Genomic DNA, 57,671 nt, shown 5'->3' on the forward strand with positions numbered 1-57,671 from the left:
CTTGACGACTGCAGCCGTAGCTGGTGCCGTTGTCGCTGGTACAACTAAAGTGGCAACCGCTTCAGAAACTGTTGAAATTTCGAAAGAAGACGTGAAGAAGACTGGGTATCGTGAAACGCAACATATTCGCGATTACTACGACACACTTTAGGAGATAACGGATGAAACTTGTCAAACGCTCCGATAGTGTGAGCAAAGAAACTAATCAGTTAGGCGTGTCTCGACGTGCCTTCATGAAAAACACTTCATTAGCCGCTGGTGGCGCGGTAGTAGGCGCAAGTCTATTCGCTCCAGGCATGATGAAAAAGGCGCAAGCTAAATCAGTCGATCCAGAAGCGAAAACAGAAGTGAAACGTACTATCTGTTCTCACTGTTCTGTGGGTTGTGGTATCTACGCTGAAGTTCAAAACGGTGTTTGGACAGGTCAAGAACCTGCATTCGACCACCCATTTAACGCTGGTGGACACTGTGCGAAAGGTGCAGCACTTCGTGAGCACGGCCACGGTGAACGTCGTCTTAAGTACCCAATGAAATTGGAAGGCGGTAAGTGGAAGAAGCTTTCTTGGGAACAAGCGATTGAAGAGATCGGTAACAAAGCGCTAGAACTTCGTAAAGAGTCTGGCCCTGATTCGGTTTACTTCCTAGGTAGTGCGAAACACAGCAACGAGCAAGCTTACGCATTCCGTAAGATGGCGTCGCTTTGGGGCACCAACAATGTTGACCACCAAGCGCGTATTTGTCACTCAACCACAGTAGCCGGTGTTGCAAACACTTGGGGTTACGGTGCAATGACAAACTCGTTCAATGACATGCACAACTGTAAGTCGATGCTGTTCATTGGTTCAAACCCTGCAGAAGCTCACCCAGTAGCGATGCAACACATCTTGATCGCGAAAGAGAAGAACAACTGTAAGATCGTTGTTGCGGATCCTCGTCGTACACGTACTGCTGCGAAATCTGATCACTATGTATCACTTCGCCCAGGCTCTGACGTTGCGTTTATCTGGGGTGTGCTATGGCATGTCTTTGCTAACAAATGGGAAGATCAAGAATTCATACGCCAACGTGTATTCGGCATGGACGAGATCCGTGAAGAAGTCGCGAAGTGGAGCCCAGCTGAAGTTGAGCGTGTAACAGGCGTAAGCGAAGAAGACGTTTACCACACAGCGAAACTACTTTCTGAAAACCGTCCGGGTTGTATCGTTTGGTGTATGGGTGGTACTCAGCACACGACAGGTAACAACAACACACGTGCTTACTGTGTACTTGAGCTTGCGCTGGGTAACATCGGTAAATCAGGCGGCGGTGCAAACATCTTCCGTGGTCACGATAACGTACAAGGCGCAACTGACCTTGGCGTACTGTCTGACACACTTCCAGGCTACTACGGCTTATCTGAAGGTTCTTGGCGCCACTGGTCGAAAGTTTGGGACGTAGACTTTGATTGGATCAAAGAACGTTTCGACGACAACGCTTACGGCGGTCAAAAACCAATGAACAGTGCAGGTATTCCTGTATCTCGTTGGGTTGATGGTGTACTTGAAGACAAAGACAAGATTCGTCAACGCGAAAACATCCGTGCGATGTTCTACTGGGGTCACGCAGTGAACTCTCAGACTCGTGGTCCAGAGATGAAGAAGGCGATGCAGAAGCTGGATATGATGGTTATTGTTGACCCATACCCAACGGTTGCAGCGGTAATGAACGATCGTACCGACGGCGTTTACCTGCTACCAGCAACGACTCAATTTGAAACCTACGGCAGTGTAACGGCGTCAAACCGTTCTCTACAGTGGCGTGACAAAGTCGTTGAGCCTCTGTTCGAATCTAAACCTGACCACGAAATCATGTACCTGCTTTCTAAGAAGCTTGGTTTCTCTGATCAGCTGTTCAAAAACATTCGAGTTGAGAACAACCAACCTCTGATTGAAGACATTACACGTGAATTCAACAAAGGTATGTGGACGATTGGTTACACAGGCCAAAGCCCTGAGCGCTTGAAAGAGCACCAACAGAACTGGCATACGTTCCACAAAACTACGCTTGCTGCAGAAGGCGGCCCAGCGAATGGCGAGACTTACGGTCTTCCTTGGCCATGTTGGGGCAACCCTGAGATGAAACACCCAGGTACACATATCCTTTACGATACGTCTAAGCCTGTTGCAGAGGGTGGCGGTAACTTCCGTACTCGTTTCGGTGTGGAATTTGAAGGTCAAAGTCTACTGGCTGAAGACAGCTACTCGAAAGGCAGCGAAATCAAAGACGGTTACCCAGAGTTCAGCGACAAGTTGATCAAACAACTTGGTTGGTGGGACGACCTAACAGCAGAAGAGAAAGCGTCTGCTGAAGGTAAAAACTGGAAAACTGACCTTTCTGGCGGTATTCAACGTGTGGCTATCAAGCACGGTTGTATCCCGTTTGGTAATGCAAAAGCGCGTGCGATTGTTTGGACATTCCCAGACCGCGTACCACTGCACCGTGAGCCGCTTTACACACCACGTCGCGACCTAGTTGCTGACTACCCAACGTGGGATGACAAAGAAGCGATCTTCCGTGTGCCTACGCTTTATAAGTCGATTCAAGAGCAAGACAAGTCTGGTGAATACCCGATTATCCTGACTTCTGGTCGTCTGGTTGAGTACGAAGGTGGTGGTGAAGAAACACGTTCAAACCCATGGCTAGCTGAACTTCAACAAGAGATGTTCGTTGAAGTGAACCCGAAAGACGCAAACGACATCGGCTTTAAAGACGGTGATGATGTTTGGGTTGAAGGTGCAGAGAAGGGCCGTATTAAGGTGAAAGCGATGGTAACACGTCGTGTGAAACCGGGTCTGGCATTCATTCCATTCCACTTCGGTGGTAAGTTCCAAGGCGAAGATTTGCGTTCTAAATACCCAGAAGGCACTGATCCTTACGTTATTGGTGAAGCTGCTAACACAGCAACCACATACGGTTACGACCCTGTCACGTTGATGCAGGAAACGAAAGTAACCCTTTGTAATATTCGTAAAGCGTAAGGAGTCTTAAAATGGCTAGAATGAAATTTCTTTGTGACACCAAGCGTTGTATCGAATGTAACGGTTGTGTCACTGCATGTAAGAATGAAAATGATGATGCTCTGGAATGGGGTATTCAACGTCGTCGCGTTGTCACACTGAACGATGGCGAACCGGGTGAAAACTCAATCTCAGTCGCATGTATGCACTGTACTGATGCCCCTTGTATGGCAGTTTGCCCAGCAGACTGTTTTGAACATACAGAAGACGGCATCGTACTTCACAATAAAGATCTATGTATCGGTTGTGGTTACTGCTTGTTTGCTTGTCCGTTTGGCGCACCGCAATTCCCTAAACAGGAAGCCTTTGGTGAGCGCGGTAAGATGGACAAATGTACCTTCTGTGCTGGCGGCCCTGAAACAGAACCAGGTTCTGTGGAAGAGCGTCAGAAGTACGGTGCGAACCGTATTGCTGAAGGCAAGCTACCAATGTGTGCTTCGCTTTGTTCAACAAAAGCGCTGCTTGCAGGTGATGCTGAACAAGTCTCTGACATCTTCCGCCAGCGTGTTGTAGAACGCGGAGCGAAAGGTGCTGGTTGGACAGACGGCAACGACCTTTCTTACGATGCGATGAAGAGCTAGTTAGGAGAGACATATGCTTATAATGTTTAAGCGTCTCTTCCTTGTTGTGCTGCCGATGTTGGCAGCACTAACAATGCTTTCTCCTATGAGTCATGCATCTGAGACGAACTCATCACAAACTCAATCGAGCTCTGCTCAACGAGAAATCACACAACTTGCTGGTGCCGATTTTTGGCGACAAGTAAGAAATGGTGAGGAAGGTTACACCACATCTCAATCGGCTGAGCACGGTGTGTTAATCAGTACTCCAGGTCAAACTTGGTACATATTGAAAGAGAAGTGGATGTCACCAGCCGGTGCTGTCGCTATCTTTGGCAGTATTGCTTTTGTGACTTTAATGTACGTTGTGATTGGCCCACTAATGCTAAGTGCACCAAGAACAGGCCGTAAGATCAAACGTTGGTCTCGACTTGATCGTGCATTGCATTGGAGCATGGCGTTTACCTTCTTAACACTGGCGTTCAGTGGTTTGATGTTGGTTTACGGTAAACACTTCTTGAAACCTTATATCCCAACGGATCTATGGGGCTTCATCGTTCTACTGGCTAAACAATACCATAACTACATCGGCCCGATTTTCTACGTGCTGTTGATGGCTGTTCTTATCAAGTGGTGGCGCAAGTCTATCTTCAAGATGGTCGATATCCAGTGGTTCATGAAGCTGGGTGGTATGGTCGGGAAACATAAAGGTTCTCATCCATCTGCAGAGTTTTCGAACGCGGGTGAAAAAGCGCTGTTCTGGCTATTGATTGTTATGGGTAGTGTGGCTGCGATCAGTGGCTTGGTTTTAGACTTCCCAATCTTCGGTCAAACGCGCCGAGATATGGAGCTTTCGAACTTAGTTCACATGCTTGCTGCTCTGATCCTTATCTGTGGTTTTGTGTTCCACATCTATATTGGCTTGTTCGGTATGGAAGGCGCACTAGAAGGTATGGTAACAGGCGAAGTCGATGAAACTTGGGCTAAAGAACACCATGACCTTTGGTACAAAGAAGTGATGGAACAAGAGAAAAACGGCGTTGAACAAAGCGCTAACGTAGCAACAGAGAAAACGGAAGGGGTGAATAAGAATGAACAAACCTCATAAGGGTATTTGGGTTGCTTACATCCTAAGCTGCTTTACACCATTTACTTGTCTTCTCTCTGGTGTGATTGCCATTATCTACGCGGGCTATCGTTTAGATAAAGGCGAAGACGGCGAAGTAGTGGATACCCATTACTACGGCTTGATTCGCTCGTTCTTCTTGAACCTGACGTTCTTTGTGGTGCTTATCGTCACGGTAGCGACCTCTAACGGCGTGTTAATCGGTGTGAACGATTACTGGTATCAAAACCATATTATCGATGACATCGCTTACTACATTCCATATATAGGCATGTTATTTGGTGGTGTGGCGATTGTGGTTTGGTTTATTCGTATGTATCAAGGCATGCAGCGTTTAAGTCAAAACCTACCGCAAAACCCGACAACAGGTCCAAACTTGTAGTCGAATATAGACTCACTAGATAGCGAATTATCTAGCACAATAGTCCTTTTGAAAGCCCAATGATTTCGGTCATTGGGCTTTTTGTTTCTAATCAATAACGAAATTGAATGAAGCATGGTATTGACCGCTTCAATATGGTGCAACTCCCTTAATTGGTGCAATTGTCGGTGTCAATTTTTCGATTTTCAAGATCCATAAAAGTGCGCGTAAATATTTAGGTTCTATTAATCAATAAGTTAAAATCAAAAACTGTTGCACGAAAATCACCCGTCACACTTGGAACGCATCTTGCGTTCACTGTTGAGTCTTTAATTAATTACAACATTGAATCGCACGATATCAGTGCAAATCAGATAAAGCGAAGGAGAATGCTTTAATGAGTGAAACGGTGACTCAAGTTCATAGTGCAGTACAAACCCTTACCCAAAGTTCAGATACTTTATTCCTATTACTCGGTGCCATCATGGTTTTCTTGATGCACGCTGGCTTTGCATTTCTAGAAGTCGGTACCGTTCGAAAGAAGAACCAAGTTAACGCGCTGGTTAAGATCCTGTCGGATTTTGGTGTCTCCGCCATTGCTTACTTCTTTATCGGTTACTGGGTTGCTTACGGTGCACACTTTTTTGCAGACGCAGAAACACTATCACAAGGCAATGGATATGAGCTGGTTAAGTTCTTCTTCCTAATGACATTCGCTGCGGCAATCCCAGCGATCGTTTCAGGCGGTATCGCAGAGCGTGCTCGTTTCTACCCAATTTTGATTGCGACACTGTTTACGGTTGGTTTCATCTACCCATTTTTCGAAGGCATCATTTGGAATGGTAATTTTGGCTTCCAAGATTGGTTAGAAGGCCAATTTGGCTATGGATTCCATGACTTCGCAGGCTCTGTTGTCGTTCACGGTGTTGGCGGTTGGATTGCATTGGTTGCGGTTTACTTCCTTGGTATGCGTAAAGGTCGCATCCGTGCGGGTAAACACACCAACTTCGCACCATCGAATATCCCATTCTTAGCTCTAGGTTCTTGGATCTTATGTGTGGGTTGGTTTGGCTTTAACGTGATGTCAGCTCAAGCGATCAATGGCATCAGCGGCCTAGTGGCGATGAACTCATTAATGGCAATGGTCGGCGGTATTCTAGCGGCACTTGTGGCAGGTAAAAATGACCCGGGCTTCATCCACAATGGTCCTTTGGCTGGTCTCGTCGCTATTTGTGCAGGTTCAGATTTAATGCACCCATTAGGCGCTTTGGTGACTGGCGGCGTGGCAGGCGCTTTGTTCGTTTACCTATTTACCTACATGCAAAACAAAACACAGATCGATGATGTACTCGGTGTTTGGCCTCTACACGGCGTGTGTGGTGCTTGGGGTGGCATTGCTGCAGGTATCTTCGGTTCGCAAACATTCTGGGGGCTAGGGGGCGTAAGCTTTGCTTCTCAAGTTGTCGGCACACTAGCGGGCATTGCTGTGGCATTAATTGGCGCAATGATTGTTTATGGTGTCTTGAGCAAACTAACAGGCCTACGTTTAAGTGAAGAAGAAGAATTCAACGGTGCGGATCTTTCAATCCATAAGATCTCGTCTATCAACGAAGACTAACGTCGTTCACTTTGATGGGTTTAAGCTCATCAAGTAGGCATCAGTAAAACAGAACTAAGCGGCTTCGGTCGCTTTTTTGTTTCTGTCAAAAGCAAAACAGAGAGTTTGAGTAACAACGGCAGCACCCATCAAGCGAGTTATGTCACAAATAGCCAATGAATTAAGTTGCCTAAGACTATAGTCTAATCCCTAAAACTATTGTTGGAATTTGAACAGTGCTAAGCTGTTAAAAAGTGACATATCTAAAAGGACGTTGTATGCATTTCCCATATCGAAATATCGTAATTCTTACTGGCGCTGGCATCTCTGCGGAGTCGGGGATTCAAACATTCCGAGCACAAGACGGATTATGGGAAAACCATAAAATCGAAGATGTCGCGACCCCAGAAGGGTTTGCTAAAGATCCCGACTTGGTTCAAGCATTCTATAACAAGCGTCGCCATGGCTTACAAGGTGAGAGCATTCAACCCAATTCGGCCCATACGGCGCTAGGCGAGCTTGAAGACAAACTTGATGGCAAAGTAACAATCATCACACAGAACATCGACAATCTGCACGAGAGAGGCGGTAGCAACAACATTATTCACATGCACGGTGAACTTTTGAAAGCACGTTGCAGTGAGTCGAATCAGGTTATCGACCATAAAGACAACATCGAGACAGGCGAGCTTTGTCACTGCTGTCAGATTCCCGCGCAAATGCGTCCACACATTGTTTGGTTTGGCGAAATGCCACTGAGAATGGGCGACATCTATTCAGCACTAGAAGAAGCCGATCTTTTTATCTCAATTGGTACATCAGGCGTGGTATATCCAGCTGCCGGGTTTGTACATGATGCAAAAATGCATGGTGCGCACACAATAGAGATCAATCTAGAACCAAGCGCGGTTGAAAGTGAGTTTGAAGAGAAACGTTACGGTAAGGCGAGTATCGAGGTACCTAAACTAGTCGGGGAATTGTTATGTTCAGAGAAAGGTTCTTTAACGGCCTAAGCCTTGTCTTTGATAAAGCACATCAGTTTCTGAATCTGAAAAAATAAAGCGGCTTACGCCGCTTTATTTACTTAACTGATTAACTAACAATAACTTAGTTGTTCACTTTAAGTTTTTGGAAGTACTCGTCATAAATAACGCTCGCTTCACCAACTTCGTCTTGCCAAACACCGTTATCCATCACTGATTGTGGTGGGAAAACGTTCTTGTCTTCAGCAAATTCTTTAGGAAGAAGAGGATAAGCGGTCTTCACTGGAGTCGGGTAACCGATCTCTAGAGCAATTTTCGCAGCGTTCTCTGGGCGAAGAAGGAAGTCGATCATCTTATGAGCCGCTTCAGTGTTCTTAGCACCTGCTGGAATTGCTAGGCTGTCCATCCAGAAGATAGCACCTTTTTCTGGCCAGATAATGTCAATCGTTGCGCCTTCTTGGCGTGCCATGTAAGCAGAGCCATTCCAAAGCATACCAAGAGACACTTCACCTGCTAGGTAAGGGTTCGCTGGGAAATCAGAGTTAAATACCAATACGTTTGGCATTAGCTTACGAAGTTCTTCGTAGGCTTCTTTGATTTCTTCAGGGTTAGTCGTGTTTGGAGAGTAGCCCAGTTTAGATAGAGCGATATGGAAAACCTCACGAGAGTCATCCATCATCATCAATTGACCTTCCCACTGCGTATCCCACAGATCGCCCCAGTTTTTAACTGAAGACTTGTCTAGCATATCTGAGTTGATACCAATACCCGTTGCGCCCCAGATGTATGGGATCGAGTAGTTGTTGTTTGGGTCAAATGGCTTATCTAAGTAATTTGGATCCAAATCAGCAAAGTGGCTTAGCTTAGTTTTATCAAGCTCTTGAAGCATGCCTTCTTTACGCATCTTAGAAACGAAGTAAGTAGAAGGAACCACTAAGTCGTAACCCGTACCTTGAGTTTTTAACTTAGCGTACATGCTTTCGTTAGACTCATAAGTTGAGTAATAGACTTTGATGCCAGTCTCTTCTGTGAAGTCTTCTAGTACTTCATTTGGAATATATTCAGACCAGTTGTAAAAATACAGTTCTTGGTCAGCTGCGAAAGAGGGTGTAGAAAGTAAAGTAGCAGCACACAATGCGCCGGTATACAGTGTTTTTTTCATTACTGTTCCGTTCATTTGTTTGATTTGGAGCTGGGTAGTGAACCCAAAGTAAAAGGATTTCTAAAAATCGCGCTATATTATAGCAGTGATAAAATAAAATAGGCAGCCTAAGCTGCCTATTCATTGATATTCTTATTTTTAACCTATTGATTCTCTACGTCGACTTGTTAAGTAAACCTGTTACTTAGTCAGCATTAGATAATAAGCTAAATTACTGACCTGCTTTAAGTTTCATGAAGTAATCTTCGTACTTCACTGTCTTATCGCCAACCGCAGCTTGCCACTCAACACGATCAAGGTCTTCTTGAGATGGGAATAGCGCAGGGCTGTCTTTGAACTTCTCGTTAGACGCTTTAACGGCTGTTAGGTAGCCTGTGTCGCGAGAGATTTGCTCTGCGATTTCTGGGCGAAGTAAGAAGTCGATCATCTTATGAGCCGCTTCTACGTTTACTGCGCCAGAACTGATGGCAAAGTTATCAACCCAACCGATGCCGCCTTCTTTAGGGAAAACCAATTTAATTGGTAGACCTTCGTTTTGCGCAGCAGCAGCAGAACCGTTCCACAACATACCAAGACCCACTTCACCAGACATGTAAGGCGAGCCTGGGTTGTCTGAGTTAAATACTAGAACGTTTGGCATTAGCTTTTGTAGCTCAGCGTAAGCTTCGTCGATCTCTTTCTCGTTTGTCGTGTTACCAGAGTAACCTAACTTACGTAGCGCGATGTGGAACACTTCACGAGTGTCGTCCATCATCATCAGTTGACCTTCAAGCTCTGGCTTCCATAAATCAGCCCAGCTTTGGAAATCTTCTGGATCGTACATGTCTGTGTTAACAGCAAGACCCGTGATCGCTACTACGTGTGGGATAGAGTAGTCGTTGCTTGGGTCGTACGGCTTATCTAAGTAGTTAGTATCTAGGTTCTTGAAATTGTTTAGCTTGGTTTTATCGATCTTTTGAAGCATGCCTTCGTCGCGCATTTTAGACACGAAGTAGGTCGAAGGAACCACAAGGTCGTAACCTTTATTGTGCGTTTTCAATTTTGCGTACAAAGTTTCGTTCGACTCGTAAGTCGAGTAAATAACCTTGATACCAGTTTCATCAGTGAACTGTTCTAGAATCTCACTGTTGATGTAAGGTCCCCAATTCATGAATACCAATTCTTTGTTATCTTTTGCAAATGATGGTGTAGATAACATTGAAAGCGCACATGCACTACCAGCTAATAGAGTAGCCCATTTTTTCATTGACGTTAGCTCCAAACTAAACGTTGCCCGAAGGCAGTAGATAGAAAAACAGAATGGCAATTTACCATTCTGTTTATGATTAACACTTTTTGAACTTGAAATATCTTAACTTCTTACCAAGCCTGTCTCTTTATAGAATAGGAGACTTACTTGATTTTTTCTCTCGCTAATAACTGAGAAATGATCACCAGTATTAACGACACCACTAACATCACTGTTGCTAGGGCGTTGACCTCAGGAGAGATACCCACTTTAACCATTGAGTAAATCTTCAGTGGTAAGATTTCATACGTTGGGCCGGTTACGAAAGAGCTGATGATCACATCATCCAAAGACAGAGTGAAGCTCAATAACCAACCCGCAGCAACCGCTGGCTTGGCAAGAGGTAGAATGATCTGCTTTAGAATCGTCCATTCACTTGCACCTAAGTCTTTTGCTGCTTCCAGCATCTTCACATCAAAGCCATTCAAGCGACTGTAAACCGTTACTACAACGAACGGTAGACAGAAGGTAATGTGAGCAGCAAGTAGGGTAAAGAACCCAAGTTGAACACCCATTACCAAGAATAGCGCAAGAAGCGAAATCGCCATTACGATATCTGGTGACATCATTACGATGAACAGCATGCCATTTACAATGCCTTTACCTTTAAATTGGTAACGGAATAGGGCCACTGCTGTAAGGCTGCCGACAATCGTTGCGGCTGTTGCTGAGAACACCGCTACGTTGATCGAGTGCCACGCAGCCTGCATTAGGCTGTCGTTGTTAATAAGCGCGTCATACCATTTAGTCGTGAAACCACCCCATTTCATACCAAACTTATTGGCATTAAATGAGTTCGCAATCAATACGATAATAGGTAGGTATAGAAAGGCGTATACCAGCGCCATAAAGCTGAACTTAACTGTGCGACCCATTAGTCTAGCTCCACTTTCTTGTTCAATAGCTTACCTGCTCGGTAGTAGGCATACAGCATCACAGCCATTGCCATGGTCAGTGCGATACTCGTCGCTGCGCCAAACGGCCAGTCTCGAGCGTTGAGCACCTGGCTCTTAATCACGTTACCAATCAATAGGTTTTTAGCTCCGCCTAATAGGTCAGAGATGTAGAACATACCTAACGCTGGCAGTAGTACCAACAGACAGCCGCCGATAATACCCGGCATTGTTAGTGGCAGTACGACTTTCAATAGCGTTTGCAGTTTGTTCGCACCTAAATCTTTAGCTGCTTCTAAGTACGTATCGTCCAGTTTTTCAATCGCTGAATACAGTGGCAGAATCATAAACGGAAGTAGGATGTACACTAAACCGATCATTACTGCGGTTTCTGAGTACATGATACGTAGCGGTTTATCAATGATATCTAGCGCTAACAAGCTTTTGTTTAAGACACCTTGAGTACCCAGTACAATTTTCAATCCGTATGTACGAATCAAAGAGTTAGTCCAAAATGGGACAATCACTAAGAACAACATGATTGGACGCCACTTCGCAGGCATTTTTGCCACAATGTAAGCGAACGGGTAACCAATAATTAAACAAAGTAGGGTTGCTACAATTGCCATATAGAAAGAGTGCATCAACACTTTAAAATACAGCGGGTCAGCCAAACGCACATAGTTATCGAGAGTGAAGGTCATCTCAATCAAGTTCGCTTCATCACGAGTTAAGAAGCTAGTACCTATGATCATGATGTTTGGAATCATCACGAACAGCACTAACCAACCTGTGATTAAAGCAACAATTGCGTTTTGTAAATTAAACTTCTTGCTCATCTTCTAATACCACTTCCCAGCTCTCAACCCAAGTTACTGCAACTTTTTGGCCCAGTGAGTGATCAACATCAGGGTCATCTTCGTTGAAGAATTCGCTAACCATGACACGCATACCAGATTCAAGTTCTACGACTGAATCTAACGTCATGCCTTTATAGGTTCGCTCGACAATGTGGCCAACAATACCGCGTTGCTCAGACTCTTTAATTTCTTCGATACGAAGATCTTCAGGGCGAAGCAATACTTGCAGTTTTTGACCCGGTGTTACGTCTTTATCGTGATAGATAATGGACCCTTCACCTTCGATTGTCGCAACAATGCGTTTTTCATCTTGACGAGATTTCGCTGTCGCTTCGAATACGTTAATTTCACCAATGAAGCGCGCCACAAATAAGTTCTTAGGCTCTTCGTAGATCTCTCTTGGTGTTCCATCTTGTTCAACCACGCCATCACGCATAACAATAATACGGTCAGACATAGACAGCGCTTCTTCTTGGTCATGCGTTACAAAAATGAACGTGATACCAAGTTGGCGTTGTAATTGTTTCAGCTCGATTTGCATCTGTTTACGTAGTTTGTAATCCAGCGCAGATAGAGATTCATCCAACAAAAGAACTTTAGGCTTATTAACGACAGCACGAGCGATTGCGATACGTTGCTGTTGGCCACCAGATAGCTGATGTGGCTTTCGTTGTGCCATTTGTTCTAGGCGCACCATTTTCAAAGCATCCATTACACGAGGTTCAATTTCGCTGCTTGGTACTTTCTGCATGCGTAAGCCAAATGCCACATTGTCGAAAACGGTCATATGCGGGAATAGGGCATAGCTTTGGAATACAGTGTTTACATGCCTTTGTTCAGCAGGAACTTGGGTTACGTTTTGTTCAGCCAATAGTATTTGACCACTATCTGCTGTTTCAAAACCCGCAATCATTCTTAGCACGGTTGTTTTACCACAACCTGATGGGCCTAAAATCGTGAGAAACTCACCATGATTTACGTTTAAATCCAGATTGCCGATGACTTCCTTACCATCGAAACTTTTACTGATGCCAGTTAGCTGTACTACTGGCTTTCCTACTGATTTTTTAGCGTTCAACGTCTGTTTTTCTCCACCTTGGTTCTATTTGAGACCTGTTGCTATACACCTTTAAGGCGCGCATCATAATCACCAAAAACGTGAATTCAAAGCATTTTTTACCTTTCGAAGATAAAAAATTTCGCAGGTAAAAGTAAACATCCTTTACCATACTGTTATTTACTGGGTTTACACCCTAACAAGTGTCTAATTATTAACCATTAAGACGCAAAAGCAAGCCTTGTTACAGATTCATATTTTAGTTTGTATCCGACATATGAGTATAATGAAGGTAATTTTTTATCAATAAGTTAGGTGGCTTCGCTTAATCGGCACACCTAGGTATCAATATGAACAACGACATCGAAAAAGATTTTAATTTGGGCGGTAGTATCAACCGTGCACTTTCTGGCGATTATGAGCTCAAAGCAACGGCTGTATTCCAAGAAGCTTGGAAACATACGATAAGTCACTTTCTTTCGTTTTCCCCTGCGATTATTGCTCTGATGTTCGTGCAACTGGCTATCTTTTATATCGCACTTAAACTACAGCTTGGTGATCCCGCAGTTATCTTAGATGCGGTTATCGACCCAGAGTCGTTTACACCACAAATCGTTGAATCCATTTTTATTGCGAACTTTAGTTATGAAGTGATCAGTGCGCCTATCTATGCCGGTATCTGTTTAATGGCAATGAGCCACGCCGCTGGCCTACAAACCAAAGTACGCCACATCGGTAAAGGTTTGCAGTTTACGGTTCCCGTTATTCTAGTGACTTTGTTCAGCCTAATGCTTCAAGGCATCGCAGGTATGATTCTGCCATTCTTGTCTATCTACTTCTCACTTGCGTTTAGCCATTCGATTCTGCTGATTTGTGACAAGAAAGTACCGCCAATGCAATCGCTGCTGCTTTCATTAAGAGCGGTAAACAAGAAGATCTTCGTAGTCGCGTCTATCTACCTAATGGTTATGTTGATGTTCATCGTGGCTGCGATGATGTACGGCATTGGCTTAATCTTCGTTCTTCCGTTCTTCTTCCATGTGAAAGGTATCCTTTACCGTGAAATGTTTGGCATTAAGTTGAAACTGATTGCCTCAGATCGTCCAATGAACGATGACGATAACAACGACAGTAATAACGACGACAATAACAAAAACCCACAGGTGTTCGATGCATAAAGACACACAAGCAAGCGCAAGCAAATCACTTGCGCTTAAAGTGACGGCGCTGGCTATTGTTGGCTCTATTTCACTGATTGGTCCTTATATCTACCAAGAAGAAGAGCGTCGACGTACAACGGAGCAGAGCTCCAATTCAGTTGATCAGTTTGGTAACTTGACGGTCTCTTCGAGCACACCGAACTTTGCGGCTATTGAAGGTGTGAACGAAAAAAAGGACACATTCTTTTCGTTCTTACGCCCAAGCATCAATATTGAAAACAAACGTATCAGCAAAGAACGCGTATTTTTAACTAAGCTCTCTGAGTCTAATTTAAGCAATATTGATTCTGAAGACGTGTCTTATGCGAAAAGGTTAGGTAAGTTGTACACCCTACCTGTTCCTAGTGAAGGTTTGAATCAAGCATGGCTGACAGAGATGCTTAACCGCGTCAATGTACTGCCAGAGGCGCTTGTACTGACACAGGCAGCAAATGAGTCGGCTTGGGGGACATCGCGCTTCGCCACTAAAGCGAATAACTATTTTGGACACTGGTGTTACACCAGGGGCTGTGGCCTTGTTCCGCTACAACGTAACGAAGGTAGCTCGCATGAAGTCGCCACATTCTCTTCAAGCCAAGAATCCGTACACCGTTACTTCATGAACCTTAATCGCAACCGTGCTTACGCCGATCTAAGAGCGATTCGTGCAAAACTTGCTGTACAAGGTGATGATATTTTAACAACCGAAACAGCGACAGAGCTCACCAATGGCTTGTTAAAATATTCTGAGCGAGGTTCAGACTATGTGACTGATTTACAAGCTATGATCCGTCATAACGCGGTATACTGGAAAAAGTAACTCGATTTGATATCAGTTGGTTGCCTTTCATAGTAGGTTATGACCAATCGGCATCACATAAAGAGCAGCTCATGGCTGCTCTTTCTATTTATAAACGCTCAACTTCAACAAGATTATAATAATGAAAAAGACAGCACTCGCTTTATTAGCCTCATTAAGCCTTGGGGTCTCTTTACCCGCTGCAGCGCAAGAGTACATGTTCACGTATTCTAAGCTCTACACACAACTTAAGAACAATACCAAAGAAGGGCACGATGACGTCAAAGTTGCGGTCTTCTTTGTTGATCAACAAGCTCAAACAATCTGCCACATCAGCAAAGCGTGGATGGAAAAAGAAGAGCACTACGAAGAGCTAAAAGTGTCTCCAACACATGAACTACTTTTACCTGTAGATCAAAACCTTCGTTCAGCAAACCCGCTTATCTTTGTTCAAACTCAAGAGCAAGAGTGTGCGTATTCTTTGGTTGTAATGACTCAAAAACCTTTGGCTGGAACAGTTGAGGTAGCACTACTGGAAAGCCTGTTACCACAGATGCAAGCGATGTTAGAAGACGTCAGCGGCATGTTCTCTAGTTGGTTCACGCCAGATGTTGAAGGGTTAACCTTGGAATTTGATAACAAGCTTGAAGGCAACATCGCGCTGTCTAACGGTAAGCAAATCCCAATCACACAAGGGCGTGCAAAATTCACGTTAGAAGAGTTGAACGGTAGTGACAGCATCACGTTGCCAGAGCCAACAGTTCGCGTATTGCCGTACATTCCCGCGCAATAATTTTAAACGGAATCTTTGTTAATCGGGTAAGCGTTAGCAGAATCCTTCCCCTAAGCTTTCATGACATACCCTTAAGCAGCCCCATCGAATTAGAGCAGGCTGCTTTTCTTTATCTTCAATACAAACCTAGATCTGGCCTAGACGCGTTTCTCTAGCCGTTTAGGAAGCTTATCGAATAACAAAAGTAGAAACTTTCTATTACTCAGCTTGTTTATCCTACCGTTACTATTTCAACATGAAATAAAAATCCGTATAATCCACGCCCTAAAACAGTCCCACTAGCAATCTACAGTCGGTAATACGACGGTGTGAGAGTCGCAATGAACCAAAACGATAATAGAAAAGAAACACTTGAATTCAACAAACTTCAGAAACGTCTGAGAAGAAATGTTGGAAATGCCATCATCGACTACAACATGATCGAAGAGAATGACGTGGTAATGGCATGTATTAGTGGTGGTAAAGATTCATTTGCGATGCTAGACATTTTGCTACGTTTACGTGAAGCAGCACCGATCAAATTTGATGTTGTGGCAGTAAACCTAGATCAAAAACAACCTGGGTTCCCTGAACACATTCTTCCTGAGTATTTTGAAACGCTGAACATTCCTTACTACATCGTAGATAAAGATACGTATTCAGTGGTGAAAGAGAAAGTGCCAGAAGGCAAAACAACGTGTGGCCTATGTTCTCGTCTTCGTCGTGGTACTTTGTACTCGTTCGCAGAGAAGATTGGCGCAACTAAGATCGCACTAGGTCACCACCTAGACGACATCGTAGAGACCATGTTCCTGAATATGTTCCACGGTGCACGCCTAAAGGCTATGCCACCAAAGCTTCGTTCAGATGATGGACGTAACGTTGTTATTCGTCCACTGACTTACTGCCGTGAAACGGACTTAATCAAATACGCTGAGCACAAAGAGTTTCCGATCATTCCTTGTAACCTGTGTGGCTCTCAAGAGAACCTACAGCGTCAGAACATTAAAGCAATGCTAATTGATTGGGATACTAAAACGCCAGGTCGTGTTGAGAAGATCTTCAAGTCAATTCAGAACGTTAGCCCAAGCCAACTTGCTGACCGTGAGTTGTTTGACTTCGTGAATCTTCCACTAGACCGTAGTGAAGACCGCAAAGCGTACGAATTCGAAGAAGCTGAAATTTCATCTTCAAACATTGATGAGTCTATGTTCATCGACGTAACGAATGTTTAGCTATTTGAGTCGATAAAGATGATGTTAGCCATTCTGTATTTGGAATGGCACAGCTCTAGATAAACAAAAACGCCTCAAGCAATGCTTGAGGCGTTTTTTTTAAGTTAAATTTGCCGTTGACTTAACCTTTCGAAAGGTTAGGGTCTAGTGGGCTCACGTAACCAGACGGTTTAAGAGCCAACACGTCACAGTTAATCTTGTCGATAACATGTTCCGCTGTGTTACCAATAAACACGGCAGACAAGCCAGTACGACCCGTTGTCCCCAAGATCACCATTGCAGCGTTATTTTCCAAAGCTACACGAGGGATAACATCTTCAGGCAAGCCTTGCTCAACAACAGTTTGCTCTTCACACATACCGTGCTTCTGGCGCAATGCTTTCATTGCCGTTAAGTGATGGCCACGAACGGCGTCGGTATAAGACGTTGGGTCAAACTCAGGTAGCTCAATGGTAATATTCGCAGGTGTCACTGGGTAGGCATTCACCAAGAACGGTTCAGCATCCAAACGACCCGTGATTTCTAGTAATCTGTCGACCATCGTATCGTTAAGCTCTAAATGAGCTTCTGTCTCAGATCCTACGTGAACTGAAGCAAATATCTTCGCGTGATCTGGCCAAAAATCATTTTTAACCAGTAGTACTGGGCTAGGGCACTTTCTCAACAGATGCCAGTCGGTTGGAGTAAAGATAACAGACTCCAAGGTATCGTGCTTACGCGTACCTTTGATCAAGATGTCGTGCTCACCGCTGTAAACCTCGGCAATGATCGCTTCGTAAGGGCGGTTATGCCAAACCACTTGTACATTAAATTCAATAGAATCATCTAGGTAAGGTTCTGCGACTTTATTCATCCAAATTTCGCGTTGATGGATTACACCTTTGCGCATTGCGTCTCTTTCATCGATAGAGAGCATAGATGTCATTTCATACGAGAAGTCGTATATCGACAAAAAGAAAGTGATGTGGCTTGTTGAGGTGCTTTTCTTGGCAAGTTGGATAGCACGAACTAGAGCAGGTTGCTCATCGTGATTAATGTCTGCGACAACTAAAATTTTGTTATAGATACTCATAACTAAGCCTACTTTTTCAGACCGAACATATAAATAATGTAGCGTAGTTATGGAGAGATTAAGAGAAATATAAGAGGTTTTAAGAGAGAAACATGATGTAGCTCATTATTGAACTACATCATTGATATCTAGGCTATTCTTTTGAAACGCCAGCAAGTTCCATCAACGCATCGTGATCTTCGATAGTGATATATTTGCCTTTAACGCTCAAGATGTCTGCTTTTTGGAAACGACCCAAAAGACGGCTGATTGTTTCAACAGTCAAACCAAGGTAGTTACCAATATCGCCACGAGTCATCGTTAGGCGGAACTCACGCGGGCTGAAGCCACGTTGAGAGAAGCGAGTAGAAAGGTTGTAAAGGAATGCAGCAAGACGCTCTTCCGCATTCTTTTTAGAAAGAAGCAGAATCATTTCTTGGTCGCCTTTAATCTCGTTACTCATCAGGCGCATAATTTGCTGACGCAATTTAGGCATTTTTCCTGATAAGTCGTCAAGAATTTCGTATGGGATTTCACATACCATCGAAGTTTCTAACGCTTGTGCGAAACTAGGGTGTTGGTCACCAGTAATCGCATCAAAGCCAACAAGATCGCCCGCTAGGTGGAATGCAGTAATCTGCTCATCACCTTGTTCGGTAATCGTGTAGCTCTTGATCGTTCCAGAGCGAATAGCATATAGAGACTTAAGCTCATCACCAGCTTTAAATAACTCTTGGCCTTTTTGAATAGGCTTTTTTCTCTCAATGATCTGATCAAGTTGATCGAGCTCAGATTCATTCAAAGTAAACGGAATGCAGAGCTGGCTAATACTACAATCTTGGCAATGGATTGCACAGCCGCCAGACTGAACACGTTTCGTCACAGGCTTTTCAGAAATCATAACAATCTTTCACTATTTGATATACGTCAATATTTTAGCATTCCTTTATCCAGTTGGGTAGTAAAAAAACCGGATTTGAAGATTACCTATACGGTATAAATAATGAGCTGCAATGCCATATATCCGGTATAGAAACCGTAAATGAGGATTAAAATAGCGCCAAATTGGCGAAATAAGTCAGCTCGTTGCAGTTTTTTGAGAAAATTAGCGCCCATACCCACTGTGAGCATTGCGGGAAGCGTACCTAAGCCGAAAGCAAGCATGATACCCGATCCGTTGTACCAACTTCCTGATACAGCAGCCCAAGTTAGCATTGAGTAAACAAGGCCGCATGGCAGCCAACCCCAAATAAAGCCAAATGGTAAAGCGTGGCTAGGGTGCTTCAAGGGTAGAAATGATTTACCTAAAGGAGAGATATAGCGCCAAAGCTTCTGGCCGACTTTTTCAAAGAACAACAAGCCGAACCACCACTTACCGATATACAAACCTAAGACGATCATAAAGCCAGCAGCCAATAATCGAAGCCAACCCAGCAGCGCGTTAAAATCGCTTAGTTGACCTATAGAAGAAATTGCACCGCCAATCACACCACCAATCACGGCATAGCTTAGCAAGCGCCCTAGGTTATAAAGTAGGGGAATAACAGGAGAAGGTTTACTGTTGCCAATCGAAAGAAGCGACGCAATACCACCACACATTCCCATGCAGTGACCTGCGCCGATCAATCCAACAACAAAAGCTCCGATCCAATCAGGCGTCATCGTTCTTTTTGTCTACGTTAGTTTGGCTTTCGCTATTAGCTTTCTCATTCTTGACAGGTTTGCTATCAGAATGGTTGTGAGCCTTTTCGTCTTCATCAAACAGAATGTTGTGACCTTGACGTTCTAGGTCTTCAAACTGTTCGCTTTTAACTGCCCATAGAAAGATTCCAACGGCGATACATACAAGTACAATCGCAATGGGGATCAAGATGTATAAACTTTCCATTATTTACCTTGCTCTTTTAAAAGCCTTAACGAGTTAGACACAACAATAATAGAGCTGGCAGACATGCCAACAACGGCAATGTAAGGAGCAACCAAACCAGCAACAGCCAATGGAAGAATCAGTAGGTTATACCCTAATGACCAAGCTAGGTTTTCACGGATTATCTTACGCGTTTTTAACGCCAAAGTACGCGACTTAAGTAATCTATCGAGCTTATCACCCAACAACACCATATCCGCAGAGGCTTTCGCCACATCCGTACCGCCGCCCATAGCAACGGAAAGGTGGGCACCTGCAAGAATAGGGGCATCGTTAATACCATCGCCAACCATCATGGTAATGTCACTTGCATCTCGAGAGTTCAGGTAAGCAAGTTTATCTTCAGGTTTTGCGTTGGCAACAATGTCTGTAATGCCGATCTCTTCAGCAACAGGCTTCGCGTTAATCAAAGAATCGCCAGTCAGCAGAGTTGTTTTGATTCCCGCTTCTTTAAATTGTTTAATAAACTCGATGCTTTCTTTACGAATGGGATCTTCATAAGTGAACGTTGCGATATGACGACCCGCCATCGACAAGTAAATACCGTTACTTTCCGATGGTTGAACTTCACCTAGAATGAATTCACTACTACCAATCGCAACGTCTTGGCCATCCCACTCACCAGTGATGCCTGAACCAATCACGTTATTAACTGACTCTACTTCGATCTCATCAGAAACATAGCTCTTGAATGCTTTAGCAATAGGGTGGTTTGCGTGTTGTTCAAGGCTAGCTGCAACTTGTAAACATGTCTCTTTATCAAGCTCTGAGAAGGTTTCAACTTGGCTGATACGAATATCACCCTCAGTCAATGTGCCTGTTTTATCTATGATCAAATGATTCACTTTGCACAAGGTTTCGAATACGTGGCCTTTGCGCAGCAAGATACCGAAGTTACCCATGCGAGAAGTTGAGCAGGTAATCGCCGTCGGTGTTGCAAGTGACAGAGCACAGGGACACGTTGCTACCAATACCGAAAGCATGATCCAGAAAGCGTCTTCTGGTCGTGTTTGGTGCCAATAGAACCAAGTACCAAATGAAATGATCAAGATAACTGCAACAAAGTATCGAGCCACAACATCAGCAATTTCAGCGATGCGAGGTTTAGATAATTGCGCTTCATCTTGCAGGCGAACGATATTGGAGATCACCGAATCCGCTTTTGACGTCATCACTTCTAATTCAAACGATTCATCACCATTCAATGTGCCAGCGAAGACGGTATCGCCTTCGTTTTTGACCACATGGATAGATTCGCCAGTCAGCATCGATTCATCAATATGAACTCTGCCAGACAATACTTTGCCATCGGCAGGAATATGTTCACCCGGCAGAACGCGAATCTGATCGCCAACTTTTAAGGTTTTTACTGGAACTTGTTCGCCATCTAACGTTGTTGCCATAGCAGGAACAAGTTTAAGTAGGTTACCACTAGCGGCTGCTGCTTTACGACGTGCGCGCATTTCAAGGAAACGACCCAGCAGTAGGAAGAAGGTGAACATCGAGATAGATTCGAAGAATACTTCGCCTTTCTCTGTCACTGTTGCGACCAAACTTGCAACGTAGGCAAACAAAAGAGCAATCGACACCGGCACATCCATACCCAATGTTCGACCTTTGAGGCTACGCCACGCATTAATATAGAAAGGCAATGCAGAGTAGAGCAGAACCGGTGTTGCGAAGATTAAGCTCACCCAACGGAAATAACTTTTGAATTCGGGCTCAAGATTACCAAAAACTTCAAGATAAAGCGCAACAGCCAGCATCATGACCTGCATGGTTGCTAAACCAGCAATACCAAGACGATAGAGATAATTCTTCATCGAACGATGATAGGCGGCTTCTTGTTGATCAGCCTCGAATGGGGCGGCTTTGTAGCCTAAGGTATGGATTGCAGACAACAGCTCGCTCAGTTTAGCCTGAGTACTGTCCCAACTGAGCAGAGCACGGTTAGTCGTGGTATTAACACGAATACTAACAACCCCTAACTTTGAAGAGACTTGCTTCTCGATAAGCCATGCACAAGCAGCACAAGAGACACCTTCTAGTGACAATGTCACTTCAGAGGTGTTTTCAGAGTTACGGACGAACTCCAATTGAACATCTTCGTTGTCGTAATGACTGAGTGCCAGAAGTTGCTCTGGCACGAGATCCGCTTTTTCAGCTGGAGCGGTACGATATTGGTAATAAGAGACCAAACCGCTATCGACGATTGTCTGAGCTACGGTTTCGCAACCCGGACAACACATAGGTCGCACCGATCCTAAGATTTCTACTTTAAAATCCGTTTCCGCTGGTACATCTTCACCGCAGTGATAACAGGATTCACACATAAGCTTTAGTTCGTTAGTTGAGTAGGAGTATCAATAGGGAAGTTCATGCGACCTTGCACTAACCATTCAGAATTATGCGGAGAAAGCTCGATAAACCATGGACCTTGCATTTCATGGTCCAGAGTCAACGTGTAGTTGCCTCTCGCATCAGCGGTCAGTAGCTGAGTGAAATCACGGTCAGGCAGCGTTCGGTGCACGAACATTGCGTTAATAGCTGGGAAGTGGTCTAGCTTGCCTTTGTCGAGAGTAATGATAACCGAGTTACCTTTCTCGCTAACTAAAGCTGATAGGCCAAGCTCTTTAGCAACGTTTACTTTTGAAATGTCGACATTAATACCTTTACCTTTTTTATAGTAATCTTCAGTTACAACGTGAACTGAATGGTTGGTAAGTATCGCGACTCGAACCAATGTTAGCATAGAAACACCAACGGTTAGGAAGAGCAAAAACCACGGCCAAAACTGCTTATACCAAGGTTGTTCCATATTATTATTCTCAATATATACAATGAAATAAAACTAAATTTTACAAACACTTAAGATTATAACTGTAAAAGAAAGACAGCCCCTTAAGAAGGGGCTGTTATTATTATGTTACTCTTTATCTGAGTTGCTGAGGCTCCAGACGTAGGCAGAGACGAGCTGAACCTTATCCTCACCGAGGATGTCCTTCCAAGCCGGCATTACACCAGAACGTCCGTACATGACTGTTTCCGTCACATCAGCGCGAGAATCGCCGAATAGCCAGTCGCGGTCAGTCAGGTCAGGTGCGCCAACAGCAGGGTTACCCTTACCATCAGTACCGTGACATGCTGCACACACTACAAAGCGAGCTTTACCAGCCTCTGCTTCACGTGCGTTTACGCTACGACCAGAAAGGCTAAGTGTGTAGCTAACTACTTCTTTTACGCCTTCTTCGCCAAGAGCGTCTTTCCAACCTGGCATTTGACCGACACGACCGTGCATGATGGTAGTAACGATAGCTTGTGGTTCACCACCATATAGCCATGCGTCATCAGTTAGGTTCGGGAAACCTTTCTGACCACGTGCATCAGAGCCATGACACTGAGAACAGTTTTGTAGGAACAAGCGTTGGCCCACTTTGATTGCATCAGCATCTGATGCAATGTCAGGGACAGAACGTAGACCATTTTCGTCATGAGCTAGCTTTCTGAATGCTTCACCAAAGTAGGTGTCTGCATCATCAAGCTCTTTTGCGTATGCATCTAACTGTTTGTTTGCTTGCGCAGCAGCGATTGCAGAGCGAGACTCTTCTACGCTGCGAACTGTTTGGTTTGAACTCGTCCAACCGAGTAGACCTTTAAAGTTGCCAAGGCCTGGGTATAGAGCTAGATAAACAGCTGCAAACACAATTGTGCTAACGAAAAGGTATGTCCACCATTTAGGTAGTGGGTTATTGAGCTCGCGAATACCATCGTATTCATGGCCCATGTCATGACCTTCTTCTACACCTGTTTTATCGTTGGAACACCAACGAAGTAAGGCTGCACAGCCAATCAAAGTACCGATTGTGATTACTGTTACCCAAATACTCCAGAATGTACTCATTACTTCGTCACTCCTTGATTTTTATCTTTCGCAGGTGCTTCATCAGCGAACACTAGGTTTGCATCTTCGTCGAAGCGCGACTTACGATTCTTACCGAAAGCCCACCAAACGATACCGATGAAACAAGCAAAAATAGTAACAGTCCAAACACTTTGAAATGTAATAATGTCCATAATTATTCCTTATTTCATTGCGTGGCCAAGCGATTGAAGGTAAGCGATGATTGCATCCATCTCTGTTTTTCCTTCAACATCTTGTTTAGCGTTAGCAATTTGTTCGTCTGTGTAAGGAACACCAAATTGATTACGGAAGATTTCAAGCTTCTGTTTCGTCAATTTGCCATCAAGTACATTCTCAGCAAGCCATGGGAAACCAGGCATGTTTGATTCAGGAACAAGTTCACGAGGGTCGATAAGGTGAACACGGTGCCACTCATCTGAATAACGATCACCAACACGCGCTAGATCAGGACCAGTACGCTTAGAGCCCCATAGGAATGGATGTTCCCAAACGCTTTCGCCAGCCACAGAGTAGTGACCGTAACGTTCAGTTTCAGAGCGGAAAGGACGAATCATTTGGCTGTGACATACGTTACAACCTTCGCGGATATAGATATCACGACCTTCCATTTCCAGAGCAGAGTAAACACGTAGATTTTCTACAGGTTCAGTCGTCTGCTTTTGGAAAATAAGCGGGGTAATTTCTACTAAAGCACCAAAACTGATAGCAATAACGATCAGAATCGCTAGTAGGCCAACGTTCTTCTCTACCAACTCATGGCGATTATTTGAATTTGAGCTCATTCTAAATCTCCTTAAGCCGGTTGAGGGATAGCTTTAAGGCTATCTTTAGGTGCAGAAACAGTTTTGTACGTGTTGTATGCCATTAAGAACATACCAGATAGGAAGATGAGACCACCTAAGAAACGTACAAAGTAGAACGGGTAAGAAGCTTCTACAGATTCTACAAAGCTGTAAGTCAATGTACCGTCAGAGTTAACTGCACGCCACATCAGACCTTGCATCACACCAGAGATCCACATTGCAACAATATAGAAAACCGTACCAATCGTTGCTAACCAGAAGTGAACATTGATTAGAGATACAGAGTACATACGCTCTTGACCAAATAGTTTAGGAACTAAGTGGTAAACCGAACCGATAGAAACCATTGCAACCCAACCTAACGCACCAGAATGAACGTGACCTATAGTCCAGTCCGTGTAGTGAGATAGTGCATTAACCGTTTTGATTGCCATCATAGGGCCTTCGAAAGTCGACATGCCGTAGAATGATAGAGAAACGATTAGGAAACGTAGGATTGGGTCATAGCGAAGCTTATGCCACGCGCCAGATAGAGTCATAATACCGTTGATCATGCCACCCCAAGAAGGAGCAAACAGAACCAAAGACATAACCATACCTAGAGATTGAGTCCAGTCAGGAAGTGCAGTGTAGTGTAGGTGGTGAGGACCAGCCCAAATATACAGAGACACAAGAGCCCAGAAGTGAACAATCGACAAACGGTAAGAGTAAACAGGGCGACCAGCTTGTTTAGGAACGAAGTAATACATCATACCTAGGAAACCAGCTGTCAATAGGAAGCCTACCGCATTGTGTCCGTACCACCATTGCACCATTGCATCAATCGCACCTGAGTAAATCGAGTACGATTTAAACGCAGATACAGGAACAGCTAGGCTGTTAACGATGTGCAACACGGCAACCGTGATGATGAAGGCTCCGAAGAACCAGTTTGCTACATAAATGTGCGATGTCTTACGTTTAATCATGGTTCCAAAGAACACGATCGCATAAGCTACCCACACAAGAGTAATAGCAATATCGATTGGCCATTCAAGTTCTGCGTATTCTTTACCAGAGGTTAAACCTAACGGTAAAGTAATTGCAGCGGACAGGATAATCGCTTGCCAACCCCAAAAGGTAAAGGCTACGAGAGGGCCACCAAAGAGACGCGTCTGACAGGTACGTTGTACAACATAATATGATGTTGCAAACAGCGCACTTGTACCGAACGCAAAAATAACCGCATTAGTATGCAGGGGACGTAAACGACTGTACGTCAACCACGGCGTATCAAAGTTTAGCTGTGGCCAAACTAATTGAGCGGCAATCAAAACACCAACGCCCATACCGACAATACCCCACAAAATTGTAACCAGGGTAAATTGACGGACGACCGTATAGTTGTAGTTTTGTTCAAGCTGCTTTTCTTGGCTCATTTGCATGCTTCCAATTTCTTATTTACTACACTTTACTTCCAACACGACTCACGTCGTAATGCCACCCAAATTAGAAAAGGAAATTCAGCTTATTCAGAGCTTTATTTCCACTTGCTGATTTTAAAAAAAAGTGGCATTTTCAACGCGACACTATACTTGAATTAACAAATCAATGACAGAGTAGTAACCTTACGCTTGGTCTGGAATTGGATTTTTATTTAAAAACTTTGAACTTTGTAACAAGGAGTAAAGATTATAATGGCGGCACAAAAGCTAACAAAAGGCAGGCTTGTTCAAATTATCATCATGTTGGTTATTTTAATAGCTGCATTTACTTGGAGAACAGTAACATACGATAATAACGAGACAGTAAGCTGTATAGTTTCAAAACCTTGTGAATTTGGCATTGATAATCATAATGTTTTAATTTCGGACGATAACCTAGGGTATTCAATCGAAACATCTAAAACTGGCAAGTTTATTATTAGCTACAATGAAAGCGGAATTCTAGAACAAAAAGGGCCATCAAATTGGCTGTTACAAACTAATGATAATACCTCCTCAATAACGGTTACATTTCCACAACAGGTAAGCACGTTTTCTATAAACATTTCTAAAGAATAATCGAAATAAACTGAGTCACGCCTCGGTTCTTTTGATAGAAATATGTACCAAATCAGTGAAACACAATGCATTAAAGTGTTATAAAGAGGACATTAATAAAGTTTCCCAGAATCTATGAAATTTCTATCAAAAGTCTCTTACGCCCTAGACGATAAAATCGCTGTAGATGAGTTGCTCAACGGGGTGGAAAATCCTGGCGATATTGCTTATCTTATTTGCTACTGCACAGAAGAATATTCGACACTCGCTGTGCAGAAATATTTCGTAGATGCTCTCCCTAATACTCCCATACATGGCTGTACCACTTGTCACGGTATTATGACTGAAACTGGGTTTCATTCTGGCCCCGTAATTGGCGTCCTTATCATTTATGACTCGGGGATCAACGCCTACGGCACGGGAATCGAGCATTTCAGCGACTCTATAGACCGCAGTACCTTTAGCGCGATCGATCAAGCACTCAAGAACGCCAACCGAGAAGGCGAAATCCCTGATCTTATCTTGCTGCACTCCACACCTGGTAATGAAGAAAAAGTGATGGCGGCTATCGATAAAAAATTCGGTACTGAGGTACCTATTATTGGCGGCAGTGCTGCAGACAATCAGGTTTCTGGAAATTGGAGCATCTTTACCGAAGAGTCACTCTCTATCAATGGTGTGTCTTTAACGGTAGTGTTTGCGTCTCAGTCTATCTATTCATCATTCAGTGCTGGGCACACACCAACGCGTTATTCAGGTACCGTGACCAAAGTCCGAAACAGAATATTATTAGAAATAGATCATAGGCCAGCAGTCACCGTTTATAACGAATGGACAAACTTCCATATCGGCGGCAGCGATGATGGCTATATCTTTGAAAAATCTTCTGTTTATCCACTGGGCAGAAAGGTCGGTTCGTCTTACGACTACCCATATTTCAAATTGTCTCATTCGATCAGAGAAACAGAGTGCAATGGGATCGAGCTCTTCACCGACATCAGTGAGGGCGACACCATCTATTTAATGCAGGGCTCTAAGCAACAGCTAATAAGCCGTGCAGCTAATATCATTCATTCTTCTTACTATAATGATATGGATCTCGAGGAAAAATTAGGCGCTATCAACATATTTTGTGCCGGACCTATGCTACATCTAAAACAGGACATGGACGAGGTTTGCGATCAAATAAATCAAGCACTTAATGGGCTGCCATACATCTGCCCATTTACCTTTGGCGAGCAAGGTAGGCTCTCTGGTGGCGAAAATGCACACGGAAATTTAATGGTATCGTCTGCAACGTTTTATAGGTTGAAAAAGTAATGAGTTCTGAAGGTCAAGAAGCGCTGCAAGAAGCACGTATTGAACTACAAAAACTAAAAGCCCGTGAGCGAAAACTGGCTGAAGAGAATAGGGTGATCTTATCAACCATCTCTGCAATCAGTAAGGCGCGTAACATATCTGAGATATTCTCAAGCCTTGAGTTCGTGCTCAAAAAATACATTAAGTTTGATGACTTTATCGTGGTATCAAGGGTAGGGAACGAAGGCAGTTTCAAAACCCTGCTAACCAATAACAAAGTCTTCGAACAGATGAATTGGAGCGATTGTGGCAAGCTATCACGAGTCATCAATGGTGAATGTGCCATTCTTTTCGAACCCAAGTCTCTTGGGGAATTTAACTCTCTGCATCCCATTGTTCTCGACCAAATCAACTCAGTCCTGATTACTGGTATAGATAGTGGACTTACACAATCTGTCATCATCTTTATCCACTCCAATACCAAGCACTTTAGCATTGAAACTAAGGCCACACTAAACCGTTTTCGCCCACTTATAGAGCGTGCTGTTTTCGATATTGAGAACAAAGAAAAGCTTGAAGCAACGGTTCTCGAACGTACAGCAGAGCTTGTCACAGCAAGAAAAGACGCAGAAAGAGCTAACAAGGCCAAATCTGAATTCCTCGCAATGATGAGTCATGAATTAAGAACACCGCTAAATGCCATCATTGGCCTAATAGACACTCTCAAATCCACATCACTGAACGAAGAACAGCAGTCTATACTGCTTAATATGAGCACATCATCTGAGCTTTTATTGGCAATTATCAGTGATGTGTTAGATTTTTCTAAGATTGAATCGGGATGTTTCTCGTTAGCCCCTCAATGGAGCAATGTAAGAGACACTGTAACTTTTGTATTGTCTGAGCAAAAGAAGACAGCAGACGATAAAGGTTTAGCGCTAACAGTAACCAGCGATATCCCTGAAGGTGAACTTCATTATCTTGACCCAAGCCGTTTGGCACAGATCCTATTTAATCTGATTGGTAACGCGATTAAGTTTACTGAGCGTGGACATGTCCATGTTTCTATCAAGTACCAGCAGAGCTCTTTCTATATAACGGTGGAAGACACAGGGATTGGTATCAGCTCGCAACAACTTTCGTCGCTGTTCAGTCCATTTGTGCAAGCTGATAGCACCATCACACGACGATTTGGTGGCACAGGTTTAGGCTTGGCTATCACTAAAAGACTTGTTGAACTGATGCGTGGGCGCATATCAGTAAAGAGTGAGCCTGGAAAAGGTTCTAAATTCGAAGTACAGCTACCAGTGCTTACCAGAGTTACAAACAATCTGGCTAACAATGAAGATGATGAATCTTCACGAGAATTAAGAAGCCGTTATTCAGTGTTAGTTGTCGAAGACAATCCAACGAATCAGATGGTGATCAAATTAATCCTAACGCGACAAGGCCATGAAGTTTTTATCGCAAGCAACGGTGAGGAAGCAATTGGCTTTGTGGAAAGAGCCAATGACTCAATAGACATTATCTTAATGGATGTGTCGATGCCGGTCATGGATGGATTAACCACGACAAAATACATGAGAGACGCAAACATCAAAACACCAATTGTCGCGCTAACAGCACACACATCAGTAGAAGACAAATGTTCGTGCTTAGATGTTGGTATGAATGATTTCGTTACCAAGCCAGTAAGAACTAAAGAGATCACAGAAGCAATTGATCGATTAATGCTTGAAGTCTAATAAACGTATTCTTAATCGAAGATTAGGAAATATGTTTATTAGGTATTTTATGGTAAATAGCCTTACTGTTAAATAGAACGTCGATTTGGTGGATAAACCAGAGGCAGGGCATCACACAAAGATACTTGCCTTATAACCACAAAACACAATTTAACATAATATACATAATACGCAGTGATTGTATGTGAGATTTGAGGGTGTTCATAGCCTTATTGCTAGCGGATTTTACGTACACCGCCGCATGAATCTATCTATTTAATTACTTTATGGCTTTGACTCCACGTTAATTGAATTAAATCGTGATGGCTTTATCACATGTCAGCTCAAACTTAATTAAGGCTTCTAATTACGAATGCCACTCCAAAGTTAGTCCAGAGTCTCTGCTGGTTAAGTGTTAAAAACTATTACGCTGATTCTACTTCCCGAAAGAACCTCTATGATTAATACTTCCATTAACTCTCAGTCTATTGTCCGTACTAGCTTTAGACTGGAAATACTTGGTTACTCTTGTTCGCATAGACATAACGGTTCCAAAAGACCAAGCGTACTATCTAATCATCGAGTCTAGCTTATCTATGTTGGGTTGTTCTTTACCAAATTGAATCAACTATCAACGCTATCAGTCGATCCGTACTAGTTTTTCAAACCACTGAGAATTGTCTGATGCCCAACGGTCATTGTTACCAAACTGCGTTGCCATCCAAAACGTACTTCTATAAACAGCGTGGTTGATAATAAGTTACAGTGCAACACAAATGCTATTCGCCAGTGTCTGGACTGCCTCATAGCTGCGATAATGACACTTCTATTAGCAACAAGTCTTTAAAATCAGATGTTTAGACTAGTACTCAATTAGTTAGAGCATCTTTTGTTTGTTAACATATTCTGGAACTGAATAACTTATTATCTTAGAAGGCTTTAAATGAAAATCAGTACAATCGCCCTATCGCTATTCACCGTTATTTTTGGCATCAACTCGCAGGCACTTGCTAGTGAAAATGAAAACTCACCTAGAGATCATGGTCATTTTTATGCCGGTGTTGATATCGGCTTTTATAATGAAACTGAATTAGAATATAGTGGCAGCGCCATTGAAGATTCATCTGATCTATCAGACTTTAGCTATAACTTGGTTGGAGGCTACGAATTCAATACGCACGATGTCGTCAAACTGGGACTAGAGGCCGAGTACCGAAAAATCGGAAAAGTTAGTTATAATGACTTAATGGATATTGAAGGCCAAGCTTTCTTCGTAAACATTAAACCAAAGTTTATTGTTCAAGGTGACGTATTAGATCTGTATGTATCTCTATTAGCCGGTGTTGGCTCAATGGATATCGAAGCAAAAGCTTTTGGAAAATCTGAAGCAGCCTACCAAGTTGGTGCTGAGCTTGGTGCGATAGTAACAGACAACATCGACATCCATATTGGTTACCGCTATGCAAACGTTGAAATAGAATCCATCGATATGTCGCCCCAAACCGCTTACCTAGGTGTAAGGTACCACTTCTAAACTCGATTCACCCTTACGCTCAATACAACTAAAGTCGTGCTTTTAAAGTTCGGCTTTAATTTTGGTCACCTAATTCCCTTTCCCAGCTCAACCTTTAACAAGACAATTCAACCATAAATAAAGTTACGTTGTATCTTTCTTTAAAGCTGCAGCCTAAAACATTAACCCTTAGTGAAAAATAAGCCACTTTAACAGGCTACTATTTCGTGTTTGAATTTTGATCTATCAAACAGTTATATGAATAAATTTGGTGATTGAGCAATCAAATGCTATGCACTCAATCTTTAAAATTAAGTTAAAGTGTTAACATCAGGCAATTTTGTAAACTAGGTGTTTAATATGCTGCCTAAACTTTATAAGTTCAGATCGCTCCACGACAGAAACATACAATCTATTTCCGAGTATTCGTTGTGGTTTGATTACGCTAAAACTTTTAATAACCCTTTTGAATCTAACCAAGTCTTCAACAAAGAACTTCAACAAAACTTTAAGATCATGTGTTTCTCTCAGTCGAGCGACCACCCAATATTATGGTCGCAGTATGGTGACAACTTTAAAGGCATGTGTATCGAGTATGACCTCAACTGCTACAACGGCGATGCCAATCTCAACTGTTTTAAAGTCCAGTATGAAGACGAACCTTGTATATTCCGCCCGGCATCGTTCAGTGGGTTACAGACATCAAGGCTGGGAGCTGAGATATTCAAAATTAAGCATTCTAATTGGCGCTATGAAAAGGAATACCGTTGGGTATTACCTGATGACGAGATGATCGGAAATAAACTCTACCTTAATAGAGAGTGCCTAAGCTCGGTGATTCTCTCAGAGCACGCTCCTGCAGACAGGAAGTTAAAAGTTCTGATGACTTGCCAACGCCTTGGTATCCCTGTTAAACACGCTATAGCAAAGCAAGAGTCGTTTACCTTCGAAGTGGTCTGTTAAACGGAATAAGCAAGATTATATCTACAAGTCAGTTACTTACATAAAGTTACAGCGCAACATAAAAGAGAGCCACATTAATGCGACTCTCTCTTTTTATTACATGTTCACCGTAAGCTTTCCCAGCACTTTATCTTGCATCTGCTCAATTGTCGCTATAGACATTTGAACAGTTGAAAACCAATAAGGTCGATGTTTAACGTCAAATAGTTCACTATTATCTAACGCCTCGAAAACAGAATATTTTCTACCTTGAGCCAAAGCTGCACCATAAACCGTTCGCTCAAGTACTGGAATGTCATTCACTTCCTCTAGAAGTGCCTTCTTTATGAACTGGTTTCCCGGGCTCCAATCGATAAATTCAACGAGATTTTTTAGTAGCTTAAGCTCTAGCTGCTCGACCATTGCTTCGAGAAACTGTGTGTTTGGCATCACCTCAGTACAAGCATAATATTCGTCATGCTTGTCACTTGCTTCACGATAACCAAGCATCGTTTTTACCAATGCGTCTTCAAACGTTGAAGAAAAGTGGTTACAAATTAAAAACAAAGGTAGGACTCTCAACACGCCAAGTAAAATGCCTACGTTAGGATCTTTAACCGGTGTTTCTTGAAGTCTAATTCGTGTTGCATTGGAAGTCGCAACTAAATGTTGCCAAACTTTAGGTGTAATGTGTTTAATATTTGCATCATTCCACTTAATCAGCTTTTGGCTCATTAGCAATGGAAACAATAAACGGCAGTTTTCGATACCAATCTGTTGTGCTGCAACCTTAGGGTCGAGAGTCACCTTGGACTTTCTACCGTATTTATCGTTGAACTCAGGATTGGAAACAAATTCGATTAAATTTGAACTCAACAACCGATTCGTTTCTAAAACCTTATGCAACTTAGAAAAATTTAAAGATGGTGAATACGCAACACTAGCGAACTGATTGTAATCGGGCAAGTCTGAAAACAACGAACTTATTAATGTGCCTTGAAGCTTCTCAAGCATTAGAGCCGACGCTGTATTACTAACATCATCGATAACGTAACGTAAGGTTTGTTGCTTCGCGTCGACTTTCTCACGATGAGCATTAACTCTATCTTGTTCACAGCGCAGTAGAATACGTTGGTTGTGAGATATGCGGTCAGATTCATCAAATATGACGCTATCACAATACCTATTTTCCAAACTTAGTAACGTGTCTACTGTAGATTGCGGCAGCTTATATTTCGGTGAGATTAACCATCGATTAAAGCGAGCTTTAACGTTGATTGAGACCTTCCTTGAGATCTCAACTACTTCAGGGGTATAACTTTTATTTGTTAACAACAACCGTGACTTTCCTTTGCCGTAAATGCTCTTGTGTCGACATATCTTGCCTTTATAACAAAACTAATATTAATAGAAATTAGAGATTGGTTCACGAAATTATTTCAATAAAATTAAGGTTATTTAGTTATAGTGCACTGTAAGCAGCTAATACGTGATATGTAACCGGATATACTTTTCTGGAAAACTGTATTTGAACCTTTTCTTCTTCGGCAAGTACTTTTTGGCCTGCTTGCAAACGTTGCTATCACCAGACGTTCTCACCTTTTTGATTCTTGCGTAACCTTTAGAGTGCTTCATCTCAATCATAAGATCGCAATAACCATCGAAATCAACATTGCTCTTGTTGAGCCCTTTCATGACGGTGACTTTGATTTTTTTAGCTATGGGATTAACCAATGCATCGTCGGCAAAAGCAACTGGGGATAAAAAACACAATAGGAATATTAGATATCTCATACTGCTCTCTCTTTGTTGAAGGTGAGAACAGTATGCGGAAATTCAAGGAAAATGAAGGATTAACTTAGTATGAGGATTGACCAGCTAACGCGTAAATCTCAACGACTACGCTTTCTTTGAGCCTTTAGACTTAAAACCATTATGTGGGAACACGTTACGAATACGTTGCTGTACGTTTTTAGGCACATCTTTAGTAAATTTGAGGTTGTAGCCAGAGCGTTTTGCATACACTTTTAACTCACCTTTAAAGGCGTTGTTGTGGCCAATTTCTTGAAGGTTGTGCTTAAAGCTCGGTGGAAGATGACCTTTAACTTGTTTGATCGCTCCGTCGCTAAATTTGATTTTTAATACCGGTCGATCAACAGCAACTAACCAAAAGACCAACGCCGCACCGATTAAGATTACGTACATCATAATGTCACCACTACTGTTGATGATTATTTATCGTCAGAAAGAAGCTTGCTTAAGTCTTCTTTGAGACTGGTTACTGTTTTGCTCGCCTGTTCACTACGGGACGCTTCGCTAACCAAATACTCGATGGCGTCAGATAGCGTACAGCCTAGCTCATTCGCTCGTTGAGATAGCTTTTCCCATACACGGTAATCAAGGTCTATTGATTTCTTCTTTGTGTGAACTTGTTCAGCATTGAAGTGGCGTTTTCGCTTAGCTCTGATCGCTTGTTTAAGCTTGTTATCGAGTTCAGGAGACATGTTGTTAGATATCCACTCAAGGACACCTGTAGGTTGATGTTCGAGCTTCAATAAGGCTTTAACAGCAACGTCAGCTTCACTTGAATCAATGTGGCAGGTGATCGGCTCACCTTCTTTCCATTTTTTAACCAGATAGTTCCATTTCCAACCACATTCCAAGTTTTCAAGTTGCTGATATTTCATGTCTAATCTCGAGAGTTAATCCTAGTGACAGCGTAACCCAGAATGGGCTATTTGACAATTATTGTCTTGGAAGAATAGACCAAGATCATACTTATGTTAGCTTAGTGATTAGTAACTACAACATAGAGCTACAAGCGAGATCGGTTTTTCTATATACTCGCTACCTCATTATCATAATCAGAAACTTAAATGACTCAAGTAGATTGGCGACATGTTACGCCTCAGTACGACGAATATAGCGCTCAATTAGAGCAATTCCCTGACATCTCGCCTTTCCCGTTTTCAGATATTCAACATAGATTCAAAGATGCGCTAACCCGCTTTGTCCGTTTGTCTAACCTTTCGCGTGTTTTACTTGTAAACGCTCCGGACAATTCGATCTATCGTCAAATGATTGTTGAATCTCTAGTCACTGCTTTAGATGATCACTCTCTACCGGTTATAAAAACTGAGTCTTTAAATGCTGTCTCTCTGTTTGACCAAGTTCAATCGAAAGACGGTAAGGTTATTGCGACAAAACCCGGCCTACTGGCTAGAGCAAACAACGGCTATTTGATCGTTTCAGCTAACTTGATCTTAGCGAATCCTGGAAGCTGGTTGCTGCTTAAATCAGCACTGCTTGGTGAGGCCGTAGAGCCTATCAGCAGCAATCCTGAGCATTTAAACCAATCCCCAACTTTGCCTCTGACTTACAACATTAAGTTGATTGTGGTTGGAGACAGAGCTCAATTAGCTGACCTTGATTATCTAGACAGCGATATTCAAACCGGTTTTTGCCTATTTAGCGAAATTGAACAAGATATCAAGCTCTCTGAAGAGACTTTGACTCAATATCTTGGTTACCTTAAGTGGCTTCAACAACGCTATGAACTGCCAACCATCACACAACAAGCGTTGACGGGCATTCTTACTGCCGGAGCAAGAGAGACTGAAGATCAGAGCTATATTCCATTATGCCCTATTTGGCACAATGCGTTATTGAACGAAGCTCTTATTGAAGCCGACAATGGTGAGATTGATATTCACCATATCCAACAAGCTCAACAGCACAAATACAACCGTGAATCGTACTTACCAGAACGCGCTCTGGATGATATTCGAGATGGCCAAGTCATTATCGAAACCGAGGGTGAACAAGTTGGCCAAGTTAATGGCCTGACGGTTATCGATGTTCCAGGACACCCGATCTCTTATGGTGAACCTGCACGAATTTCCTGCGTTATTCACTTTGGTGATGGTGACATTGCCGACGTAGAGCGCAAAGCCGAGCTGGGCGGTAATCTTCATGCTAAAGGTATGATGATCATGCAAGCATTTGTGAGCAGCGCACTAAACCTTGAAGATCCGTTGCCATACGCTGCTTCTGTTGTGTTTGAGCAATCGTACTGCGAAGTAGACGGGGATAGTGCTTCTCTTGCTGAGCTTTGTTCTCTAGTGAGTGCTTTGTCTGAATACCCTATCAATCAACAAATTGCGGTTACTGGTGCAGTTGACCAATTTGGTCGTGTACAAGCTGTTGGCGGGCTAAACGAGAAAATCGAAGGCTTCTACCATGTGTGTAAGCACAACGGCTTAACTGGTGAGCAAGGCGTGATCCTTCCTAGATCGAATCTAAGACACCTTACATTGAAGCCTGACCTTATTGAAAGCATTAAGAATGAAGAATTCCATATTTGGTCTGTGTCTAATGTAGACGAAGCAATTCCTCTCATTATGAACAAGCCATTTAGAGACGATGAACAAGAAAGCGTTCTGAGTAAAATAGCGGAACGTATTGAAAATTTTGAAAGACATGAGCACCCTATTGGAATCGTTGGACGCATTAAAAACTGGTTTGTCTAGTACTGATCGGACTTGTTTAGCGTACACCTGTTCACTAATATGCACCTATCAAAAATCGGAGTAATTGATAATGCAAAACAAACGTGATTCTTACACTCGCGAAGAGCTTCTAGCATCAAGCCAAGGCGAACTATGGCCACAAGGCCCTCAACTACCAGCACCGAACATGCTAATGATGGATCGCATCACTAAGATGTCTGAGACTGAAGGTGATTACGGTAAAGGTTTGGTTCTTGCTGAGCTGGATATTACTCCTGACCTATGGTTCTTCGATTGTCACTTCCCGGGTGACCCAGTAATGCCTGGTTGTCTAGGTCTTGACGCAATGTGGCAGCTTGTTGGCTTCTACCTTGGTTGGGTTGGTGGCGAAGGTAAAGGTCGTGCTCTAGGTGTTGGCGAAGTGAAATTCACTGGTCAAATTCTACCTACAGCGAAAAAAGTAACTTACGAGATCCACATGAAGCGTGTTGTTAACCGTCGCCTAGTTATGGGACTTGCGGATGGTCGCGTACTTGTTGATGGTAAAGAGATCTATGTTGCTAAAGATCTGAAAGTTGGCCTTTTCCAAGATACGTCAGCATTCTAATCTGTTAGTTAGATTTTTAATAAAGCAGCCCATGGCTGCTTTATTTTCATTTTAATGAATTTAGTTATAGTGCATTAAGGTATCAAAACCTGCTTGTGGAATAGGTTAAATCCACCAGCAATACGCTCTTATAATAACTAAACTATAGTACTTTATAGCTCTCTGGGGATCTTGGTACTCGTATGAAACTAACAAGGCTCCAGCCGTTGTAATCAACAGACAATGGAGCCTTGGCCTTTAATTCTTTTCGCCCTATCTACTTATAGAGACCTGATTGCTTGTCATCTTTGGCGTCACGCCATCCACCTAACCAATAAGACCGAGAATCCATTTGGCTATATGGACAAGCTTCTTGCGATCGTCCATTTAAACCAGCCTTGTAGCCTTGAGATTGTGCTCGTTCTAGTCGATCACGCTTTTGTCTCTTCATAGTGCAGTCCTCATACGGGTGTTCCACTTACTAACATACAATGATTACAACTTAACGGAGCTTTTGTGACTCCAATTTTAAGAATCGATCAGTTTTCAACTTTTCTCAAGGCGAAAAAAAGCCCGAGTTCATAATTGTGAACTTGGGCCCAAGAGATAAAATTATTTAAATTTTCTACGGAACCCTAACAGACCAAGCACAGTCAAAGTTAACCAACCTAGCCCGGCACCTTGACGATCGACCTTCTCGGTGTCAGTGCTACGAGCTATGATATCCTTTTCGGTAGCCCCACTGATAGGAACCAACTTAACCGCGACAACCTCTTCAACTGCGTTGGAAGCAGCCCCGCCACAGTACGAGTTATGTGCAGTTGTGTCATAGGGTTGCGCTTTACCATTTACAGTACACTTAATGGCAGTTCCCGATATAACACCAGCATCATTAATGTCTGTCGCATCGATCACGCGGAAATAATTATTATCGTTAGAGTAGTCCTGACCATCAGTATTAGCGCCATTAGTTAAGTCATCTAACCACCATGATTTGCTGCGAAAAACCCCACTGTAACGTTCCGTCAACGTGCCAGGAACAACATAATCATCATCTGGATGTGATTGGTATGGGTAAATAAAACCACGGTGGCGACGCTCACTGCCATCTACTTCTCGAATTGTCTCAGCATCAATTTGCCCGACAAATTCATTAAAGTTGTTTACTGCTTTTGCTTCACCACCAGATCCAGTAAAGAAAATACCACCGGTTAAGAATGTTGCACTAGGATTAGAAGCATCTTTAACAAAGAAAGCTTTGTTGGCTGCACTTCCACTCTCAGGAACATATCCATTTCGCTTGGCGTAGCCAATAGCAAACAAGTTGCTATTGATGTCAGTAACCACAGAATTACTGTATCTAGCATCATCATTAGATGAGCCAGAATTAACCTGTGCGCCGATAACCTGCTTAGTCGTCCATGTTGCGCTAGTAAGATCTAATGAATCACTAACAAAAACACTGGCATTCATGTCTTTTAGGTCGCCATTACCACTCTTGGTATTATAACCAACACCGTAGAAAACAAATCCTGACTCTACGATTGAACGCATGCTACCTTGGGCAAAGTAGTCACCTTTTTGAGCGCTACCACTAATCCATTCGATTTCTTTGGTTATAGTTCCGTCCCAAATCGCCGCTTTTGAGCTAAAGGTTGTATCCGAAGTATCAGTTTTCGGACCTTGAGTAGATACACTACCTACGTTGTAAACAGTACCGTTACTTGCTTTTATCGCACGCCACGCACGTGTTTCCGAGGTACCATCTGGAGCTACGGAGTCGGTGTGAAGCGCATTATTACGAATATCACCCTCAGATTTAACCCCCAAAGGCTCAACTTCTGAGGCATCATTAACGTAAAGTGAATTAATAACAGTATTTCTATTTTCGAATGTATCGCCGCCTTCAACAAAAGCTTTCGCATTTACGTGAGTTAGATCATTTCTTTCCTTACTCCAAGTGTTGTTCCAACGGTTTTCTGCCCAACTTTCACATGTAGAGTATCTCAGCTCTCGATAACAATAGTTTTCGAAATCGTCACGCTCTTGAATGTACTGAAATGGTGCATCCATTGCGAATGGAACTTCTTCACGATAACTTACCGCTTCAAGCGTATCGCGAGTCTCACCAGCAAGTTTAAATGTACTATCGGTACAGTTGGTCGCAAGTGAATCGAAGCAACCCAACGCAAGCTCATTCGTTCCGTCTGTCGCAACACCAGGTTGTATCGCCACACCATAGATTTCAGATGCACCGGTAATCGAAGGAGTAACTTCAACTACCTTATAAAGCGCAGCATTGGCATTAGTTGCAGCAAAAACTAATGCCGCAACTGTCGTTAATTTAAATTTAGTACAAGTCATTATTACTTCTTAACTTTCCTGTTGTAGTGCCTCGAGCTCTTCCCAGCGCTCAAAAGCGACTTCAAGCTCCTGCTCTGCTGCAGATAGCTTATCTAATACTGGTTGTGTCTGCTCTACAGGTTTTGAAAAGAAGCTTGGATCGTTGACTTCTTCCTGAAGAGTTTCAATTTGAGTTTCCAATTCTTCCAAGCGCATTGGTAGCGCTTCTAATTCTCGTTGTAGCTTATACGATAACTTCTTAGGTTTAGCCTTCACTGCCGCAGTTTTGGGAGTTTCCTCAACTACTTTCTCAGGCTTTGATGGCTTTTCAACCTGTCGGTACTCTAATGCCTGCTTTCTTTGCTGCTGAGCATCGTGGTAACCACCAACAAATTCTTCAATAACGCCATTACCTTCAAAGATCCAACTTGTCATCACTGTATTATCAACAAACTGACGATCGTGACTCACTAAAAGAAGTGTACTCTGATAGTTGGCAAGCAAATCTTCTAAAAGTTCCAAAGTTTCGATATCTAGATCGTTGGTTGGCTCATCGAGAATCAATAAGTTATTCGACTTAAGGAAGATACGAGCTAATAACAGACGGTTTTTCTCACCACCAGACAGCGCTTTAACAGGAGTACGAGCACGTTTAGGAGAGAATAAGAAATCTTGTAGATAGCTTAGTGCATGACGCTCACGTCCGCCTACAGTCACCTCTTGCTTACCATCAGCAAGGTTATCGATAACCGACTTCTCAGGGTCTAAGATTTCGCGGTATTGGTCGAAGTAAGCGACTTCAAGCTTAGTACCACAATGTAGACGGCCTGAATCTGGCTTAAGTTGATCGAGAAGCAGTTTAAGTACCGTACTCTTACCACAGCCATTAGGACCGATCAGAGCAATACGATCGCCACGCATGATGTTGAAGCTAAAGTCTTTAACAATCTCTTTGCCTTCAAAACCAAAGTTAAGATTTTCCGCTTCGAATACAATCTTGCCTGAGCGTTGACCATCATCAATCTGGATGACCGCTTTACCCTGCACTTCACGACGATTGATACGTTCTTCACGCAGCTTCTTGAGAGCACGCACACGGCCTTCATTACGAGTTCGACGAGCTTTGATACCCTGACGAATCCAAACTTCTTCTTGAGCAAGCTTTTTATCAAATTCAGCGTTCTGCATTTCCTCAACACGCAACGCTTCTTCTTTCTCTAATAGGTAGTTTTCGTAATCACCCGGGAAAGAGCTCAGTTTGCCGCGATCAAGATCAACGATACGTGTTGCCATCGATTTTATGAAAGCACGGTCATGCGAGATAAAGATGATTGAACCACGGAAGTCTTTCAGGAAGCCTTCTAACCATTCAATAGTCGCAACATCCAGGTGGTTAGTCGGTTCGTCTAGAAGTAGAACGTCTGGATCACACACTAGTGCACGAGCAAGTGCCGCTTTACGTTGCCAACCACCAGACAAATCGGTCAGTTTGGTTTCAGCAGTCAGCTTAAGCGCCGCCATTACGTTACTTACGCGATCTTCGAAACGCCATGCGTTTGCGTGATCTAACTGCTCTTGAACGCGAGTAAGACGATTTAGGTTCTTTTCACTAGGGTCAGTACCAATGAGATCCAAAAGATCATGATAGATCTTCAGTTGCTCGCCAATTTCAGCTAAGCCACCAGCAACGTAGTCATAGACTGTACCTTGCTCATTACGCGGGGGATCTTGCTCAAGGCGAGACACAACCACATCTTGTGTGATTTGCATCTTGCCGTCGTCCATGAGGATGTTCCCAGACAGGATCTTCATCAATGTAGACTTACCCGCGCCATTGCGTCCTACTAAACACACACGTTCGTTTTCTTGCAGCGCGAAATCCGCACGATCTAATAATGGGTGATCGCCAAACGCTAATTGCCCATTATGAATTGTAAGTAATGCCATTCTTCTTTAACCAATCATTAAGTTCTAACAAGCCAAATGGCCAGTTAAGCTCTGAGCTTTGAGAAAGGTCAGAGCTTTCAAATTTGAGCACCGGAATAGTGACCCCGTAACGGGAAAAAAGCTCATCATCAAATGCAATGTCAACAACGTTGACGTGATGGCTAATGTTTAACTGTTCCGTGAGTTGGAATGCCATCTCACATAGATGGCACCCTTCTGTACTGTAGAGAGTCAGCACTATATATCCTTATACAATCTCTTAACTACTTATGTGTAATCAACCAACAGTTATGAATGTGCTTGTTGCGAGAGAAGTCCAAAGGAAGTGTCTTAGCTGAGATGTTCTGAGCCTTAAGACCTAACTCATCGAGAGCTTCCAAGTCCATTTTGAAGTGACGCTTGTTGTTAGAGAATACAATCGTGCCTTCTTCACGAAGAAGACGCTTAAGGTTCTCCATCAATTGAATGTGATCGCGTTGAACATCGAAAGATTGATCCATACGTTTAGAGTTTGAGAACGTTGGTGGATCGATAAAGATCAGATCGTAAGAGCCCTGCTCTTTAGCCAACCATTGTAGACAGTCAGCTTGAACAAATTGATGTTGACGACCAACACGGCCATTAAGCTCCATGTTCTGTTTTGCCCACTCAAGGTAGGTATTCGACATGTCAACCGTTGTTGTAGAGCGAGCGCCACCCACAGCAGCATGAACAGATGCACTACCAGTGTAAGCAAACAGGTTTAGGAAATCTTTACCTGCAGCCATCTCACCGATACGACGACGAGTGATCTTATGATCTAGGAACAAGCCTGTATCAAGGTAATCATGAAGATTAACAATCAGCTTAACGCCGTACTCGTTCACTTCTAGGTTAGATGAATCTTGAGCCATCTTCTGGTATTGAGAACGACCCTTCTGTTTCTGACGAACCTTAAGCACGACGTTGTTTGCTTCAACGCCAGTTACTTGAATAGAAGCACGGATGATATCGGTTAAGCGACGCTTAGCTTTGTCTTCCGGCACATCTTTCGGTGCTGCGTATTCTTGAATTACAAGGTGACCCGGGTATACGTCAATCGCTACATTGTATTCTGGTAAGTCAGCATCGTAGATACGGTAGCAATCTAGTTGCTCTTTCTTAGCCCACTTACCGATCTTGCCGATGTTCTTTTTAAGACGGTTCGCGAAATCAGGTGCAATTAGCTGCTCTTGCTCGCCCGTTGGACGTTCTGACATCGGACGATCTGAAATTGAGTAGTTCTTTTGGTGACACGGTAACGCACCGTTATTCAATTTGAACTGTTTATCTGCACGCATGCGTAAGCAGCTAAGTAGTTCATCTGAACTAGAGAAGATAGACGCGTTACAACCACCAAATTCCGCTTTAAGCTGCGCGCCGAATGCGGTGTAAAGAGCAATAAGACCCGGCTCTGTGCCAAGACGCTCACCGTAAGGTGGGTTAGAAACAATCACACCATCAGTAAACTCGCTAGGACGCTTAAGTTTTGCAGCATCACCTACTTCGAATTCAATCAGCTCCTCAACACCAGCACGACGAGCATTGTCACGCGCTGTTTTGATCATGCGTTCGTCATTGTCATAGCCATAGAACTTACATTCTACTTTCTTAACACCACGACGACCTTGAACGTTCGCTTCAGCTTTCACTTCAGCCCATAGCTCTGGTTCGAAATCTTCTAGTGATTCAAAACACCACTTTTGTCGTTTAACACCTGGAGCCATATTTGCAGCCATCATTGCCGCTTCAATCACTAACGTACCTGAACCACACATAGGGTCTAGGAAAGGCTTAGTCGCATCCCAACCACTACGAAGAAGAATCGCTGCAGCAAGAGTTTCACGCAGAGGTGCGCGACCTGATTCGGGACGGTAACCACGTTGGTGAAGACCGCTGCCCACCATATCAACACCAAGAATCGCTTTATCACGGTGTAGACGAACGTGAATTCGGATGTCTGGGTTCTCTTTGCTGATAGAAGGACGAGGTAGAGACTTCTTCTCGAAGCAATCAACAACGGCATCTTTTACTTTCATTGCACCGTATTGGCTATTACGGATTTCGTTGTTTGTACCATTGAAGTCAACAACAAAACGTTTAGAGCTATGGAATTGATTTACCCAGTTAACCGCAGTGGTTGATAGGTACAAATCCATGTCGTCCATACAAGTGAATTCAGAAAGGACACGTACAAATCGAGAAGCCAAACGGCTCCACAAACAACAACGATAAATTTGCTCATTGGTGGCTTTGAATTTAACACCTGCTTGAACAGGTTTTGCGTTTGTAATCCCTAGTTGGGTTAGTTCTTCAACTAATAAATTCTCAAGGCCATTTGAGGTAACCGCTAGATATTGATTCATAGTGTTCTTTTATTGATAAAAATGAGCTCGATTATACCTGAATTTGTAACTAGAGCATCACACTAAACGCGTCTTTTCATTGAATCTTTCTTCTAACTGGCTAGCAAACGCACAGCCTTGAAGCGATCGCTTACCCACACACCCTTAGAACATAAGACTTATCAATCCAACACGATTCATGACCCAATACTGCTCAAAACGACAATGTGAATTTATATTCACCCTTGAATTGGTATATACCAGGTGAGATTTATAGGTGAAAGTTAGCTACAAATGGGCGAAAACAGGGAATAAAGATGGGTAAATTACACTTCTAGCGATAAAAACAGGCAGAAATTAAGGTGAAAAAATAGTCGTAAGTTCACTATTTAAATGGTTGAGCAGTGATGTATTTATCAGGATGAGGTTTTTTAGGCACAAAAAAATCGGCTATTAAGCCGATTTTGGGGAAGGTTTGACAGGTTCACGCGTTGCGATGTGTGTGAGAAATGATGGTTTAGATTGAAAGGCTAACCGACCATCGCAATGTGCGTTTGATGAAGAATAGCGTTCGCGTCTATCATTCTATCGTGCATCACCTTTATTGAGTCTCCAAATCGAAGCCCTTTTGAAGGCGTTAACAGGAACTCTTCTAGGTCGACAAATGCGCATAGACTCGCACACTCTCCCACTTCTAATACAATGAAATAGCCTAAGCTATGCTCGTTATTCATTTGTACAATATCCCCTTCCTGAGGATATTCATGGCCAGCGCCTTGTGAGTCGAAGAACCAACTCTTAGGCTGTACAGGCTTATGGAAGCGCTTTGCTGCCACACAATAGAGTGCTAATTCAGCTTGACGAGGCTCAGACAGTTCTAAGCCAGAAATTTGTTCTTTGAAGGTTTGGTATGAAGATGCGTCATCAACGGTGAATTCATTATCTCTAAACGCGCAGTCCACCAGCTTATTGCGGACCAGATTCGTTTTGAAAATCATATCCTCTCCGAGGTTTAGCATTAATGAACATTGCTGCTCATCGTAATACCAACTCCATGTATCGCTAGGTTTAAGCATCATTTCGTCTCACACTGTTGAACCATTCCATTAGGTAAAACGCAAAATTACCTTCAATTACAGTAATTTTACTGAGCAATAGGCAAAAAAAAAGAGGAAATGAATTCCTCTTTCTTGTCGCTTTTCTCTACAACTCAGTGAGTTACAGTGTCTCTTTTATTAAGACGATGCCAGATTGTCGCTTTTCAGAAATAAAAGCGTCTTGCCGTTTAAAGATTTTTAACGATGTCGCCTACAAGGCCTGGACCTTTGTAAATGAAACCAGAGTAAACTTGTACAAGCTTAGCGCCTGCCATCATTTTCTCTTTTGCAGCAACATACGAATCAACACCACCTACCCCGATGATCGGCAGTTGGTCACCAAGCTCTTGATAAAGTTTACGAACAACTTCAGTACTGCGAGATTGAACTGGACGTCCACTTAGGCCACCCGCTTCGTCACAATGCTTCATGCCTTCAACGATTGAACGATCCAATGTAGTGTTTGTTGCGATCACACCATCGATCTTATTTTTGATCAATGATTCACAAATTTGGCTGATTTCATCGTCACTTAGATCCGGAGCAATCTTAAGAGCAAGAGGAACATATTTACCATGCTTCTCTTCTAGTTCAGATTGTTTCGTTTTGAGTTCAGACAATAGATCGTCTAGTGCTTCGCCGTATTGAAGAGAACGAAGTCCTGGAGTGTTTGGTGAAGAGATGTTCACAGCAATGTAACCAGCGTATTGATATACCTTCTCCATACAGATCAAGTAATCTTCAGCGCCCTTTTCAATTGGTGTGTCTTTGTTCTTACCGATGTTGATGCCTAAGATGCCGTCGTAATTCGACTTCTTAACATTCTCAACAAGGTTATCAACGCCTAGGTTATTAAAACCCATGCGGTTGATGATGCCTTCTGCTTCAACAAGACGGAACAAACGAGGTTTGTCGTTACCCGCTTGCGGACGCGGAGTAACAGTCCCTACTTCTACGAAACCAAAACCCATCGCGCCAAATGCATCAATACATTCGCCGTTCTTATCTAGGCCGGCAGCAAGGCCAACTGGGTTTTTAAAAGTAAGACCCATGCACTCTACAGGTCGGTGAGGTAATTGTTGGCGATAAAAAAGATCAATAGGTGTGCCTGTGAAGCGTTTGAAATTTTGAATTGCAAGATCATGTGCCTTTTCGGCATCAAGTTGGAAAAAGCCAGTTCTGGCTAGACGGTAAAGCATTGTGCCTCCGATAGAAAAAAGCCCCGTGTAAACGGGGCGATATTATTTACTTATTTACCCAACTATTCAATCTATTACTGACTGTAAGGGTAAGATAATCGAGTTTGCTAACGAATGAGGTTCATTATTAAGCAAACGTTACCGTTTCAAGCTCAGATTATCCATTTGGAATATTCTTTATGTCTCAGTCACCAGCTTCAATTACACAGTCGAACTCGTTCAAATAATGAATCGAGCAAAAGCTGTTTAGCCAAACGAAAAAGGCAGACCTAATGGCCTGCCCTTATAGTTTTTCGTTTTTATCTAACGATTAGTCTTTCGACATACAGTTTAGATTCAATAGCATCAATTCACGCAACGCCACTGAGAACTTAGCAAACTCATGAACAGAACCCACTTTGAATTCGTTCAAGATGCTTTCCCAACGATGTAGAGAAACTGAGTTGCTTTCCATCCAGTCATCCAGCGCTTTAATAACATCTATGTCTGAACCACAACCGCAGTTAAGAACTTGGCCAGTTAACTGACGTTGCTGCCAATCCAGATCTTCTCTGAATGCTGCACGAGCCAGCGCTTGCCAGTTGTTGTCTACCGCTTGGCCATTGATTTGTTTCAAGAACCAGTGCAGAGACAAACGATCGCCAAGGTTGAAGTAAAGCTTAGACGCTTGTTGTACCGTTTTACCCGTTTCACGAGCTACTGTGGATATATCCAGTGCTGAGTACAAGCTAGACAAACGAGCCACTGAATTCGCCAGTTCTGCGGTTACACCTTGGTCAATCCATACCTGAGCCATTGCTTGATGCTCTTCTACTTCTGAAGCTACTAGGTTTTCATCCAGTTTCTCAGTAATAGCCACCACATCACCTTGGTACAGTTCAATCAATGCGTTCACTGATTGTTTACCGGTACGGTTTCTTAGCAACCAACGCGCTAAACGACGTAGCGTGCGGCGCACATGGTAAAGCAACTCGTATTGAGCTTCTGAACTTGAGATATTATCCAGTTCACGAATGCTCTTAAGCACTTTGCCCAAACCGTAGATCTCACGAGATGCCGCATAGGCATTCGCAATATCAACAATGTTTGCGCCCGTCTCTTCTTGCAAACGAGTTACGAAGTTACAACCCATCTCGTTAACCATTTGGTTTGCAAGTGCTGTCGCGATGATCTCAGCACGCAGCGGATGGTTATCCATGTGTTGAGAATAGTTACGGCGTAACTCAGTTGGGAAGTATTGCATTAACTGTTGAGCATGGAACTCATCATTCGCAATATCATCACTCACAAGATCTTCTTTCAGTACCATTTTACCGTAAGCAATCAGTACTGATAGTTCTGGTCTTGTTAGTGCTTGGCCTTGCTTCTCACGCTCTAGAAGCGTTTCGTCATCTGGGATGTATTCCAAACCACGATCCAAGTACCCTGCTTTCTCCATTGTGTGGATGAAGCGGATTTGCTCTTTCACTAAGCCAACACCTTGATGCTCAGTAACAGAGATGGACTCAGCTTGACAGTACGCATCATCTAGTACGATTTCGCCCACTTCGTCTTCCATCGACTCAAGCACTTGGTTACGTTGCTTAACAGTAAGATCACCGTTCGACACCAAACCATTCAAGAAGATCTTAATGTTTACTTCGTTATCCGAACAGTCAACACCACCAACGTTATCAACGAAATCGGTATTAACTCGACCACCAGTAAGAGCGTATTCGATACGACCGAGTTGAGTCATACCCAAGTTACCGCCTTCGCCAACAACCTTAGCTTTTAGGTCACGACCATCGATACGTAGAACGTCATTTGCACGGTCACCAACATCAGTATGAGTCTCGTTTGAAGACTTAACATAAGTACCGATACCACCGTTCCAAAGTAGATCAACCTGCATAGACAAGATCGCTTTGATCAAGTCATTCGGCGCCATTGATGCTTTCTTGGTACCCAGCATTTTCTGAATTTCAGGCGTTAGAGAAATAGACTTCGCTCGACGAGAGAAGATGCCACCACCTTGAGAAATCAGGTCTTTATTGTAATCTTCCCAGCTTGAACGAGGCAGATTGAACAGACGATCACGCTCTACCCAGCTTGATGCTGAATCTGGATTCGGGTCAATGAAGATGTGCATGTGGTTAAACGCCGCTTGCATACGAATGTGCTTAGAAAGCAGCATACCGTTACCAAATACGTCACCCGCCATATCACCTACACCAATCGCAGTGAAATCTGTCGTTTGGCAGTTGATACCCATTTCACGGAAGTGACGCTTAACCGATTCCCAACCACCTTTAGCGGTGATACCCATCGCTTTGTGGTCGTAACCGTTAGAGCCACCCGATGCAAATGCATCACCTAGCCAGAAGTTGTACTCGTCAGATACTGAGTTCGCTAGATCTGAGAATGTCGCTGTACCTTTATCGGCTGCAACAACCAAGTACGGATCATCTTCATCATGACGAACAACGCTCTTAGGTGGGATAACCTCACCTTCGATGATGTTGTCTGATACATCTAATAGTGCACGGATGAAGCGCTTGTAACAACGTTGACCTTCCGCAAAAATCTCGTCACGGCCAGACATCATGTGTTGACGCTTACAAACGAAACCACCTTTAGCACCAACAGGAACAATCACGGTGTTCTTAACTTGTTGTGCTTTAACTAGGCCAAGAATCTCAGTACGGAAATCCTCTTGACGGTCTGACCAACGTAAACCACCGCGTGCTACTTTACCGCCACGTAGATGGACACCCTCAATGTCAGGTGCGTATACGAAGATCTCAAATGCAGGAACCGGTGCCGGAATATCTGGAATCTCGCTTGGTCTCATTTTCAGAGCCAGCCAAGGTTTAGACTGCTTGTTCTCGTCTACTTGGTAGTAGTTAGTACGAAGCGTTGCAGTGATCATTTCCATGTAGCGACGAATGATACGATCATCATCCAAGCTTTCTACATGATCCAACTGTTCAGTGATCTTCTTAATAAGATCTTGCTGGCCTTTCGCGCTGCCCTTCAGTTTAGGGTCAAAACGCTTACCGAATAAGCTCACTAACCCTTTTGCTAAATCTGGGTAATGAGACAATGTGTCTTCAATGTATTGTTGACTGAATGGGAAACCCACTTGACGCATGTAACGAGCATAAGCACGTAAGATTGAGATTTCACGGCCAGACAGACCAGCACCCAATACCAAACGGTTGAAACCATCGCTGTCTAATTCACCTGCCCAAATTGCTGCAAAGGCTTGTTGGAAAAGATCGCGAGCTTCACGAAGATCAATGGTCTTGTCGCTCTTGTGCAGCATAGAGAAATCAAGGATCCAATATGTCACACCGTTGGTTTTACGCACTTCATATGGAGATTCACCGATAACGCGCAAGCCAAAGTTTTCAAGCATTGGCATTACATCAGAAAGGTGAATTGGCTCATCACTGTGATAGAACAACTTCAAACGAACGGCTTTAGAATCTGCCGCTTCTTCTTGTGGGCGGTAGAAAAGCATACCCAGTTTGTTATCTTCGCTTAGTGCTTCTAAACGCTCAATATCCGCAACTGCAGAACCTGGCATCATGTCTTCTTTGTACGAACGTGGGAATGCACGCATGTACTCTTTCGACAATGGGAGACCTTTGCTCTCACCGAAGTTTGCAATGATTGATTCAGAGAGGCGGTCATCCCACGTAGACGATACTTCCATTAAATTTTGCTCAATTGTTTTCACGTCCACATCCATGTTGTTGTTATCAACACGAACAATATAGTGCGTTCTCGCCAGTGGGCTTTCAGAGAAGTACGTTGTAAATTCAACCTCTTCTTCACAACCAAAGTACTGCTTCAAGATGCGCTGTGTTTGACGGCGAAGTTCAGTGTTGTAACGATCTTTTGTTACATAAACCATACAGCTGAAGAAACGGCCAAACGGGTCTTTGCGAACGAACAGACGCAGAAGATCACGATCTTGCATTTGAACCACGCCAGTACCCACTTCAAGTAACTCTTCTTCTCGAGCTTGAAGCAGTTCATCACGTGGGTAGTTTTCAAGAATATTATGAAGTGCTTTATAAGAGTATGAACCCTCACGGTAACCACTCGCGTCTAAGATACGCTCTACTTTCTCACGAACTAGAGGAATCGTTTCAACGGTTTGGTTATAAACGGCAGAAGTGTAAAGACCAGTGAAGCGATGCTCACCAATTACCTTACCGTTCTTATCGAATTTCTTAATACCGATGTAGTCATTGTATGCTGGGCGGTGAATGCGTGAAGCCGTGTTGCCCTTCGTTACAATAAGTACATACGGTTTTTTCGCTTCTAAACGTGCCGAGTCAGAAAACTCAGACAGCTTAACGTTACGTACACGATCTGAATTCGCGAACAAACCAAGGCCTTGCTCCTTAGTCGGTTGCAGTTCAGTGTCACCATTTACAGACACAAGGTCGTATTCCTTGTAACCCATAAACGTAAAGTTGTGCTCGCCTAACCAACGAAGGAAAGCTAGCGTTTCATCGAAGCGTTGAGCGTCTACCGGAATTGTCTCTTTTTGCTTTTCAACTTGGTTGGTGACTTCTTTCAGTCTTTCAACCATTTTTAGCCAGTCGTTAACAACAAGGCCGGTATCCGTAAAGATATCCAGCAGTTCTGTTTTAAGTGCGGTCATTTCAGCTTTGCTGCTAAGACGGTCAACCTCAATATGGAAAAGCGACTGGAATGCACCTTCGTTATTGCTAACACCGACAACACTGCCCTTATCTGAGCGAGAGATTTGTGTTGGGTTATGAAGCATAAGGTGAGAAGAGAGGTCGAGGCGAGTCAATGCCATTTTTACAGAATCAACAAGGAATGGGCTGTCTGGAACGACTATCTCAACAATAGTGTGAGTAGACTGCCAACCTTGATGACTTACCGTCGGGTTGAAAACGCGTACAGAGATTTCGTCGGCTTTTTTTTCATTGATGTGATGCCATAAGCTAACTACAGCACCATATAAATCGGATTCGTTTCTCTGAGTCAGATCGTCGTGAGAAACATTACTAAACAAGTGTTGAGCAAGTTGAGTTACGAGAGGTCGATGAGCAAGGTCAAGTTTGTCTTGAATCAGCTTGTAAACTTTTTCAAGTAAAACTGGAACCACAGTTTCACGTGCGGTCATAGTCACACTCCACAATTAGAATTATATTTTATTATTAGGGGGATCACTTAATCGGGTGTTTGAAACGTGCCGTTGAGCGCTTTTCTACTAACGAGTTAAGCAAAGGTAATGCATTCATTTATTGTAAAAGCATTATTGAAAAATAGTTAATTGTTTTGGAGGTGGTAAGAGGTGAAATGTTTGATTATGTGATTAAGATTCCTTTTAACTCACTAGGCACGCCAAGATTTACAGAGCTTCTAACTTAATAAACTTATTTTTTTGGTCAGTTGTCAGCCTAAACTGCCCTCTAACCCCTATTTGTGTAAGAAATGGTCTGAACCGAGTTGCAGGTAACTGTAAACGTAAACCGGTTGTTGTTATCACTTGAACTTTACTTGCGGCGCCAGAATAACTGGCCAAAAACTGCTGATATGAGATGTTAAGTTGGAAAATATAGTGATTCATACGATACCTGTATAAACATACAGTGCCAGTATTTTTTGGCACTTAACGATGTCTGACTTTAAAACTGAGCTTGAAACTGCTCTAGCTTATCGAAAATTCGATAACCCAGAAACAAAAAAATCAGTGGCAGATATTATCTACCACTGATGACTTTTTGTTATTAGTAAACCGTTTGTTAGCAAGCCGCTTATTAACAAACAGTTACGTGAATGAGCGCGAGCTTAAGCCTCTAGTGCTTTCGTTACTTTCTCAAAGAGGTCTTTTGCTAAGTTATCCATGTTCTTCAATGTCTCAAGTTCCTGCTTGATAAGAGCTTGGCGCTCATCATCGTACTTACGGAACTTAAGCAACGGATCGATCAAACGTGATGCTACTTGTGGGTTGCTGCTGTTAAGCTCACGCAAGATTTCGCCTGCAAACTCATAGCCCTGACCTGACTTGTCGTGGAACTGAATCGGGTTCATGTTTAAGAATGAACCGACCAAGTTACGAGTACGGTTCGGGTTTTTCAAACTAAACGCTTGGTGTGACATAGACGCCTTTATAACTTCAAGTGCGTTTGAACTTGGGTTCGTTCCTTGAAGAGCAAACCACTTGTCCATGACAAGACCATCGTGTTTCCACTTGTCGCTGTAATCCGCCATCAAAGTTTCACGACATGGGAGTTGCGCACTGTTCGCCGCGCCCATTGCTGCCATTGTGTCTGTCATGTTGTTCGCTTGCTGGTACATAGCAACAACCAAGTCATTACCCTTTTCAGTATGCGCTAAGTAACTTAAGCAAACTTTACGCAAAGTGCGCTTACCAATCGAATCGTGATCAATCGTGTATTCCGCTAGTGCATTACTGTGGTAAACCGCCGCTAACTCGTCTTCAAGTTCAGCAGCTAGTGTTACTTTCATTGAGTTGAGAACCGATGCGACCGCATCAATGTCAACACGCTCATACCAACCTGATACTTCGTTATGGCTTGGCAATGAAAGCATCTCTGCGATAAAGGCAGGTTCTAGCGAATCACTCAGTAGTACACCACGGAAAGCATCAACCACAGAATCAGAAAGTGCAAACGCTTCGCCTTGTTGAACTTTTTCAACATTGCTGCGGATGTACTTAGCCAATAGCATTTGACCTGCATCCCAACGAGAGAACTCATTGCGTGCATTCACCATCAAGAAAATCAGCTCTTCATCTGAATAGTCGTACTCCAATTTCACTGGCGCAGAGAATTCACGAAGCAGTGATGGGATTGGTTGTTCAGAAACATTGTCAAACACGAAGGTCTGTTCCGCTTCTTTCACATCAAGTACGTTATGAACTGGCTTTCCGTTACATTGTAACTCAACCACATCACCCGAAGTAGTGTACAGTTCAATATCTAGAGGGATATGCAGAGCCTGCTTTTCAGTTTGCTCATGCGTTGGCGCTGTTACTTGGCGAGTTGTTAACGTGTACTGTTTCTTTTCTGCATCGTAGTGGCTTTCAACAGACAACGTCGGCGTACCAGATTGGCTGTACCAAAGGCGGAACTGAGACAGATCAACACCCGATGCGTCTTCCATTGCAGCGACGAAATCTTCACATGTTGCTGCCGTACCATCGTGACGTTCGAAGTACAGCTTCATGCCTTTTTGGAAACCATCTTCACCCAACAATGTGTGGATCATACGGATCACTTCACTGCCCTTTTCGTACACAGTTAAAGTGTAGAAGTTATTCATTTCTATCACTTTTTCCGGACGAATTGGGTGAGACATTGGACTTGCGTCTTCAGCAAATTGTGGCCCGCGAATAATACGAACATTGTTGATTCTGTTTACTGCGCGAGAGCCAAGATCAGACGAGAACTCCTGGTCACGGAATACGGTTAAGCCTTCTTTTAAGCTTAGCTGGAACCAATCGCGACAAGTGACTCGGTTACCTGTCCAGTTATGGAAATATTCGTGGCCAATAACGGCTTCAATACCTAGGTAATCTGTATCCGTTGCTGTTTGGTCGTTTGCTAAAACAAACTTAGAGTTGAATACATTCAGACCTTTGTTTTCCATCGCGCCCATGTTGAAGAAATCAACGGCTACGATCATGTAGATGTCTAAATCATACTCAAGATTGAAACGCTCTTCGTCCCACTTCATTGAGTTAATCAAAGAAACCATCGCGTGGTTTGCGCGGTCGAGGTTACCTTTGTCGACAAATATTTCTAGGTCAACGTTACGACCAGATTGTGTGGTGTATGCGTCACGAAGTACATCGAAGTCACCCGCAACTAAAGCAAACAAGTACGCCGGTTTTGGATGTGGGTCTTGCCATTTCACCCAGTGACGACCGTTTTCAGCTTCACCTTCATCTACACGGTTACCATTGCTTAATAAGAATGGGTTCTCTGCTTTGTCTGCGATTACCGTTGTGGTGAATTTCGCCAACACATCTGGGCGGTCCATGTAGTAAGTAATACGACGGAAACCTTCGGCTTCACACTGAGTACAGAACGCGCCACCCGACTTGTACAAGCCTTCTAGTGCGCTGTTCCCTTCAGGGTTAACTTCGGTAACGATGGTTAGCGTGAATTCTTTTGGAAGGTCATTCAGCGTAAGTTGAGTTTCAGACTGCTCGAACTTCGTCCATTCGTTGCCTTCAACCAAAACAGAAATCAACTTCAAGCCTTCACCATCAAGTACTAATGTCGCGCTGTCTTTCTCCTGCTTAACACTAGAAACAGCCGTAACAATGGATGCTGAGTCGTACAAATCGAAAGTAAGATCGATTTCAGAAATCGTGTGAGATGGTGATTGATAATCTTTACGATACTTGGCTTGAGGTGTATGTGCCATGACGGGTTCCTTTTGATCGTTATACGTAATTATTTTTTAACTGTATATATCTAAAGGTTGAGCGCCAATAAAACAAGGGGAATATTAAAAAAAGGAGGCATTGTAGGAAAATGCCTCCATGTTTTGCTATTTTATCAATCAAATCAGACAGGAACGGCTAAGAAATGAACTGTGCACAATATTATCAACGAGTACGACTTTAATGCTAAAACTCACAATTATCGGATGCGATTGAGCACCGCAAACATATCTCCCTCTTCACCTTGCAGCGTTAACACATCGCTGTTCAGTGTATATCGAGTACCATGTTCACCGTTCTCATAAAGTAACACTAGCTGGTCGCCTTCGGTGTAATACACACCGCGACGAATGACTTCACCGCCTTCTTCATCGGACACTCGAAACATGAATATGAAGTCTGGTTGAAGAACCAAATCCATTTTTTGAATGTTACTCGCACGTAAATCGCTTCCAGACAGTTCGGCACTTGACCAGATTCCCGCCAAAGCATTTGGTAAGGCCTTCGTAAACATGACACCGTTGAGATTCAGCATGTTGTGATTACTGCTATATGCGTAAACCTGAGGCTCAGAGGTGTTCAAACCCAAAATAATGGTGTCTTCGTTGGCATTATACAAACCTTCCCAATGATCCACACTGTAATCTTTCTTTTGAATATCAATAGAGAATGAGTAGTTTGAGTCGAGAGTCAGCTTGATTGCTCTAAAGTTTTCAGTACCTTGCTCAGGATCAGGATTCATCAAATACCAATCGCCGAGCAGCAAAGGAAGGTCAAAATGGGATAGATTACTATCACTTTTTGATTGTTGGCTACTCGAAGCGACCTCACTCCCAAAAGCCACAAAACTTAAACAAGATAAAAATAGTAGAATCCATTTCATAAGCGTCCCCCTCGTTTTCTTTAAGCTTAGGCACGTAATGATTAGAAAGCGAAAAAATATGATCTAAGTCACTAAATTTTAAGTGCGAAGTAACTTAAATGTCATTGTTCGACGAAAAATCGAGCTAAATGACCTTGAATATTGAATGTTCTTTGCGACAATCTCAACGGTTACAATCAGATATTCCTGTCAAATTATAGACACAAAAAAAGCGAGCCTAAGCTCGCTTTTCAAATAGTACATCTTTGAACAATCACCTTTTTAACAGGCGTTTGCTCTATTTCTTAATCATATCTAGCATGATAGCAACAGATTCATCAAGATAAGCATCTGGGGCTTCGTAGTCTTTTGGAATATCATCCAACGTTTTAAATGCCTCTAACTTAGCGGCTTTTTGACGTTGGTTAATACGCTCTAGACGAAGCACATCCGCATCATCACTCTCTTGTTGACGAACCTTTTCATTCAAAGAAAGGTCGTTGTCGTCTTTATCAGCCTTATATTTTTCAATATCTTGCGCGATAAAGCCAAATTCCATGTCTGTTGCGATACGAGCTTGGTGTTTTGCCGTCAACGCTGCGATTTGCTCATCGTTACGCTGTAACACCGAGTACTTCGCTTTATCAATACTGTCCCAAGGAAGAGCGTTGTCTTCAACACTTTCACCCGTATCTGCAGGATCAATTGGCGTTGGGTAAGCAATATCAGGCACTACACCTTTGTTTTGCGTACTACCACCATTGATTCGGTAGAATTTCTGGATTGTGTACTGAACATAGCCCAACTCTTTATCGAACAAATCATAAATATGATTCAAAGAGCGATGCTGTTGCACCGTACCTTTGCCGAAAGAGTTTTCACCCAAGATGATTGCACGACCGTAATCTTGCATTGCTGCTGCAAAGATTTCAGATGCCGAAGCACTGTAGCGATTCACCAATACCGTTAACGGGCCTTGGTAACTGATTTGGCCATCAGTATCACTGTTCACTTTGACACGACCGTAGCTATCACGAACTTGAACAACTGGTCCCTCTTTGATAAACAAACCAGAGAGTTCGGTTGCTTCAGTCAGTGCACCACCACCGTTGTTTCGAAGGTCAACAATAATACCTTCAACACCTTGCTCTTTAAGCTCAGTGATCAGTTTATCGGTATCTTTAGATAGACCAACATAGAAACTTGGTACTTCGAGTACACCAATCTTCTTGCCATCTTTCTCGATAACTTCTGATTTAACAGCGCGGTCTTCTAAACGAATCTTATCGCGTACAATTGTGACAACGTGACTTTTTGCATCTTTACCGTCTGGCAAGATCTGTAGCTTAACTTTAGTCCCTTTCGGTCCTTTAATTAATTGCACTACATCGTCTAAACGCCAGCCGATAACATCGACAATCTCTTCGCCATCTTGACCAACGCCAACAATACGGTCGCCATCGCTCAATTGTTTGCTGTTTGACGCAGGGCCACCAGCAACTAAAGATCGAATAACGGTGTAGTCGTCTGTCATCTGAAGTACAGCACCAATACCTTCTAGAGATAGGTTCATCTCAGATTGGAATTGCTCTGCATTTCTTGGAGAAAGGTAACTGGTGTGGGGATCAACTTCACGCGCAAATGCGTTCATGTAGATTTGGAAAGCATCTTCGTTGTGCGATTGCGTAATACGCTTCATCGCATTGTTGTAACGCTTTTCCAAAACTTCTTGAATCTCTGGCCACTCTTTACCAGTAAGTTTTAGATTCAACGCATCGTATTTAACGCGTTTCCTCCAAAGCTCATTCACTTCAGCGATATCTTTTGGCCACTCTGCTTCACTACGATTGAGCTCAATACTTTCATCGGTATCAAACTTAATCTCAGTATCTAGCAAAGACAATGCATATTGAAAACGTTCAAAACGCTTCTGCATAGACAAATTATAAACATCGAATGCAATCTGGTTATTGCCAGCTTTCAGTTGATCATCAATTTGTGTAGATGACGCAGCGAAAGAGTCAATATCAGCTTGAGTGAAGATATTACGATTATAATCCAGCATCTCTAAGTAACGATTAAAGATAGCTTGAGAGAAATCATCGTTGAGATTGAAGTGTTTATAGTGAGAACGAGTAAATCTAGAAGTAACACGTTTACTAGCAGTTTC

At 43.1% G+C, this 57,671-nt stretch carries 49 protein-coding genes (2 of these 49 running past the window's edge); 18 read left to right on the forward strand and 31 right to left on the reverse strand.

Annotation, left to right across the window (positions count from 1 at the left end; genetic code table 11):
* From ITG09_08585 to cobB, 7 genes are all read left to right on the forward strand, one after another.
* A protein-coding gene (locus ITG09_08585) for a twin-arginine translocation signal domain-containing protein (protein ID UPR53615.1) crosses the window boundary here: on the forward strand, positions 1-151 show its 3' portion. 50 nt of this gene lie to the left of the window's left edge; 151 of the gene's 201 nt are visible here — the last part of the coding sequence; the start codon falls outside the window, past its left edge; it ends in the stop codon at positions 149-151.
* Between the two features lie 10 nt (positions 152-161).
* Positions 162-3,017, forward strand: coding sequence for a formate dehydrogenase subunit alpha (locus ITG09_08590; protein ID UPR50783.1), 2,856 nt, complete (start codon positions 162-164; stop codon positions 3,015-3,017).
* 11 nt (positions 3,018-3,028) lie between these two features.
* Positions 3,029-3,637 (forward strand): 4Fe-4S dicluster domain-containing protein, encoded by a 609-nt coding sequence (locus tag ITG09_08595; GenBank protein ID UPR50784.1) that lies wholly within the window; start codon positions 3,029-3,031, stop codon positions 3,635-3,637.
* A gap of 13 nt (positions 3,638-3,650) precedes the next feature.
* On the forward strand, positions 3,651-4,724 hold the full coding sequence (locus ITG09_08600) for a formate dehydrogenase subunit gamma (protein UPR50785.1): 1,074 nt from the start codon (positions 3,651-3,653) through the stop codon (positions 4,722-4,724).
* Positions 4,708-5,124, forward strand: a complete 417-nt coding sequence (locus tag ITG09_08605; protein UPR50786.1) for a hypothetical protein — start codon at positions 4,708-4,710, stop codon at positions 5,122-5,124. Before ITG09_08600 ends, ITG09_08605 begins: the two co-directional genes overlap by 17 nt.
* Before the next feature lie 376 nt (positions 5,125-5,500).
* On the forward strand, positions 5,501-6,721 hold the full coding sequence (locus ITG09_08610) for an ammonium transporter (GenBank protein ID UPR50787.1): 1,221 nt from the start codon (positions 5,501-5,503) through the stop codon (positions 6,719-6,721).
* 257 nt (positions 6,722-6,978) lie between these two features.
* Positions 6,979-7,713, forward strand: a complete 735-nt coding sequence (gene cobB / locus ITG09_08615; protein UPR50788.1) for an NAD-dependent protein deacylase — start codon at positions 6,979-6,981, stop codon at positions 7,711-7,713.
* 94 nt (positions 7,714-7,807) lie between these two features.
* Here cobB and ITG09_08620 read toward each other — a convergent pair whose 3' ends face one another.
* The 5 genes from ITG09_08620 to potA form a co-directional block, all read right to left on the reverse strand.
* A complete protein-coding gene (locus tag ITG09_08620; GenBank protein UPR50789.1) occupies positions 7,808-8,845 on the reverse strand; it encodes an extracellular solute-binding protein in 1,038 nt (345 codons plus the stop codon).
* Between the two features lie 211 nt (positions 8,846-9,056).
* Positions 9,057-10,091 carry an extracellular solute-binding protein gene (locus tag ITG09_08625; GenBank protein UPR50790.1) on the reverse strand — a complete coding sequence of 345 codons (1,035 nt, stop codon included), beginning with the start codon at positions 10,089-10,091 and terminating at the stop codon, positions 9,057-9,059.
* A 146-nt stretch (positions 10,092-10,237) separates the two neighbouring features.
* A complete protein-coding gene (potC, locus tag ITG09_08630) occupies positions 10,238-11,008 on the reverse strand; it encodes a spermidine/putrescine ABC transporter permease PotC (protein UPR50791.1) in 771 nt (256 codons plus the stop codon).
* Complete coding sequence (gene potB / locus ITG09_08635; protein UPR50792.1) at positions 11,008-11,865, reverse strand: spermidine/putrescine ABC transporter permease PotB; 858 nt, start codon at positions 11,863-11,865, stop codon at positions 11,008-11,010. The genes potC and potB overlap by 1 nt, the downstream gene beginning before the upstream one ends.
* Positions 11,849-12,964, reverse strand: coding sequence for a spermidine/putrescine ABC transporter ATP-binding protein PotA (gene potA, locus ITG09_08640; GenBank protein UPR50793.1), 1,116 nt, complete (start codon positions 12,962-12,964; stop codon positions 11,849-11,851). Before potA ends, potB begins: the two co-directional genes overlap by 17 nt.
* 329 nt (positions 12,965-13,293) lie before the next feature.
* Here potA and ITG09_08645 point away from each other — a divergent pair, with 329 nt between their 5' ends.
* The 4 genes from ITG09_08645 to ttcA all read left to right on the forward strand — a co-directional run bounded on the left by ITG09_08645 (position 13,294) and on the right by ttcA (position 16,948).
* Positions 13,294-14,121 carry a hypothetical protein gene (locus ITG09_08645; protein UPR50794.1) on the forward strand — a complete coding sequence of 276 codons (828 nt, stop codon included), beginning with the start codon at positions 13,294-13,296 and terminating at the stop codon, positions 14,119-14,121.
* On the forward strand, positions 14,114-14,962 hold the full coding sequence (locus ITG09_08650; GenBank protein UPR50795.1) for a glucosaminidase domain-containing protein: 849 nt from the start codon (positions 14,114-14,116) through the stop codon (positions 14,960-14,962). The genes ITG09_08645 and ITG09_08650 overlap by 8 nt, the downstream gene beginning before the upstream one ends.
* 121 nt (positions 14,963-15,083) lie before the next feature.
* Complete coding sequence (locus ITG09_08655) at positions 15,084-15,734, forward strand: DUF2987 domain-containing protein (GenBank protein UPR50796.1); 651 nt, start codon at positions 15,084-15,086, stop codon at positions 15,732-15,734.
* A gap of 320 nt (positions 15,735-16,054) precedes the next feature.
* Positions 16,055-16,948 (forward strand): tRNA 2-thiocytidine(32) synthetase TtcA, encoded by an 894-nt coding sequence (gene ttcA, locus ITG09_08660; GenBank protein UPR50797.1) that lies wholly within the window; start codon positions 16,055-16,057, stop codon positions 16,946-16,948.
* Positions 16,949-17,069: 121 nt separating this feature from the next.
* Here ttcA and uspE read toward each other — a convergent pair whose 3' ends face one another.
* The 10 genes from uspE to ccoN all read right to left on the reverse strand — a co-directional run bounded on the left by uspE (position 17,070) and on the right by ccoN (position 26,075).
* On the reverse strand, positions 17,070-18,020 hold the full coding sequence (gene uspE, locus ITG09_08665; protein UPR50798.1) for a universal stress protein UspE: 951 nt from the start codon (positions 18,018-18,020) through the stop codon (positions 17,070-17,072).
* Between the two features lie 133 nt (positions 18,021-18,153).
* The gene (locus ITG09_08670) at positions 18,154-18,900 is read right to left on the reverse strand and encodes an FNR family transcription factor (GenBank protein ID UPR50799.1); all 747 of its coding nucleotides are present in this window, start codon (positions 18,898-18,900) and stop codon (positions 18,154-18,156) included.
* 86 nt (positions 18,901-18,986) lie between these two features.
* Entirely contained in the window at positions 18,987-19,661 is a 675-nt protein-coding gene (locus tag ITG09_08675; GenBank protein ID UPR50800.1) for a sulfite exporter TauE/SafE family protein, read from the reverse strand.
* Entirely contained in the window at positions 19,651-19,887 is a 237-nt protein-coding gene (gene ccoS, locus ITG09_08680) for a cbb3-type cytochrome oxidase assembly protein CcoS (protein ID UPR50801.1), read from the reverse strand. Before ccoS ends, ITG09_08675 begins: the two co-directional genes overlap by 11 nt.
* Positions 19,887-22,259 carry a cadmium-translocating P-type ATPase gene (cadA, locus tag ITG09_08685; GenBank protein UPR50802.1) on the reverse strand — a complete coding sequence of 791 codons (2,373 nt, stop codon included), beginning with the start codon at positions 22,257-22,259 and terminating at the stop codon, positions 19,887-19,889. Before cadA ends, ccoS begins: the two co-directional genes overlap by 1 nt.
* A gap of 5 nt (positions 22,260-22,264) precedes the next feature.
* Complete coding sequence (locus ITG09_08690) at positions 22,265-22,744, reverse strand: FixH family protein (GenBank protein UPR50803.1); 480 nt, start codon at positions 22,742-22,744, stop codon at positions 22,265-22,267.
* 108 nt (positions 22,745-22,852) lie between these two features.
* Positions 22,853-23,827 carry a cytochrome-c oxidase, cbb3-type subunit III gene (gene ccoP, locus ITG09_08695; protein ID UPR50804.1) on the reverse strand — a complete coding sequence of 325 codons (975 nt, stop codon included), beginning with the start codon at positions 23,825-23,827 and terminating at the stop codon, positions 22,853-22,855.
* On the reverse strand, positions 23,827-24,000 hold the full coding sequence (locus tag ITG09_08700) for a cbb3-type cytochrome c oxidase subunit 3 (GenBank protein ID UPR50805.1): 174 nt from the start codon (positions 23,998-24,000) through the stop codon (positions 23,827-23,829). Before ITG09_08700 ends, ccoP begins: the two co-directional genes overlap by 1 nt.
* A gap of 9 nt (positions 24,001-24,009) precedes the next feature.
* Positions 24,010-24,630 (reverse strand): cytochrome-c oxidase, cbb3-type subunit II, encoded by a 621-nt coding sequence (gene ccoO / locus ITG09_08705; GenBank protein ID UPR50806.1) that lies wholly within the window; start codon positions 24,628-24,630, stop codon positions 24,010-24,012.
* Between the two features lie 11 nt (positions 24,631-24,641).
* Entirely contained in the window at positions 24,642-26,075 is a 1,434-nt protein-coding gene (gene ccoN, locus ITG09_08710) for a cytochrome-c oxidase, cbb3-type subunit I (GenBank protein UPR50807.1), read from the reverse strand.
* A gap of 252 nt (positions 26,076-26,327) precedes the next feature.
* Between ccoN and ITG09_08715 the strand changes: the two genes are divergently transcribed.
* From ITG09_08715 to ITG09_08735, 5 genes are all read left to right on the forward strand, one after another.
* Positions 26,328-26,693 carry a hypothetical protein gene (locus tag ITG09_08715; protein ID UPR50808.1) on the forward strand — a complete coding sequence of 122 codons (366 nt, stop codon included), beginning with the start codon at positions 26,328-26,330 and terminating at the stop codon, positions 26,691-26,693.
* Positions 26,694-26,807: 114 nt separating this feature from the next.
* On the forward strand, positions 26,808-27,992 hold the full coding sequence (locus tag ITG09_08720) for an FIST C-terminal domain-containing protein (GenBank protein UPR50809.1): 1,185 nt from the start codon (positions 26,808-26,810) through the stop codon (positions 27,990-27,992).
* The gene (locus ITG09_08725; protein UPR50810.1) at positions 27,992-29,716 is read left to right on the forward strand and encodes a response regulator; all 1,725 of its coding nucleotides are present in this window, start codon (positions 27,992-27,994) and stop codon (positions 29,714-29,716) included. Before ITG09_08720 ends, ITG09_08725 begins: the two co-directional genes overlap by 1 nt.
* A 922-nt stretch (positions 29,717-30,638) precedes the next feature.
* The gene (locus ITG09_08730; protein ID UPR50811.1) at positions 30,639-31,229 is read left to right on the forward strand and encodes a porin family protein; all 591 of its coding nucleotides are present in this window, start codon (positions 30,639-30,641) and stop codon (positions 31,227-31,229) included.
* Positions 31,230-31,568: 339 nt separating this feature from the next.
* On the forward strand, positions 31,569-32,171 hold the full coding sequence (locus tag ITG09_08735; protein ID UPR50812.1) for a DUF2971 domain-containing protein: 603 nt from the start codon (positions 31,569-31,571) through the stop codon (positions 32,169-32,171).
* A gap of 96 nt (positions 32,172-32,267) precedes the next feature.
* Here ITG09_08735 and ITG09_08740 read toward each other — a convergent pair whose 3' ends face one another.
* From ITG09_08740 to matP, 4 genes are all read right to left on the reverse strand, one after another.
* On the reverse strand, positions 32,268-33,488 hold the full coding sequence (locus ITG09_08740) for a hypothetical protein (protein UPR50813.1): 1,221 nt from the start codon (positions 33,486-33,488) through the stop codon (positions 32,268-32,270).
* A gap of 144 nt (positions 33,489-33,632) precedes the next feature.
* Positions 33,633-33,944, reverse strand: a complete 312-nt coding sequence (locus tag ITG09_08745; protein UPR50814.1) for a hypothetical protein — start codon at positions 33,942-33,944, stop codon at positions 33,633-33,635.
* Between the two features lie 105 nt (positions 33,945-34,049).
* Positions 34,050-34,358 carry a DUF3634 family protein gene (locus ITG09_08750; GenBank protein ID UPR50815.1) on the reverse strand — a complete coding sequence of 103 codons (309 nt, stop codon included), beginning with the start codon at positions 34,356-34,358 and terminating at the stop codon, positions 34,050-34,052.
* A 23-nt stretch (positions 34,359-34,381) separates the two neighbouring features.
* Positions 34,382-34,837 carry a macrodomain Ter protein MatP gene (matP, locus tag ITG09_08755; GenBank protein UPR50816.1) on the reverse strand — a complete coding sequence of 152 codons (456 nt, stop codon included), beginning with the start codon at positions 34,835-34,837 and terminating at the stop codon, positions 34,382-34,384.
* A gap of 189 nt (positions 34,838-35,026) precedes the next feature.
* Here matP and ITG09_08760 point away from each other — a divergent pair, with 189 nt between their 5' ends.
* Together ITG09_08760 and fabA are read left to right on the forward strand one after the other, a co-directional pair.
* Positions 35,027-36,679, forward strand: coding sequence for a Lon protease family protein (locus ITG09_08760; protein ID UPR50817.1), 1,653 nt, complete (start codon positions 35,027-35,029; stop codon positions 36,677-36,679).
* Positions 36,680-36,749: 70 nt separating this feature from the next.
* Positions 36,750-37,265 carry a bifunctional 3-hydroxydecanoyl-ACP dehydratase/trans-2-decenoyl-ACP isomerase gene (gene fabA / locus ITG09_08765; GenBank protein ID UPR50818.1) on the forward strand — a complete coding sequence of 172 codons (516 nt, stop codon included), beginning with the start codon at positions 36,750-36,752 and terminating at the stop codon, positions 37,263-37,265.
* A gap of 256 nt (positions 37,266-37,521) precedes the next feature.
* Here fabA and rmf read toward each other — a convergent pair whose 3' ends face one another.
* The 12 genes from rmf to prc form a co-directional block, all read right to left on the reverse strand.
* Positions 37,522-37,695: a ribosome modulation factor gene (rmf, locus tag ITG09_08770; protein ID UPR50819.1), complete on the reverse strand. Its 174-nt coding sequence runs from the start codon at positions 37,693-37,695 to the stop codon at positions 37,522-37,524.
* Positions 37,696-37,856: 161 nt separating this feature from the next.
* Positions 37,857-39,608 (reverse strand): DUF3466 family protein, encoded by a 1,752-nt coding sequence (locus ITG09_08775; GenBank protein UPR50820.1) that lies wholly within the window; start codon positions 39,606-39,608, stop codon positions 37,857-37,859.
* 9 nt (positions 39,609-39,617) lie between these two features.
* Positions 39,618-41,534 (reverse strand): ABC transporter ATP-binding protein, encoded by a 1,917-nt coding sequence (locus tag ITG09_08780; protein ID UPR50821.1) that lies wholly within the window; start codon positions 41,532-41,534, stop codon positions 39,618-39,620.
* Positions 41,512-41,772 (reverse strand): glutaredoxin family protein, encoded by a 261-nt coding sequence (locus tag ITG09_08785; protein ID UPR50822.1) that lies wholly within the window; start codon positions 41,770-41,772, stop codon positions 41,512-41,514. Before ITG09_08785 ends, ITG09_08780 begins: the two co-directional genes overlap by 23 nt.
* A gap of 25 nt (positions 41,773-41,797) precedes the next feature.
* Entirely contained in the window at positions 41,798-43,918 is a 2,121-nt protein-coding gene (rlmKL, locus tag ITG09_08790; protein ID UPR50823.1) for a bifunctional 23S rRNA (guanine(2069)-N(7))-methyltransferase RlmK/23S rRNA (guanine(2445)-N(2))-methyltransferase RlmL, read from the reverse strand.
* 509 nt (positions 43,919-44,427) lie between these two features.
* Entirely contained in the window at positions 44,428-44,976 is a 549-nt protein-coding gene (locus ITG09_08795) for a cell division protein ZapC (protein UPR50824.1), read from the reverse strand.
* 206 nt (positions 44,977-45,182) lie between these two features.
* Positions 45,183-46,193, reverse strand: coding sequence for a quinone-dependent dihydroorotate dehydrogenase (gene pyrD / locus ITG09_08800; protein ID UPR50825.1), 1,011 nt, complete (start codon positions 46,191-46,193; stop codon positions 45,183-45,185).
* 310 nt (positions 46,194-46,503) lie between these two features.
* On the reverse strand, positions 46,504-51,345 hold the full coding sequence (locus ITG09_08805) for an NAD-glutamate dehydrogenase (protein UPR50826.1): 4,842 nt from the start codon (positions 51,343-51,345) through the stop codon (positions 46,504-46,506).
* A 228-nt stretch (positions 51,346-51,573) separates the two neighbouring features.
* On the reverse strand, positions 51,574-51,792 hold the full coding sequence (locus ITG09_08810) for a DUF2835 domain-containing protein (protein ID UPR50827.1): 219 nt from the start codon (positions 51,790-51,792) through the stop codon (positions 51,574-51,576).
* Between the two features lie 221 nt (positions 51,793-52,013).
* Positions 52,014-54,620 (reverse strand): aminopeptidase N, encoded by a 2,607-nt coding sequence (pepN, locus tag ITG09_08815; GenBank protein UPR50828.1) that lies wholly within the window; start codon positions 54,618-54,620, stop codon positions 52,014-52,016.
* 218 nt (positions 54,621-54,838) lie between these two features.
* Positions 54,839-55,522 carry a hypothetical protein gene (locus tag ITG09_08820; GenBank protein ID UPR50829.1) on the reverse strand — a complete coding sequence of 228 codons (684 nt, stop codon included), beginning with the start codon at positions 55,520-55,522 and terminating at the stop codon, positions 54,839-54,841.
* Positions 55,523-55,799: 277 nt separating this feature from the next.
* Positions 55,800-57,671, reverse strand: the 3' portion of a protein-coding gene (gene prc / locus ITG09_08825) for a carboxy terminal-processing peptidase (protein UPR50830.1). 123 nt of this gene lie beyond the right edge of the window; 1,872 of the gene's 1,995 nt are visible here — the last part of the coding sequence; its start codon lies beyond the right edge, outside the window — the gene reads right to left on this strand; the stop codon is at positions 55,800-55,802.

The organism is Vibrio cyclitrophicus (assembly GCA_023206055.1).
Classification (GTDB): Bacteria; Pseudomonadota; Gammaproteobacteria; order Enterobacterales; family Vibrionaceae; genus Vibrio; species Vibrio cyclitrophicus_A.

What these genes read in the sequence shown, in the direction of transcription:
- ITG09_08590 (UPR50783.1), top strand. Translation starts at nt 162, where the DNA reads ATGAAACTTGTCAAACGCTCCGATAGTGTGAGCAAAGAAACTAATCAG.
- ITG09_08595 (UPR50784.1), top strand. Translation starts at nt 3,029, where the DNA reads ATGGCTAGAATGAAATTTCTTTGTGACACCAAGCGTTGTATCGAATGT.
- ITG09_08600 (UPR50785.1), top strand. Translation starts at nt 3,651, where the DNA reads ATGCTTATAATGTTTAAGCGTCTCTTCCTTGTTGTGCTGCCGATGTTG.
- ITG09_08605 (UPR50786.1), top strand. Translation starts at nt 4,708, where the DNA reads ATGAACAAACCTCATAAGGGTATTTGGGTTGCTTACATCCTAAGCTGC.
- ITG09_08610 (UPR50787.1), top strand. Translation starts at nt 5,501, where the DNA reads ATGAGTGAAACGGTGACTCAAGTTCATAGTGCAGTACAAACCCTTACC.
- cobB (UPR50788.1), top strand. Translation starts at nt 6,979, where the DNA reads ATGCATTTCCCATATCGAAATATCGTAATTCTTACTGGCGCTGGCATC.
- ITG09_08620 (UPR50789.1), bottom strand. Translation starts at nt 8,845, where the DNA reads ATGAAAAAAACACTGTATACCGGCGCATTGTGTGCTGCTACTTTACTT.
- ITG09_08625 (UPR50790.1), bottom strand. Translation starts at nt 10,091, where the DNA reads ATGAAAAAATGGGCTACTCTATTAGCTGGTAGTGCATGTGCGCTTTCA.
- potC (UPR50791.1), bottom strand. Translation starts at nt 11,008, where the DNA reads ATGGGTCGCACAGTTAAGTTCAGCTTTATGGCGCTGGTATACGCCTTT.
- potB (UPR50792.1), bottom strand. Translation starts at nt 11,865, where the DNA reads ATGAGCAAGAAGTTTAATTTACAAAACGCAATTGTTGCTTTAATCACA.
- ITG09_08645 (UPR50794.1), top strand. Translation starts at nt 13,294, where the DNA reads ATGAACAACGACATCGAAAAAGATTTTAATTTGGGCGGTAGTATCAAC.
- ITG09_08650 (UPR50795.1), top strand. Translation starts at nt 14,114, where the DNA reads ATGCATAAAGACACACAAGCAAGCGCAAGCAAATCACTTGCGCTTAAA.
- ITG09_08655 (UPR50796.1), top strand. Translation starts at nt 15,084, where the DNA reads ATGAAAAAGACAGCACTCGCTTTATTAGCCTCATTAAGCCTTGGGGTC.
- ttcA (UPR50797.1), top strand. Translation starts at nt 16,055, where the DNA reads ATGAACCAAAACGATAATAGAAAAGAAACACTTGAATTCAACAAACTT.
- uspE (UPR50798.1), bottom strand. Translation starts at nt 18,020, where the DNA reads ATGAGTATCTATAACAAAATTTTAGTTGTCGCAGACATTAATCACGAT.
- ITG09_08670 (UPR50799.1), bottom strand. Translation starts at nt 18,900, where the DNA reads ATGATTTCTGAAAAGCCTGTGACGAAACGTGTTCAGTCTGGCGGCTGT.
- ITG09_08675 (UPR50800.1), bottom strand. Translation starts at nt 19,661, where the DNA reads ATGACGCCTGATTGGATCGGAGCTTTTGTTGTTGGATTGATCGGCGCA.
- ccoS (UPR50801.1), bottom strand. Translation starts at nt 19,887, where the DNA reads ATGGAAAGTTTATACATCTTGATCCCCATTGCGATTGTACTTGTATGT.
- cadA (UPR50802.1), bottom strand. Translation starts at nt 22,259, where the DNA reads ATGTGTGAATCCTGTTATCACTGCGGTGAAGATGTACCAGCGGAAACG.
- ITG09_08690 (UPR50803.1), bottom strand. Translation starts at nt 22,744, where the DNA reads ATGGAACAACCTTGGTATAAGCAGTTTTGGCCGTGGTTTTTGCTCTTC.
- ccoP (UPR50804.1), bottom strand. Translation starts at nt 23,827, where the DNA reads ATGAGTACATTCTGGAGTATTTGGGTAACAGTAATCACAATCGGTACT.
- ITG09_08700 (UPR50805.1), bottom strand. Translation starts at nt 24,000, where the DNA reads ATGGACATTATTACATTTCAAAGTGTTTGGACTGTTACTATTTTTGCT.
- ccoO (UPR50806.1), bottom strand. Translation starts at nt 24,630, where the DNA reads ATGAGCTCAAATTCAAATAATCGCCATGAGTTGGTAGAGAAGAACGTT.
- ccoN (UPR50807.1), bottom strand. Translation starts at nt 26,075, where the DNA reads ATGCAAATGAGCCAAGAAAAGCAGCTTGAACAAAACTACAACTATACG.
- ITG09_08715 (UPR50808.1), top strand. Translation starts at nt 26,328, where the DNA reads ATGGCGGCACAAAAGCTAACAAAAGGCAGGCTTGTTCAAATTATCATC.
- ITG09_08720 (UPR50809.1), top strand. Translation starts at nt 26,808, where the DNA reads ATGAAATTTCTATCAAAAGTCTCTTACGCCCTAGACGATAAAATCGCT.
- ITG09_08725 (UPR50810.1), top strand. Translation starts at nt 27,992, where the DNA reads ATGAGTTCTGAAGGTCAAGAAGCGCTGCAAGAAGCACGTATTGAACTA.
- ITG09_08730 (UPR50811.1), top strand. Translation starts at nt 30,639, where the DNA reads ATGAAAATCAGTACAATCGCCCTATCGCTATTCACCGTTATTTTTGGC.
- ITG09_08735 (UPR50812.1), top strand. Translation starts at nt 31,569, where the DNA reads ATGCTGCCTAAACTTTATAAGTTCAGATCGCTCCACGACAGAAACATA.
- ITG09_08745 (UPR50814.1), bottom strand. Translation starts at nt 33,944, where the DNA reads ATGAGATATCTAATATTCCTATTGTGTTTTTTATCCCCAGTTGCTTTT.
- ITG09_08750 (UPR50815.1), bottom strand. Translation starts at nt 34,358, where the DNA reads ATGATGTACGTAATCTTAATCGGTGCGGCGTTGGTCTTTTGGTTAGTT.
- matP (UPR50816.1), bottom strand. Translation starts at nt 34,837, where the DNA reads ATGAAATATCAGCAACTTGAAAACTTGGAATGTGGTTGGAAATGGAAC.
- ITG09_08760 (UPR50817.1), top strand. Translation starts at nt 35,027, where the DNA reads ATGACTCAAGTAGATTGGCGACATGTTACGCCTCAGTACGACGAATAT.
- fabA (UPR50818.1), top strand. Translation starts at nt 36,750, where the DNA reads ATGCAAAACAAACGTGATTCTTACACTCGCGAAGAGCTTCTAGCATCA.
- rmf (UPR50819.1), bottom strand. Translation starts at nt 37,695, where the DNA reads ATGAAGAGACAAAAGCGTGATCGACTAGAACGAGCACAATCTCAAGGC.
- ITG09_08775 (UPR50820.1), bottom strand. Translation starts at nt 39,608, where the DNA reads ATGACTTGTACTAAATTTAAATTAACGACAGTTGCGGCATTAGTTTTT.
- ITG09_08780 (UPR50821.1), bottom strand. Translation starts at nt 41,534, where the DNA reads ATGGCATTACTTACAATTCATAATGGGCAATTAGCGTTTGGCGATCAC.
- rlmKL (UPR50823.1), bottom strand. Translation starts at nt 43,918, where the DNA reads ATGAATCAATATCTAGCGGTTACCTCAAATGGCCTTGAGAATTTATTA.
- ITG09_08795 (UPR50824.1), bottom strand. Translation starts at nt 44,976, where the DNA reads ATGATGCTTAAACCTAGCGATACATGGAGTTGGTATTACGATGAGCAG.
- pyrD (UPR50825.1), bottom strand. Translation starts at nt 46,193, where the DNA reads ATGCTTTACCGTCTAGCCAGAACTGGCTTTTTCCAACTTGATGCCGAA.
- ITG09_08805 (UPR50826.1), bottom strand. Translation starts at nt 51,345, where the DNA reads ATGACCGCACGTGAAACTGTGGTTCCAGTTTTACTTGAAAAAGTTTAC.
- ITG09_08810 (UPR50827.1), bottom strand. Translation starts at nt 51,792, where the DNA reads ATGAATCACTATATTTTCCAACTTAACATCTCATATCAGCAGTTTTTG.
- pepN (UPR50828.1), bottom strand. Translation starts at nt 54,620, where the DNA reads ATGGCACATACACCTCAAGCCAAGTATCGTAAAGATTATCAATCACCA.
- ITG09_08820 (UPR50829.1), bottom strand. Translation starts at nt 55,522, where the DNA reads ATGAAATGGATTCTACTATTTTTATCTTGTTTAAGTTTTGTGGCTTTT.